The sequence below is a fragment of the Gulosibacter hominis genome (genome assembly GCF_904842695.1).
GTDB lineage: Bacteria > Actinomycetota > Actinomycetes > Actinomycetales > Microbacteriaceae > Gulosibacter > Gulosibacter hominis.
The window spans coordinates 1-52,457 of the sequence record NZ_CAJGWQ010000014.1; the positions used below are offsets into that span (position 1 = coordinate 1).

Below are 52,457 nucleotides of genomic sequence, written 5' to 3' on the forward strand. Positions count from 1 at the left end.
CAGCACTGCTTGACCAAGCGACCCCCTTCACCAAATGACCCTGTTATCGGCAAATGACCCTGTTGTTGCGAAGTGACCCTGTTGTAGCAGGGTCATTTGCCGATAACAGGGTCATTTGGTGAAGGGGGTCGCTTGGTCAAGCAGTGCTGTATGTCATTAGGAGGGTCATTTGCCGGAGGAGGGGCGGGTGGCAAGTGGCCTGCCCCGTGGTCCGAAGTTCACGGCCGCGCCAGCAAGTGACCCTGTTGTTGCGAAATGACCCTGTTGTAGGAGGGTCATTTGCCGATAACAGGGTCATTTGGTGAGAAGAGACGGGTGGCGCGCCCACACACCATCGAGCGGGTGCGGCAAGATGGAGATATGCAGGACAACACCGTGCGCATCCGGCTCGACATCGCGTATGACGGCACCGCCTTCAGCGGTTGGGCGACGCAACCGGGGCTACGCACGGTGCAGGGGACGCTCGAGGATGCAATCCGCATCCTGTACCGTGATCTCCCCGACACTGGCCCGTTGCTCACAGTGGCGGGGCGCACCGATGCCGGGGTGCATGCCTTGGGGCAGGTGGCGCATCTTGACCTTCCCGAGTCAATCTGGGCCACCACTGCGCGTCGCCTCGGCCGAGAGCATGGCGAGTCCGCTTTCGTGCGGCGAATCACCGGGATCCTCGGCAACGATGCCGATGTGGCGGTAACCGGATGCGCGCTCGCACCCGAGGGGTTCGACGCTCGCTTCTCAGCGCTCCGCCGCAGCTATGAATATCGCCTCGCTGACCCCACGTCTCCGGCAAATCCGCTCGAACGTCACCGCACGGCGCAGGTGCGCCGCCCCCTCGACCTCGACCTGATGAATGCGGCCGCGCACGAACTCATCGGGCTACACGACTTCGCAGGGTTCTGCCGGCCGCGGGCCGGCGCCACCACGGTGCGCACGCTCGAAGAGTTCGCATGGCATCGGGATGAACGGGGCGTGTTCGTGGCCCACGTGCAGGCGGATGCATTCTGTCATTCGATGGTTCGCTCGCTGGTCGGTATGTGTGCGGCCGTGGGGATGGGGCGATTGCCGCTGACAAATGTTCCCGAGCTATTGCAACTGACCGGCCGATCGAATGACTTCACGGTGCTCCCAGCGAAGGGATTGACGCTGGTGAGCGTTGAGTATCCGGGGCAAGATGAGCTCGCATCCCGCCAAGAACAAACGCGCGCGAAGCGTCCCGCGCTGCGGCTAGTGGAATAGGCAACCCAACACCAGCCGCCAAAACTCACCATTGCAGTGCATCCCAAATCTGTCGTACAATAAGCAGGTTGCCCGCCACCGGCAGGCATCGAAGTGAGCCCTCAACTGCGACGTTACCCCACGCATCCCGTGGTGAAACTATCGCGACCGAGTGGGATTCACGGACCTCTCACTCCGAACGAAAGTTGCATATTCATGCGTACTTACACCCCCAAGGCTGGTGAAGTCACCCGCGAGTGGTTCGTCATTGACGCAACCGATATCGTGCTTGGCCGCCTCGCTTCGCACGCAGCTCAGCTGCTGCGCGGTAAGCACAAGCCGACCTTCGCGCCGCACGTTGACACCGGTGACTTTGTCATCATCATCAACGCCGACAAGGTGGCCCTCACCGGTCAGAAACTCGAACAGAAGCGCGCCTACCGTCACTCGGGTTACCCGGGTGGTCTGCGCTCGCAGAACTACGCCGAGTTCCTCGAAAAGCGTCCCGACCGCGTCATCGAAAAAGCGGTTCGCGGCATGCTCCCGAAGAACTCGCTGGGCCGCGAGCAGCTCAAGAAGCTCAAGGTGTACGCGGGTGCAGAGCACCCGCACCAGGCTCAGCAGCCCAAGCCGTACACTCTCGACCAGGTTGCCCAGTAGCGGCAGCGATAACGAAGGACGAATAAGTGGCGACCATCGCAGACTCCATCGAAGAGCAGCCCACCAACTACAGCACCGAGACCCCTGCCGCGGCAGGCGTCGAGGTCACCGAGCGTGCACCCCTCACCGTTTCGGGTGCCGCTGTCGGGCGCCGCAAGCAGGCCATCGCCCGCGTGCGCGTGATCCCCGGCACCGGTGTTATCACCGTTAACGGTCGTGAGTTCGCGGAGTACTTCCCGAACAAGCTGCACCAGCAGCTCATCACCGACCCGTTCACCCTCCTCGACCTCACCGACCGCTACGACGTGATCGCGACCATCACCGGTGGTGGCCCCTCGGGCCAGGCCGGCGCGCTGCGTCTGGGCATCGCCCGTGCGCTCAACGAGATCGACCGTGAAAACAACCGTCCCGACCTGAAGAAGGCTGGCTTCCTCACTCGTGACGCACGTGCGAAGGAACGTAAGAAGGCCGGTCTCAAGAAGGCTCGCAAGGCACCGCAGTACTCGAAGCGCTAAGCGTCAACCAGTACGGTGTCACGTCTTTTTGGAACTGACGGAGTTCGGGGCCTGGCGAATGACCACCTCACGGTGGAACTCGCCATGGCCCTGGCTCAGGCGGCGGCGGTCGTCCTCGCTCGCGATACCCGCGAGCAGGGCGGCCGCCCCGTCGCCGTACTCGCTCGAGACCCGCGTGTTTCGGGCGAGTTTTTGAGCGCAGCGGTTGCCGCTGGGCTCGCATCCTCGGGTGTGCATGTGCTCGATGCCGGTGTTATCCCCACCCCGGCCGCAGCCTTCCTCACCGCCGATGTCAACGCCGACTTCGGGGTGATGATTTCTGCCTCGCACAACCCGGCTCCCGATAACGGGATTAAGTTTTTTGCTCGCGGCGGCCGCAAACTGCCTGACGAGATCGAAAATGAAATTGAGCGGCAGCTCGAAGCCGAAATGCTGCGCCCGATCGGCGACGGTGTGGGTCGCATCGAACGCTTCGCCGACGCTGAAGACCGCTACGCGCTGCACCTGCTGAGCGCTGTGCCAAGCCAGCGTCCCGATGGAAAACACGCACTGGCCGGCTTGCACATTGTGATCGACGCCGCCAACGGCGCCGCATCGGGCGTATCACCACAGGTGTTCACTGACGCTGGGGCGAAGGTGTCGGTAATCGGCAACGAACCTGATGGTCTCAACATCAATGATGGGGTCGGTTCTACGCACCTTGCCGGCCTGCAAGAAGCCGTCACTCGGCTTGGCGCCGACCTCGGAATCGCCCACGACGGTGACGCCGATCGCTGTCTGGCAGTCGACGAAACCGGCGCCGTCGTCGATGGTGATCAGATCATGGCGATCCTCGCCACTGCGATGCACGAGCACGGCCAGCTCACTGACGACACCCTGGTCGTTACCGTGATGTCGAACCTGGGCCTCAAACTCGCGATGCGTGAGCGCGGCATCAAACTCATCGAAACGAAGGTGGGCGACCGCTACGTGCTTGCCGAGCTGAATCAGCGCGGACTGGCACTCGGCGGCGAGCAGTCGGGACATGTGATCATTGCTGAACACGCCACCACGGGTGATGGCCTCCTCACGGGGCTGTGCCTGGCGAGCATCATGGCGAGCACCGGCAAGCGGCTGTCTGAACTGAAGCAGGTCATGCGCGTCTACCCGCAGGTGCTCCTCAATGTGAGCGGCGTGCATCGAGAGCTTTGCGAATCGAATCAGGTCGTACAAGACGAGGTCACCAAGGTCAGCGATGAACTCGGTGACACCGGTCGCGTGTTGTTGCGGCCATCCGGCACTGAGCCGGTGGTGCGCGTAATGGTTGAGGCTGAAACTTCCGAGTTGGCGCAGCAATATGCGCAGCGACTCGCCGATGTCGTGAGCGCCGAACTCGCAATTTCCTAGGCTCGTCAACCGTAGGCTGAGCACCCATTTGCCGCGGGCACATCGCGCGCATCCCGCGGGCGAATCATGCCGTAAACGCACCTGAATTCACAGGTGTTTTGCATGTTCGGGTAGGGTATACGGGTCGCATCCATTCACGACGGCTCAAAAGGCCGGTCATTGGATTCCCTCGCCACCGCGAAGATCGCTGTGCTCTGGCGAAGGTGTTGCGCTCGTAATTTCATCCTGGTCATTGCTGACTTCAAGGACAATTCGTTATGAATTCACTCATCATCATGTTCATCGGCCTCGCCTTCATTGCGGCGGGCTATTTTCTCTACTCGAAATACCTCTCCGAAAAGGTTTACAAGCTCAACCCCCGGGCAATCACACCCGCACACGCGCAAAAAGACGGTGTCGACTTCGTCCCCACCAACAAGTGGGTGCTGTGGGGCCACCACTTCACCTCGGTCGCCGGTGCCGCGCCCATCACTGGCCCGGCTATCGCCATGATCTGGGGCTGGCTTCCCGCATTCCTCTGGGTAACGATCGGCACCGTATTTTTTGCCGGGATGCACGACTTCGGTGCCCTGTGGGCGGCCACCCGCAACAAGGGACACACCATTGGTGATCTCGCCAAGCGCTATATCGGGTCGCGCGGTTCACTGCTGTTCACCATCGTGATCTTTTTGCTGATCGTGATCGTCAACGCCGTGTTCGCTTCGATCATCGCCGGCCTGCTGGTGTCGACGCCGACCTCGGTGATCCCCACCTGGGGTGCGATTGTGGTGGCGCTGCTGATCGGTCAGGCAATCTACCGGCTCAAGTGGAACCTGCCGCTCGTGTCGATCGTGGGCGTCATCGTCCTCTACGGCCTGATGATCCTCGGCGACATGTATCCGATCGTGCTGCCCGAAACTATCCTGGGCATGTCAGCGCAGTCGTTCTGGATTGTGGTGCTGTTCATCTATGCGGGCATCGCATCGCTGATGCCGGTGTGGATGCTGCTGCAGCCGCGCGACTACATCAACGGTCTGCAGCTGTTCGTTGGCCTCGGCATCCTGTACCTCGCCATCATCATTTCGGCACCCACCGTGCTGCTCGATCCGATCGCAACCGAGGTGCCCGCAGGCACGCCGCCGATCTGGCCGCTGCTCTTTGTGACCGTCGCCTGTGGCGCGATCTCGGGTTTCCACGGCGTGGTGGCCTCGGGTACCTCATCGAAACAGCTCAATAAAGAAACGGATGCGCGCCTGGTCGGTTATTTCGGTGCAGTGGGTGAGGGCCTGCTGGCGCTCGGCACTATCGTGGCCGTGTCGGCTGGCTTCAACACCGTTACCGAATTCCAGGATGCATACGCTAAGGGCGGTATCGGTGCCTTCGTTGCCGGTGGTGGCAATATCCTCAATGCCGGGCTCGGTATTCCGTTCAGCTTGAGCGCCACTATTCTCGCCACTATGGCGGTGCTGTTTGCGGCCACCACGATGGACACCGCGGTGCGACTGCATCGCCTGGTGATTGTGGAGCTCGGGGCCCGGATGGGCGTCAAAATTTCGCCGCTGGTCGGCACCGTCATTGCCGTTGGCCTTGGTCTGGGGCTCGCCTTCGGTGCTGGCGAAAACGGTTCGGGCGGTATGGTGCTGTGGCCGCTATTCGGCACCACCAACCAGATTCTCGCGGTGCTCACGCTCGCGGTGCTCGCGGTCATCCTGATGCGCAAGCGCCGACCCGTGTTGCCCATTTTGATCCCGTTGCTGTTCGTGTTCGCGATGACGTTCTGGGCGCTGGTGCTGCAGCTGATCACGTTCGTCAAGGATGGTGACTGGCTGTTGCTCGTGCTCGGCGGAGCGGTCTTTGTGGCAGCGCTGTGGACGGTTATCGAGTCGGTCACTTCGATGCGTCGAGCGATTACCGAAGCCCCCGAGCCAGCAGACGCTGACGGTGTTGAAGAATGGCCCGAGCAGGTCGAAGTGGGCTCGAGCCAGTCGGGCGCGGCGAACTAATGTCACCGCAGCCGCACTCGGGTGGCGGAGAGCAACCAGACTCTCCGTCACCCGGCTGGCCGCAATTTGTGGCGTGGCTGCGCGAAAAGTTTGGTGCCTTTAGCGCGGGGCTGAACGAGTACTATGTGGGGCCGTATCGGCAGACCATGAAACGCGCCGAGCGCGATGAAGACGATCTGTTGATGCTCTACATCTACGGTGAAGCGCTCGGCATTCCTGGGCCGGCAAACTACTACCTGATGGAGCTCTATCCGGTGCTGCTTGATGAGCTGCACGAGTGGCACACCCGGGTGGGGCTTGAGCGTTCACCAATCGCAGGAGCCCACTGCTGCTGAGTCGAATATCTATCGGATGCAGCAACGACGGCACTGAACGGGGGTACGGATATGTTCCGTGACGAAATCGCGCGGCGGCGCGTACTGTTTTTGGGCGGTAAGGGCGGTGTTGGGAAAACCACCAGCGCTGCCGCGGTAGCCCTCGACCAGGCTCGGACTGGCCGTCGCGTGCTGCTGGTTTCAACCGACCCGGCGCACAATCTGGGCCACCTTTGGGGCCGAAAGATTGGCGAGAAGCCGGTGGCACTGCATCCCGGTTTGGATGCGGTGGAAATTGATCCCGACCGTGCGGCCGACCGTCATTTCAAAACGGTTGGACAGCATCTTTACGGCATGATGCCCGAACATTTGCACGGCGAGGTGCGGCGTTATTTGCAGGTGTCGGCGCAGGCTCCGGGCGCCCATGAGGCGGCGATGCTTGAGCGCACCGCGCAGCTCACAGTTGATGGGCTGCGTGACTACGACCTGGTGGTGTTCGACACCGCCCCGAGCGGGCACACCGCGCGGCTGCTGGCACTACCCGAAATGATGGCGCAGTGGACGCGGGCGCTGCTCGACAACCGCACTCGTGCCGACCGTTTCGGTGCGGCGGCCCGCTCACTCGACGGTGGTAACGAAGAATCAGGTATTGGCGCCCGCCGCAGTCGAGATCAGCGCATCCGAGAGCTGCTCGAACGGCGACAAACACTACTGGCTGAGTTTCGCGCCGCCATCACCGATCCCAAACTCAGCGGGTTCATTATCGTTTTGGCAGCAGAACGGATGCCGGTGCTCGAAACGCTCGAGTTGCGCAAGCAGCTTGCCGAGTCGAATATCGCGGTTATCGGCTATCTCATTAATAAGCGCACACCGGATGCGGTTGATAGTGAGCTGCTTGCCACCCGTCACGCGGCCGAAGAACATTGGGTGGCGGAGCTTCGGAAAGGGATCGGCCGCGCCGCGCTCATCGTGCAAACGCCGCTGCTCGCGCACGAGCCGATCGGCGAGGCCGCGCTCGCGGAGTTTGGCGGGATGCTGTTCGGGGCACAGTAGCAGCCACATCGGTGCCGTGCGCGCGCCTACACCTTCCGCAACAGCACCCGCTCAACCGTGTGATCGGCAGATTTGCGCAGAATCAGCCGCGCGCGTGAGCGAGTCGCGAGCACGTTTTTTTCGAGGTTCGGCAGATTGATCGTCGACCAAATCTCGTGAGCCGTTGCGCGTGCATCCGCCTCGCTGAGGTCGGCATAGCGGCGAAAGTATGAGGATGGATTGGCGAACGCGCCCTTTTGCAGCTTCAAAAAGCGTTCGATGTACCAGCGCTCAATATCGGCGGTGCGCGCATCCACGTACACTGAAAAATCGAACATATCGCTCACCGAAAGCGCGCGGCCCGGCTGCGGTGGCTGCAATACATTGAGCCCCTCAACGATGAGCACATCCGGCGCGTGCACCACGATTTCGGCGTCGGGAACGATGTCGTACACCATGTGCGAGTAAAACGGCGCCCGCACCTCTGGCATACCCGATTTCACCTGAGTCACAAAGCGCAGCAGCGCCCGCTGGTCATATGACTCGGGAAAGCCCTTGCGATGCATAATGCCGCGGCGCTTGAGTTCGGCGTTGGGGTAGAGGAAACCGTCGGTGGTGACGAGCTCAACCCGCGGGGTGTCATCCCAGCGCCGCAGTAGTTCGCGCAGCAGTCGTGCCACGGTCGACTTGCCCACAGCGACCGAACCGGCCACCCCGATTACGAAGGGTGTGCGAGCCGACCGCTCGCCAACAAACGAAGAGGTGGCGCGATGCAGTTCGCGGGCGTTCATGATGTGCAGGTTCAGCAGCCGCGACAACGGCACATACACCTCACGCACCTCGGCAATATCCACCGGGTCGCCGAGCGAGCGCAGCCGCAACACATCGGCCTCGTTGATTGTGAGTGGGGTGGTGGGTGCGAGGGCCGCCCACTCGTCACGTGCCACCTCGAGAAACGGGGTCGATGAGTGCGCGCTGGTATCACGACGGTGGCCTGCCTGCATGGGGTTCAAGCTTAGCGAGCATCTCACTGGTTTTATGCGCGAGAATGGTGAGCATGTGTGGAATTGTTGGATACATCGGACCTCGTGCCTGCCAGGAGATTCTGCTGAGCGGATTGGGACGACTGGAGTACCGCGGTTACGACTCATCCGGCATTGCGCTGGTTGACGATGCGGGTGAACTGCAGATGCGTAAACGCGCCGGCAAGCTTTCGGTGCTGCGTGATGATCTTGCTGCTCACCCGATGCCTGACGGGAAGGTTGGTATCGGACACACCCGCTGGGCCACGCACGGCGCAGCAAACGACCTCAACGCCCACCCGCATCTGAGCGATGGTGGCAAGCTCGCCGTGATCCACAACGGCATCATCGAGAATTTTGTGGCGCTGCGTGACGAACTGCTCGCCGAGGGCGTTGAGTTTATTTCTGAAACCGACACTGAGGTGGCGGCGCATCTGCTCGGCCGCGAATATCGCCGCACCGGCGATCTGGTCGAGGCCTTCCGCGCCGTTGTCGGCCGGCTCGAGGGCGCATTCACGCTGCTGGCGGTGCATGCCGATCAGCCCGATGTGATCGTGAGCGCGCGGCTCAACTCACCACTGGTGGTTGGGCTCGGCGACGGCGAAAACTTCCTCGGTTCGGATGTGGCGGCGTTCGTGGCTCACACCCAGACGGCGATCGCGGTGGGGCAGGCGCAGATGGCGATTGTGCGTGCCGATTCGGTTGAGCTGACCGATTTTGACGGTAACCCGGTGGCCGGCGAACAGTTCCACATCGACTGGGATGCATCGGCTGCTGAAAAGGGCGGCTGGTCGTCATTTATGGCCAAAGAAATTTCGGAGCAGCCCGAAACCGTTGAAAACACGCTGCGCGGCCGCATCAAAGACGGCCGAGTCGTGCTCGGCTCGCTGGCCGACCTCGACGACGACTTTTTCCGCGAAATTAATCGCATCATCGTGGTGGCCTGTGGCACGGCCTCGTACGCCGGGATGACCGCCGCCTACGCCGTCGAAAAGTGGACCGGCGTGCCGGTGACCGTGGAACTCGCGCACGAGTTCCGTTATCGCCAGCCGGTGCTCACCCCGCAGACGCTGGTGCTCTCGGTGTCGCAGTCGGGTGAAACGATGGACACGCTGATGGCGGTGCGCTACGCCCGTGAGCGCGGTGCCAAAACGCTCTCGATCTGCAACACCCAGGGTGCAACCATTCCGCGCGAATCTGATGCCGTGGTGTACACGCACGCCGGGCCCGAGGTGGCGGTGGCCTCGACCAAGGCATTCGTCGGGCAGGTGTCGGCGCTGTACCTCGTGGGGCTCTATATTGCGCAGCTGCGGCAGGCGCTGCCGGCGGCAGAAATCGAGGAGATTACCGCCGAGTTCGAAACCCTGCCGGGCAAAATCGCCGAGGTGCTCAACCACCACGAGCGCATCTCCCAGCTGGCCAACTGGATGGCCGATACCCGCTCGGTGCTCTACCTGGGCCGCAATATGCTTTACCCGATCGCACTCGAGGGCGCGCTCAAGCTCAAAGAAGTGGCATATATCCACGCTGAGGGCTTCGCTGCGGGTGAGCTCAAGCACGGCCCTATCGCGCTGATCGATCACGGCCAACCGGTGTGGGTGCTGGTGCCGAGCCCGCGCCACGATGACACCCTGCATCCGAAACTGATTTCAAACATCCAAGAGATCCGCGCTCGAGGTGCCCGTGTGCTGGCGGTTGCCGAACGCGGAGACGCTGCGGTGCTGCCGTTTGTTGACGAGGTGTTTGATGTGCCCATGACCAAGCCCGAGTTTGAGCCGCTGCTGCAGGTAATTCCGTTGCAGTTCTTCGCACTCGAGCTGTCGACCGCGAAGGGTCTGGATGTTGACCAGCCACGAAACCTCGCGAAGTCGGTCACGGTCGAATAGTCGATGATTGTCGGAATCGGCACCGACTCGGTTGAGATCGACCGAGTTGAACGCGCGCTGCGAAATCCAGGGTTTGCGCGGCGCGTGTTCATGCCGGCCGAACTCGAACTGCCGCTGCCCTCGATCGCAGCCCGGTTCGCTGCGCGCGAGGCGGTGGTGAAAGCGCTCGGCGGGCTGGGGCGGTTTGGTGCGGATGCGCCGCCGCTGCACGAATTTGAGGTGGTGCGCACACCGCTGGGGCCGCCAGCGTTCAAACTCGGTTTAGCTGCTGCAGCTGCGGTGAGTAGCATCGGAATAACCGCTTTGCACGTGTCGTTGAGTCATGACCGCACCTATGCATCCGCGTTTGTGGTGGCGGAACGACTCGAAACCGGCTCGCAAGCGGAGACAACATGCTGAATTCAGCGGTAGAGGAGTGACCGTGGGTCCGATCATTGACGTCGACCTCGACGCCATCGTTCACAACTACCTCGCATTAGCCGATGCGGTGCAGGTGCCGGTGCTATCGGTGGTGAAAGCGGATGCTTATGGGCACGGAGCGCTGCCGGTGGCGCGTGCTGTGACTCAAGCCGGATGCGGCTGGCTCGGTGTCGTTGATATTAGCGAGGCACTGGCGCTGCGCGCCGGAGGGGTGACGGATGCGCGCATCCTCACCTGGATGCATTCGCCGGCTACCGACTGGGCGATGGCATTCGACGCCGATATCGATATCGCGGTGTCGACCATTGAACAGCTTTCGCTTGTGGAGCGGGCCGCCACGAAGTTTTGCGGTAAAGGCACCAGAGTTCCGCGGGTGCACCTCAAACTCGATACTGGCCTGGGGCGTAATGGCGCCACCGCCAAGACCTGGCGGGCATTGATTGCGCAGGCGGCCGAGGCTGATCGTGCCGGAGTGTTGCGTGTGTGCGGCCTGATGAGCCACCTTTCGGGCACCGGTGCCGCTGAAGATGTGCAGCAGGGCAAGCAGTTTGCTGCTGCCCGCGAGCTGGCGCAGGAAGCTGGTCTGCACATCGAACACGCTCACATCGCCGCTACCGCCGGCGCCATGAAATATCCGCAAATGCGACACGACCTGGTGCGGTTGGGTATTTCGCTGTACGGCCTCGCCCCTGAAGAATCGGGTGCGGCGGATGCGCTCAAGCTGCGTCCGGCGCTGCGGCTGCGGGCACCCATTCGTCGTTTTGATAATCGCTGGGCTGTGGCAGTCGGTGAGGGCGACGGACTACCACCGCTCGTATCGGCACTGCCTCCGCTTGTCGACTCGCAGGGCACTTACTGGAAAATTGACCGGATGGGGCCGCTGCACCTGTATTTGTCACCCATGGGGGATGTGCCGGTCGACGAGAGCGCGGCGACAGCAGCGCCCGCGCGCGAGCTCGTTGTTATCGGCCACGACCGAAATCAGGACGGTGAACTCGTCGGCGCCGACGCGGACGACTGGGCGCGGGCTGGCGGCACGATCAACTATGAAATCACCACGCGACTCACCCGCCGCATCCTGCGTGACTACGGTGGGCATGCGGCAGCCGAGGGCACCAATATTGCCTGGCCGCCGATGGAAGAGTCGGAGCAGCGCAGCAAGCGTTCGATCACCGCGCCGCTGCGCGAGGCGGTTATCGATCTCGAACTTTTGCAGCGCCGGCTCACGCGCCTAACGCAGCGGTCGCTCGCGGTGGGGGCGCAGCGCCGCAGCGCCGAGTTTGGTGTGGACGTGTCATCGGATGCGTACGGTCACGGTCTCGACCAGATTTTGCCGTATGTGCGCAGCTCGGGGCTGCCGATTGTGGCGCGCACCCGCACCGATATGGACGCGCTCGAACGTCGCGGCGTGACAGGGCACTATTTCCCCGACGCGCCCTCGGCCACCAGGGGAGTGTACGGTCTTGACCCGCGCGAACCGCTGCCGCCGACGCTGTCGCTGGTGAGCGAATTGGTGAGCGTGAAGCGGGTTTCTGCCGGGCAGCGGGTGAGCTACGGCTACGAGTGGACCGCGTCGAAGTCGACGACGCTCGGGCTTGTGCCACTCGGCTATGCGGATGCGCTGCCGCGCAGCGCTTTCGGTAAAGCTCAGGTGATGGTTGCCGGCTGGCCGGCACCGATCGTTGGCCGAATTGCGATGGACCAGGTGGTGGTCGATCTCGGCGATCGTGAATGCTGGCCGGGGATGCGCGTGCAGGTGTGGGGTAGTGCCGGGAATGATCTCAGCCTCAGCCAGTGGGCTACCTGGACGGGTTGGTCGCCCGAGGCGCTGTGCGCGAATCTCGGTAGCCGGGTGGAGCGCCGCTACCGTGGCCGGCAGGTCATGGTGGAGGTGAAATGAGCGAGGTGCAGCTGACCGTTGCCGATTCGGCCGCGATGCATCGACTCGGTGCCGCTCTCGCGCAGCTGTGCGAGGCTGGCGACGTGGTGGTGCTCACGGGGGAGCTCGGGGCGGGAAAGACCACGCTAACGCGCGGTTTTGGTGAGGCACTGGATGTGCGCGGCACGGTTGCCAGCCCCACCTTCGTGATTGCCCGCACCCATCCCGCGCTCGGAGACGGCCCGGCGCTCATCCACGTGGATGCTTACCGGCTGAGCTCGGCACTCGAGCTTGATGATCTCGATCTCGACCTGGATGCATCCATCACCGTGATCGAGTGGGGTGCCGAGATGGTTTCGGCCCTTACCGACAGCTGGCTCGAGGTGTTGATCGAGCGGCCCACGGGCACACCGGCCGCCGCTGACGAGCTCGAACAGCCGCGTCTGGTGACGGTTCGTGCCGTGGGTGGGCGATGGCAGCCCTCGCAGCTTGCGGGGCTATCGGCTGCGCTTTGAACGCGAGCGGCCGCTCCGGGGGGTGAGGGCGGCAGCAGTAGACTCGAGACTATGTTTCTTGCAATCGATACCTCGGCCGGCACCGATGTTGCGGTGGTGACCGACGCCGGGCGGTTGCTCGCCGAATATCGCCTGCCGGATGCGCGGCGGCACGCTGAAGCAGTGGGTGTTGCGATCGAACTGGTGCTGCGGGATGCGGGGCTGCGTCCGCGACACCTCGACGGCATTGTTTGTGGCATGGGACCGGGGCCGTTTACCGGTTTGCGGGTGGGTGTGGCCGCGGCCCGCACCTTTGCGTTCGCTGCCGGTATTCCGCTGCGTCCGGTTGCCAGTCACGATGCAATCGCGCACGAATGGCGACATGGTCACGATCATGCCGGCCCGGTTTTGGTGACCACGGATGCGCGCCGGCGCGAGCTGGCCGCATCCCGATACGAACACGGTGAGCTGCACTCGCGCGCGGGATTCACGCTGATTGCACCGGACGAAGTGGCCGGTATTCTCGCCGCCGATCCCGAGCTCGCCCGGGCGGATGCGCGCCAGGTTTCGGCGCACCATCTCACGCTCGCCTGGCTCGAGGCGCAGCAGGCGCAGCTGCCCGAAATTTCCGATGACATCCTCTATTTGCGTGCGCCCGATGCGAAACCCGGGGCGCAGCCGAAGCGAGTGACCGCATGACTCAGCAGCCAACAACCCAGCAAATGTCAACGCAGCCTGCCATTCGCCCCGCCACCGCGGCAGACCTGCCGCAGCTGGTTGCACTCGACGAGCAGTCATTTCCACAAGCGTCGTGGAGCGAGGCCGCATTTGCCAGCGAACTTGCCAGCGAACACACCGGGTATTGGGTGGCCGAACTGGCCGGAACCATCGTTGGTGCAGTGGGGATGCTCGCGGCGGCCGGCGCAGGAGAGGGTGATGTGCAGACCATCGCCGTTGCGCCCGAGTATCGCCGGCGCGGGCTCGCCACCCGGCTGCTGCGCGAGGCGACCGCCTGGGCGGAGAGCCGCGGCACGAAGCAGGTGTTCCTCGAAGTGCGTGAAACCGGCACCCCGGCGCGCACACTCTACGAATCGCTCGGGTTCACCGAGATTGGGCGCCGCGAAAATTATTATCCGGCCGAGCAATGTGCGGCGATCGTGATGCGCGCCGATGCGCACCAGCTGCTGACCGCGATCGAAGCGAGGCTGCGCGCGGGCGCTGCCGAACAGCCACTTGTGCTCGGTATCGAAACGAGCTGTGATGAGACCGGCGTCGGGATTGTGCGCGGCCGCCAGCTGCTCGCAAACGCCGTGGCCTCATCAATGGATGAGCACGCCAAATACGGGGGTGTGGTGCCAGAAGTTGCAGCCCGGGCACATGCCGATTCGATGGTGCCGGTGCTGCGACAGGCGCTCGATGAGGCCGGTGTCGAGCTACACGATATTGACGCGGTTGCCGTCACTGCTGGCCCCGGGCTCGCCGGCGCTCTCATGGTGGGAGTGGGGGCCGCGAAAGCGCTCGCGGCCGCCACTGGCAAACCCCTCTACGGCGTTAATCACCTGGTTGGACATGTTGCTGCCGATCTTTTGCGTGATGAGGGTGCCGCCATCGAATTCCCGGCGATCGCGCTGCTGGTTTCGGGCGGGCACACCTCGCTGATCCGAGTCGATTCGCTCACCGGCGACTCACGAATGCTCGGCGAAACCATTGACGATGCGGCCGGTGAAGCCTTCGACAAGGTGGCGCGAGTGCTCGGGCTGCCGTACCCCGGCGGCCCGCATATCGACCGCGTTGCTGCTGAGGGAGATCCCGGGGCCTTCACATTCCCGCGCGGGCTGACGCATCCCAAAGACCGTGACCGGCACCGGTTCGATTTTTCGTTTTCGGGGCTCAAAACCTCGGTGGCGCGCACGGTCGAAGGCTACGCCGATCGCGACGAAGCCGTTCCGGTGGCGGATATTGCCGCAAGCTTCCGCGAGGCCGTAGCCGATGTGCTGCTCACCAAAGCAATCGACGCCTGCCAGCATGAGGGTATTCCACGGCTGCTGCTCGGTGGCGGCGTGGTGGCCAATGCGCGGGTGCGTGAACTTGCCGAACAGCGTTGCGCGGCAGCCGGCGTATCGCTGCACGTGCCGCCACTGTCACTGTGCACCGATAACGGCGCCATGATTGCCGCATTCGGTGCCGAACTGGTTGCTGCTGGTCGCGCGCCCTCGCCGGTGAGTTTTGCTGCCGACTCCACCCTGCCGATGACGTGTGCCCAGGTGGTTACAGGCGCATCCGAACTGGCACCGGTAACCGGCACCGATACGGAAACGACCCGTTAATTTCGTCAAAGTTTTGGGGGATCCCAGCATCTGCACCCCGATTACCGGCAAGTTGCAAACTTTTACCTCATAAGATGACGACGACAATTAGCGTTACCTGGAGGCGTGATGACGGCATCGAACGACCGATCGCAGAACCCCATGCCGGCAAATGAGCCCGATGAAAGCATCCACCTTGACGAGGGGGATGCGGGCGAAACGGCAGTTCCCGCTGCCGGCGGCACATTTGGGGTTACTGACGAAAATTCGGCTTATGGTGCCACCGGCGATGCGCATCCCGACCAGCAGCTAGACGATTCGGCTGTCGCGGCCGACGAGCGCATCCAGCGAGCCCGACCTGTGCTGCCCGAAACCGATGCTGAACCCGCAACGGTCGAAGCTGTGGTGCGTGACGGTAACCGCGAGGTGCCCGCTGCCGGCGGCACCTTCGGTGTCACCGAAGACAACTCGGGCTATCAGGCGCCCGGGCAGCGGCCGTTCGTCCCCGGCCGGGCACGCGAAGAAGAAACACCGGGGATGCCCGCCAACGCGGGATACGCGCCCGCCATTGAGGGACAGTTCGCGCCAACCCAGTACGGGCACGAGCCCGAGCCTGAGCAGACCACCGCGCCGCAGACCCTCGCCTATGTCGCGCTGGGACTCGCGCTTTTTGCGCTGATCGCGCTCATGATTCCCGGCTGGGCCTGGATCGTTGGGGGAGTGCTCGGTGTCGGCGCGGTCATTGCCGGTGTGATCGGGATGCGCCGGTCAAACCGCTCGCTGTCGATGATCGCCACCGCCGGTGGTGTCGTGGCGGTTGCGCTCGCGGTCGCCACACTGGTGGTGCTGCTGATCGTTTAGCCCCTGCAGGGCGCTGCCCTTGATGGTTTGTGCGCGGCCGGGCGCTAGCTGCGTTCCGCGAGGATGGCCACGCGCCGCTCACCGAGCCGCGTGCAGATGAGCGTGGCCGACTGCCGGCCCTTCAACTGCAGTTTTCGGCGGAAATCCTGCGGATCGATATCCACTCCGCGCACTTTGATTTCGAGCGTGCCGATCTCGCGCGCCTGCAGCTCGCGCTTGAGTGTGGCGATATCGAGCTTGAACTGCTCCAACACCCGGAACGACTTCGCAAACGGAGTCTCGACCGGTACATCCGTGGTGATCCAGGCAATCTGTGGCGCAATCATCCGGCCACCGAGCTGTCCGGCTAGCTGGCCAATGAAGCGGCCCCGGATGATGGCCGCATCCGGTTCGTGTAGCCAGGCACCCAGCTCACCGACCGCGGTGTCGGGCACCGCATCCACAACCGATGTTGCAGCGGTCATTTCGGCGGTGCCGGTCGCCGAAATCAGCAGCGCACTGCGACGCACTCCGTCACGGGCAGCCGGCCCAAACCACAGCGCACACTCGACGAGATCGCCACCGACTGAGACCCACTGTGCCTCGGCGGTGTCGGGGATGAGGTCGTGATCGAGTGCCGGGCCGAGCTTGACTCCCACCGCGCGTCTGCCGTCGGCCAGCCCGAAGGCAAACGCGAGCGAGGGCTGCCACTGGGCCGGATCATTGAGGCGGATGCTGTCGCCGTGTTCGGTGGCACCCTCACGCTGGGCGCGGCGTGCCGGGTCGAGAAACACCCCGTCAAAGTCGGTGAGGTCGACCGTTTCAGCCTGTGCCTGGTCAACGGTGGCGTTTGGGAACGGTGCCAGGTTGTGGGTGGCGATCGCCGCGGTGAGTTCATCTGCATCCACCGCGAGCAATTCAATGCCGAGACTGGCGATGGCCATTGAATCGGCGCCGATTCCGCATCCGAGATCGGCTACCCGCTCACACCCGGCACTGCGAAATCGATTCGCGTGATGGGCCGCAACCTCGAGGCGCGTGGCCTGCGCGAGACCGTCGGGAGTGAACAGCATCCGCTGAGCAAATTCACCAAACTTTGGGTGCGCTTGGCGGCGCAATTTCAGCTGCGACATCACCACCGCCGACTGTCGCGGTGTGGCCCCGGCGCGGCGCAGCGCGCTCACCGCCGCCAGCGCATCACGCCCGGATCCGAGCTCGGCAAACTGGTTTAACATCGCCAGGGTTTCGGGAGTGAGCAGGGTGCGGGCGTCGTCAAGGTTCATGCTTCTACGCTAATGGCGTACAGCCGGGAGCGCGCTCAGTTGGAACCTCCAGGAAACCGGCCGTAGAGTAATCGTTAGCACCCTCAGGGTGAGAGTGCTAAGACTTAGCCAGTAAGCATTTGTGCAACGAAAGAGGTCAACTGTGTCGGTGAACATCCAGCCGCTCGAAGATCGCATCCTCATCAAGCAGCTCGAGGCCGAGCAGACCACGGCCTCGGGTCTGGTCATCCCCGACACCGCGAAAGAGAAGCCCCAGGAGGGCGAAGTTGTCGCGGTGGGCCCGGGCCGTTTCGATGACGAGGGCGAAAACCGTATTCCGCTCGACGTCGCGGTCGGTGACAAAGTCATCTACTCGAAGTACGGCGGCACCGAGGTGAAGTACGCGGGTGAGACCTACCTGCTGCTGTCGGCACGTGACGTGCTGGCAAAGGTGCTCTAAGCACAGCCAACTTGCCGATGCGTTGACATCGGCGCCCAGACGCGCGGGGCGTCACCGAGTACGGTGGCGCCCCGTTGCCTTTGTTTGATCGATTGCTGACGGTTGTTTCGAGGCGGATGCGTTCTATTACGCTCGGCTTCGGTGGGCGGCCGGTGATCCTCGAAAACCATTAACATGCAGCCATGACGCAACGCAGTGACCGGGCTGTCGGTATCACCCACGCACTATTTGCGTATGGCATCTGGGGCATCCTGCCCATCTATTTGTGGTTCACCCGGCCAACCGGCACCGTCGAGCTCATTGCCTGGCGGGTGCTGCTCTCGGTGGTGTTTTGCGCGGCGGTGCTGCTGATCACGCGGCGGTGGGCACGGTTCACTGCTCTGCTGCGTGACCGACGCACGGTGCTGCTGCTGGCGCTGGCGGGGGTGCTGGTGCTTGGCAACTGGCTGCTCTATGTGTGGTCGGTTGAGCTAAATAAACCCCTTGAGGGTGCGCTCGGCTACTATCTCAACCCGCTCATGTCGATGCTGTTTGGGATGCTCGTCTTCGGCGAGCGGTTGCGGCCGCTGCAGGTGCTGGCGCTCGGGCTCGCAGTGGCAGCCGTGGTGGTGCTGATTGTTGGATATGGATCGCCGCCGTGGTTGTCACTTTCGATTTCGATCACCTTCGCGCTGTACGGCGTGGTCAAGAAAGCAATTAGTGGTCGCGTGGATCCGGTTGCGGGATTCATGGTTGAGACCGTCATGGTGACACCGGTGGCGGTGGTGTTGCTGGCGCTGGTGATCGCCCAGGGGAGCCTCACATTCGGTACGATCTCGCCCGGCCACACGGTGGTGCTGCTATTCGCTGGCGTGATTACGAGTCTGCCACTGGTGCTGTTTGCCTCAGCCTCGGCAAAACTGCCACTGATTGAAATCGGGTTCTTTCAATTTTTGGCACCCACGCTGCAGTTCATCGCCGGGCTCGTGTTGTTTCGCGAACACATGCCGGTCGAACGCTGGATCGCGTTTGGGATTGTCTGGGTGGCACTGACGGTGTTCGTGACCGATATGGTGCGCAACCTGCGCGCGAGCCGGAACCTGGTGGTGCCCACTCCCGGTGCGTAGCTGCTGGTGTTATCGCGCTCACCGTGACACTCGGGCATCGGGGCGTAGGATGAGAGTCTCACTGTGTACCAACCCGTAGACCCTGGAGCTGCGCAGAATGACCGAACACAACCCGTTCGCTTTCACCGGACTCACCTACGACGATGTCCTTCTCCTTCCCGAAGAAACCGATGTCATCCCCAGCGAGGTTGACACCAAGACCCAGGTGACCCGCAATATTTCGATCAAGGTGCCGCTGATCTCGGCGGCAATGGACACGGTCACCGAGTCGCGGATGGCGATTGCCATGGCCCGCCAGGGTGGCCTGGGCATCCTGCACCGTAACGTCTCGATCGAAGACCAGGCCGAAATGGTCGACCGCGTGAAGCGCTCTGAGTCGGGCATGGTGACCAACCCGGTGACCGCGACTCCCGATATGACCGTCGCCGAGGTCGACGAAATCTGCGGTCAATACCGTATTTCGGGTCTGCCGGTGGTGGAAGAGGGCAGCGGCAAGCTCGTCGGCATCATCTCGAACCGCGATATGCGCTTCGTGCCCCTGAGCGAGATGCGCACCACCAAGGTGCGCGAGGTGATGACCTCGCAGCCGTTGATCACCGCCAAGGTCGGTATCGACGGCGACGAAGCATTTGCGCTGCTGGGCAAGCACCGCATCGAAAAGCTGCCGTTGGTTGACGACAATGGTGTGCTCAAGGGGCTCATCACCGTCAAAGATTTTGATAAGCGCGACAAGTATCCGAACGCGTCGAAGGATGCGCAGGGTCGGCTTATCGTTGGTGCCGCGATCGGCTTTTTTGGGGATGCATGGGAGCGTGCCGGTGCGCTGCGCGATGCCGGCGTGGACGTCATCGTGGTTGACACGGCCAACGGTCACTCGCGCGGTGAGCTCGAGATGATCAAGCGGCTTAAGAGCGACCCGGCATTTAAAAACGTTGACGTTATCGGCGGCAATATCGCCACTCGAGAGGGCGCGAAGGCGCTCATCGATGCCGGTGCGGATGCAATCAAGGTGGGTGTCGGTCCCGGCTCGATCTGCACGACGCGCGTGGTTGCCGGAGTGGGTGTTCCGCAGGTGACCGCGATCCATGAGGCCGCCCAGGCCGCGAAGGGTAGCGGTGTTCCGGTGATCGCTGACGGTGGCCTGCAGTACTCGGGTGATATCGCCAAGGCGCTCGTGGCGGGTGCGAACTCGGTGATGCTTGGGTCGCTGCTTGCCGGCACCGATGAGGCACCGGGCGATCTGATTTTTGTGAACGGTAAGCAGTACAAGCAGTACCGCGGAATGGGGTCACTGGGAGCCTTGCAGACGCGGGGCAAAAAGACCTCGTACTCGCGCGACCGCTACTTCCAGGCCGATGTGCCCACCGATGATGACCTCATCGCCGAGGGTATCGAGGGCAAGGTGCCCTACCGGGGTACGGTGCGCCAGAACGTGCACCAGCTGATTGGTGGGCTGCACCAGTCGATGTTCTATGTGGGTTCGCGCACGGTGCCCGAGCTGCAGCAGCGCGGCCGCTTCGTGCGGATCACGCCGGCAGGGCTGAAAGAATCGCACCCGCACGATGTGCAGATGGTGGTGGAGGCGCCGAACTACCGCCGCTAAGCACAAAAGTGGGGGCGGGCATCCTGACTTGGATGCCCGCCCCCCTTGCTTTGCACTCTCGACGCCCCTCGCTCGGCGCCCCGCCCGACCGCGCGACCGCGCGGCCCCGCTCCCACCGCGCGACCGAGCGGCCCCGCTCCCACCGCGCGACCTCGCCCCCCCACGGGATTTGTGTGTGTCCGCGTCATTTGTATGTGGCAGAACACACACAAATGACGCGGAGACACACATTTGGCGAAGTTAGCGCGCTCGGCGAGGCGTATGCGCCGTTGTGGGAGGTGTGCGTGCGGTGCGAGGCGGATGCGTCGTTGTGGGCGGTGTGCGTGTGCGCGCGGGTGTGCGCGCCCGGCGAGGCGGATGCGTCGTCGAGGGGCTCGCGACCGTGCCGGCGGTACTAGTCGAGCAGCCCCAACAGCTCGTTGAACTTCGCGCTCGGACGCATCACCGTATTGGTCTTGTCGGTGTCGGGACGGTAGTAGCCGCCCAGCTCAACAGCCCGGCCCTGCACGTCGAGCAGCTCCTGGGCGATCGCGTCACCGTCGGCGGCGAAGGCGTCTGCCAGCGGTGCAAATTTTGCGGCGAGCGCTGCATCGTCGGTCTGCTTGGTGAGCGCCTCGGCCCAGTAGCGAGCCAGCCACAGGTGCGAACCGCGGTTATCGATCTCGCCGACCTTGCGCGAGGGAGAGCGGCTCTCGTCGAGCAGTCGTTCGGTGGCGGCATCGAGCGTGTCGGCAAGCACGCCAGCGGCGGCGTTCCCGCGCTGCGACTCGAATCGCAACGACTCGGCCAGCGCCATGAACTCACCCAGCGAATCCCAGCGCAGGTGGTTTTCTGCCACCAGCTGCTCAACGTGCTTTGGCGCCGAACCACCAGCACCGGTCTCAAACAGGCCACCGCCGTTCATCAGCGGCACCACCGAGAGCATCTTCGCAGAGGTGCCCACCTCGAGAATGGGGAAGAGATCGGTGAGGTAGTCACGCAGCACGTTCCCGGTCACCGAAATGGTGTCTTCACCACGGCGGATGCGTTCGACCGAGAGTTTGGTCGCCTCGATCGGCGAGAGGATGCGGATATCCAACCCCTCGGTGTCGTGGTCACCGAGGTATTCGTTGACCTTGGCGATGAGGTTGCGGTCGTGTGCGCGGGTTTCGTCGAGCCAGAACACTGCCGGCGTGTTCGACAGGCGGGCACGGGTAACCGCCAGCTTCACCCAGTCGCGAATCGGTGCATCCTTGGTTTGGCAGGCGCGCCAGATGTCGCCCGAAGCGACCTCGTGCGACATGAGCACCTCACCGGTTGCGTTGACCACTTCGACGCGGCCATCGGCGGCAATTTCGAAGGTTTTGTCGTGTGAGCCGTACTCTTCAGCCTTCTGTGCCATGAGCCCAACGTTCGGCACTGAACCCATCGTGGCGGGGTCGTATGCGCCGTTGGCCTTGCAATCGTCGATCACGGCCTGGTAGACGCCAGCGTATGACGAGTCGGGGAGTACCGCGATCGTGTCGGCCTCTTCACCCTGCGGGCCCCACATTTTGCCGCCGATGCGAATCATGGCCGGCATGGATGCATCCACAATCACGTCGCTCGGAACGTGCAGGTTGGTGATGCCCTTGTCACTGTTCACCATGGCCAGGCGCGGACCCTCGGCGTAGCCGCGTTCGATGGCGGCGAGGATTTCATCGCGTTCGGGCAGGTTTTCGACACCGGCGATGATGCTGGCGAGACCGTTGTTGGGTGAGAGGCCGGCGGCGGCGAGCACATCCCCGTAGGTGTCGAACAGATCGGGGAAGTAGGCGCGCACCACGTGGCCGAAGATGATGGGGTCGCTGACCTTCATCATGGTGGCTTTCAGGTGGGTCGAGAACAGCACGTTCTCTTCTTTGGCGAGGGCCACCTGGGCGCGCAAAAACTCGTCGAGGGCGGCGGCGCGCATCACGGTCGAGTCGATGACCTCACCGGCGAGCACCGCGAGGCCATCCTTGAGCACGGTGGTGTTGCCGGCGGCGTCGATGTGGCGGATGGTGAGGGTGTCGTCGGCGGGCATCACCACCGACTGCTCGTTCGAGCGGAAGTCGTTTTCACCCATGGTGGCGACGCGGGTTTTTGAGTCGGCGGCCCAGGCGCCCATCGAGTGCGGGTGCTTGCGGGCGAAGTTTTTCACGGCGCTAGGTGCGCGGCGGTCGCTGTTCCCCTCGCGCAGCACCGGGTTAACGGCCGAGCCCTTGATCTTGTCGTAGCGGGCCTGCACCTCGGGCGAAGCATCGTAGTCGGGCACCGCGTAGCCCTGGGCTTGTAGTTCGGCGATGGCGGCCTTCAGCTGCGGAATCGAGGCCGAAATATTCGGCAGTTTGATGATGTTGGCCTCGGGAGTTTTGGCGAGGTCGCCGAGTTCAGCGAGCGCGTCACCGATGCGCTGCGATTCGTCGAGTGCCTCGGGGAAGTTGGCGAGGATGCGGCCGGTGAGTGAGATGTCACGGGTGTCGACCTCGACGCCGGCTTGCCGCGCGTAGGCCTGCACGATCGGCAGGAACGAGTGGGTGGCAAGTAGTGGGGCCTCGTCGGTGTAGGTGTAGATGATCTTCGCCATTAGCGTGCGCTCCAATCGTGATCACGGAAAGCGGCGGGTCGGGATGCGGTTGTCACCGCGGCCGGTTACGTCCATCGAACCAGATTCGGTTCGGTGCCAGCTGGCGATTTGCGGCACCCGACCTCACAAACTCTCTTGACGTCGAGATTTCTCTTTGAGTTTAGCGATCTCGTCGCCGACGCCGGTGAACGCGTCGTGAGTAAACACCCGCAGCAACAGCGCCGCGGGCTAATTTGCCAGCCCGAACGAGTGCTCAACCGCGCGCCGCCAACCCGCCACCAACTTTTCGCGTTCGGCGGCAGACATTTGCGGGATGAAGCGGCGGTCTTCCCGCCAGAGCCCGCGCAATTCATCAAGCGACTGCCAAAATCCCGTAGCGAGCCCGGCCGCAAAAGCAGCGCCGAGCGCCGTGGTTTCGACCACCTCGGGTCGCACCACCGCTACATCCAGCACATCCGCCTGAAATTGCATGAGCATATTGTTCACGGTCATACCGCCATCAACGCGTAGCTCTGTCAGCGGCACCCCGGCGTCAGCATCACAGGCGCGCAACACATCCAGCACCTGGTAGGCGGTCGATTCGAGCGCCGCGCGAGCAATATGGCCGCGGTGCACGTAGCCGGTGAGTCCCGTAATCACGCCGCGCGCATCCGGACGCCACCAGGGCGCGAAAAGCCCCGAAAAGGCGGGCACGATATAGCAGCCGCCGTTGTCGGCAACCGAGGCGGCCAGCGGCTCAATTGCCGCCGATGAATCAATGATGCCGAGATTGTCGCGCAACCACTGCACCAGGGTGCCGGTTACCGCCACCGATCCCTCGAGTGCATAAACGGGCGCGGCGTCGCCGAGTCGATAGGCCACGGTGGTGAGCAGCCCGTGCTTGGAGCGCACCGGCGTTTCACCGGTGTTGTAGAGCAAAAACGACCCGGTGCCGTAGGTGTTTTTTGCCGCCCCGGCGGTAAACGCCGCCTGCCCAAAGGTTGCGGCCTGCTGGTCGCCCAAAATGCCGGCGATGGGGGTGCCGTGCAGCAGCGACTGCGTGGCGGCAGTGCCGTACACCTCGCTCGATGAGCGAATCTCGGGCAAAATCGCGGCCGGAATATCGAAAATCTCAAGCAGCTGCGCATCCCACTGGCAGGTGTCGATGTTCATCAGCAGTGTGCGCGAGGCGTTGGTGACGTCGGTGGCGTGCACCCCGCCGTTGACGCCGCCGGTGAGGTTCCACAGCAGCCACGAGTCGATGGTGCCGAACATGAGCTCACCCGCTTCTGCCTGCTCGCGCAGTTGCGGGTTGTTTTCAAATAGCCACACGAGTTTGGTGGCCGAAAAATAGGTGCTGGGGAACAGGCCGCTGCGCTCGCGGATGCGGTCGGCCTGCGGTGCGAAACGTTGCACGATCGCTTCGGTGCGGGTGTCTTGCCAGACAATTGCGGGATGCACCGGCAGTCCGGTTTGGCGGCTCCAAAGCACGGTGGTTTCGCGCTGGTTGGTGATGCCGACGGCGGTGAGGTTGGCGGCGGTGATTTCTGCGGCGCCGAGCGCGAGCCCGATCACTTCGCGCACATTGCGCCAGATTTCGAGCGGGTCGTGTTCCACCCATCCCGGGCTGGGGAAGTGCTGGGTGTGTTCGCGCTGACCGGTGCCGCGGATGTGTCCGGCGCGGTCAAAAATGATGGCGCGCGAAGATGTTGTTCCCTGGTCGATGGCGCAGATGAACTCGCTCATTGGTCCAGTCTGACAGGTTTGGTGCCGTGGAAAGGCGTGGTGGGCTCGGTCATAAGTTGACCGAGCCCACCATCGTGGGTGCGGAGCGGGTTAGCGTTCCGCGTGGCGGCGCCGCAGTGCCAGGGCGGTGCCGAGGGCAAGCAGTATCAGCGTGGCTGCCGTCAGCGGCGCCAGATTGGCTGCGCCGGTTTCCGAGAGCGTGCCGGTTCCGGATGCTTCAGCGTCGGTTTCGGCGGTTGTCGGCAGCGGTGTCGCTGGCGAGCTGCCGATCGGCGCTTCGGTCTGTTCCGCTTCGGTCTGTTCCGGTGCGGTTTCTTCCGGCTGGGTAGTCTCCGGTTCGGTTGTTTCCGGTTCGGTTGTTTCCGGCTCGGTAGTCTCCGGCTCGGTAGTCTCCGGTTCGGTTGCTCCCGGGTCGGTGGGGACAGGAGTTTCCGTCGGCTTCGTGACCAGCGACTGCGGTAGCGAACGCACCACATTGCCGTCGTCATCGGTCACGGTGACGAACCAGAGACGCTCAGTTTCGGTAGCCGACAGCTCGAAGGTGTGTTCTGCACCCTGAGCAATCCCGTCTGCCTTCGTGAACTCGCTAGCCGGGCCGGTCACCGCCCAGGTGGTGCTTTCGAGCGCCAGATCACGCTTGATTGACACGTGTGCAACGAACTCATCATCGGCAGCGGTGTAGCGTGCAGCGTCACCTCGGAAGCTCGGCTCGTCATACTTCCACGCCTCGAACGAGTCGAGGTGCGGCGAGTAGGCATTGACCGCCATCAGGCTGGCATCCAGATCGAATTGCAGCAGTCGCTGGAATCCGGTGTCGCGGTCGAGCAGGTCGGCGCGGGTGGCCTTCGGGTCACCGTCAACCTGCGTTGAGCGGTATCCCTGGTAGTCGGCGAGCATCTCGACCACAGTTCGCCCATTCGCGCCAACATTGGTGACCGCAACCGTGTCGCGACCAATTTCAACCGCATTTGTCTGCTCGCCGGTCTTTGGATCGGCGTACTGAGTTGACACCCCGTGGTAGTGACCACCGAAGACAAGGAACACATTGTCATTCGGCGCGACAACCACATCCCACATATCGGTGGCGTTGCCGGTGTAGCGAAGACTGGTGCTGTCACGCTCACCGGAGGTGTACAGATAGGAGTGCGTTGCGAGGATCACATTGTGGTTCGGGTGATCCTTCGCCTGCTGTGAAGCCCACTCCATCTGTTCCATCGAGGGGCGGTAGGGGAGATTGATCACGAGGAACTCGACACCCTCGTGGCTAAAGAAGTCGGTGTGGGCTGAGTTGTCGCCATCACGCCATGCTTCGCCATACCAGGGCTTGTTCGAGTACATCTCGGTTGGGAAATACTCGTTGTATTTGTCGTTATTGTGGCCCCACATGTTGTCGTGGTTTCCGGGCAGCACACCGTTGGGGATATCGGCATCATTGATGTAGCTCATGATGTCTTTGGCCGCCTGGAACTCGCGGTTAGCGCGCTCGTGCTGGTGGTTGCCGTTCATCCAGTTTTCGATGATGTCGCCGGTGAGCGAGTTGTATGCAATCTTGCGACCGTCAGCATTTGCCACAACCCAGGTTGCCATCTTGCGGAAGACATCACGGAAGCCTTCCGAATAGAACTGGGTGTCGGTCATGTGGTTGATTGCGAAATCGTAGTCACCGGGGTTGGCGAAGGCCTGGTCGATGACATTCACCTCGTCGAGCAGTCCACCGTTGGTGCGCGGCCCATCAATCACCATGATGTGCGCGGTGCCATCAACGATTGCGTCTGCCGGAATCGGTGCGGTGAGCACGATGTCGCCGTCAGCTGAGGGGACTGCCCAGCTCAAGTGAGCCCAGGCTGCCTTTTCTGCATCCCAGCCAAGCAGCTGGATCTCATTACGTGACGATGTTTTGCCGGCCCACACAAACTCCCCGGCGTCGGCCGGGTCAGTGACCGGAATCTCGAAACGCTGATAGGGGAATGCGCCGGTTGAACCCTTGGCGGTCAGTGTCTGTGCGGTTTCGAGCGGCTGTTCATCCGCTGCCGGCTGCAATGACGCGGGCACAGCGTCGGAAGTGGTGCCAGCAAAAACCTTCACTGGGCTGCTGTCGCGCACATCGGCGACGGTGCCGGTAATTGCCACGGTGTTGCCGTCCTGGTCGGCGGCCACCACTGAACCGTTGCCGTCGGTGAGGTCTGTAGCCGGGGTGTTGGGGACGCGGTTGGTGTCAACCGCAACCGGGTCGAGTTCACCAGGCAGTGGCTTGGTGGGGTCGACATTCGGGGCATCGCTGAGTTCACCGGGGGTGCGGGGCGCGGCCACAAAATCGAGCTCATTGTCGCGCTCGTTCTTGCCCTCGACGCGGGTGGCGCTTTCGGCCTCGTCATACTTCAGGTAGTGACGCATCTCTTCACCCTGCACGCAGGGGGTGTAGTTGTTCATCGCCGAATCGTAGACGGCCACGGCATCAACCATTGCACCGGTGTTGTCCATGATGTACATGCCGAACCCGTCCTTCTGGTTGAGTCCGACGGGGTAGGTGGAGTGAGCGCGGTCGCGCAGCTCGGCCGGTGCCCCGGTGGCGGCCATCAGGTAGGTTTCACCCGGGTTCAGCGTGACATCGCCGAGGTCGGCGACCTGTACGTCGCTACCCACGCCGGGCTGTCCGGTGCCGTAGCAGCGACGGGCGCTCCATCCCGAAAGGTTGACCGGTTCGGTGCCATAGTTGGCGAGCTCGACAAACTCGTCCTCGGTGCCGGCGGGGCCGGCCGCGGTGAGCTCGCTGATGCGGATGCTGTCGATAGCCGAGCGTTCGGCGCGGCCGGTCTTGGGAGCGTCTTCGTACACACCGGGGGTGCGCACGCTTGAGATGGTGAAGTCGTCGAGGTTGTTGCCGGTGTCGGCAACGCGCACCAGCACCTCATTGGCGAAGTGGTTTGGCTTTTCGTGCACCGGCGCGCCCTTGCTGCAGGGGCTGTTCCGGTTGTCGTAAACGCCCATCCGGTCGACGATCTGTTCGTCCTCGGTGAGCAGCATCACGCCAAAATCACGCCAGTGCATCGAGGTGCCCCAGGTGGCTTTCGCGTCGAGGCTTTCGGTCGACTGTTTGCCGGTGAGTAGATAGGTTTCGCCCGGCGCGATGTCGTCTGCCGGCAGACTGCCAATCTGCAGGTACTGCGAGCCATTTTCACCGCATCGGAACAGCTGGTAGCCGCCGACATTCACCGTCTTGTCGCCGAGGTTGGTGAGTTCAACATACTGATCGTGGGGCGAACCCAAACCACCATTGGCAACTTCGGTGATGCGCAGGCCGTTGTCAATTTCGGTGCGGGTGGTCTCGGTGCGGTTAGGGGCGCCAACGGTTCGTTCGGCGATAATCCAGTCGGCCTCGAGGTTGCCGGTGTTGCCGACGCGCTGGTGCGACTCATCGAGCCGGTGCTGGAGACCGCCCTGCAGCCACTGGCCGTTGTTGGCGCAGTCGGTCGCCACATCCGGGTGGTAGAAGCCAATCGCATCCTGACGCTGGCCCTCGGCGTTCTCGATGAAGGCGCCGAAACCAAATACGTGCAGGTTGGTGGAGTAGTGGCTGTCGGCGTCGTAGCCCGAGCGCTCGGCGGCGGTGGTGTACTGGGCGCCGGGTTGGAGCACAGTGCCGTCGGCGACCACGGCCTGCGGGCCATAGCCACCACCGGTTTGACCGCAGCGGTAGATGCGCCAGCCCGAAATATCAACGGGCTCGGTGCCATAGTTGGTGAGCTCAATGAAGTTTTTGTCGGCGTTGCGGTTTGCCTGGCTGGAGGCGCCGGCGCCACCAGCGGCAACTTCGCTGATCAGTACATCGCTATTTGGTTCGATGTCGTACTTGTTCGGGGCGATCGGCATCGGTGCTGCCGGAGCGGCCGCCGCGCTTAGAGGTGCGAAGGGCGCGATGAGCGCCGTGACTATGGTTGCGAGCGTCGTCATCTTGACGAGACGGCGAGGCGGCGCCGTCGCGCTGGATGCGGTGGTTCGGAACCGAGACATATTTATCTACCACTTTCGAGGGCTCGGAGCCCGGTTGAAGGCTTATGCGGCTACCGGTCATGGGTAAGCGCGCCTGCAAGGTAGTGGTGCTGTATGACCGCCCATCAAATTTCGATTGACGTGAGAGTTACGTGATGGCGTGCATATGCGTGTAAGTTTCGCTGGCGGCTTGGGCGAGTACGCAGCGCAACCGGATACCCTAGAGGGGTGACTGAAATTGAGATCGGCCGCGCCAAGCGTGCCCGCCGCGTGTATTCGTTCGACGATGTAGCGATTGTGCCTTCGCGCCGCACACGTGATCCAGAAGACGTGAGCACGGCGTGGAAGATCGACGCCTTTAATTTTGAGGTGCCGTTCATGGCCGCGCCGATGGACTCGGTGATGAGCCCCGCAACCGCCATCGAATTTGGCAACCTGGGGGGTCTCGGTGTGCTCGATCTCGAGGGTCTGTGGACCCGCTATGACGACCCCGAGCCGCTGCTGGCCGAGATCGCCGACCTGCCCGCAAAACAGGCGACGGCGCGCATCCAGCAAATTTATGCCGAACCGATCAAGGGTGAACTCATCAAAGCCCGCCTGCAGCAGCTGCGCGATGCCGGCGTGGTGGTGGCTGGTGCACTGTCACCGCAGCGCACCCAGGAGCACTATGAAGATGTGCTCGCGGCCGGTGCCGATGTGTTCGTGATTCGCGGCACCACCGTTTCGGCCGAGCACGTCAGCGAAACCAAAGAGCCGCTCAACCTCAAGAAGTTCATCTACGAACTCGACACCCCGGTCATCGTGGGTGGTGCCGCTAGCTACACCTCGGCACTGCACCTGATGCGCACCGGTGCCGCCGGCGTGCTTGTGGGCTTTGGCGGCGGTGCCGCCTCGACCACGCGCCGCGTGCTCGGCATCCAGTCGGCGATGGCTACTGCCGTTGCCGATGTGGCCGGCGCCCGCCGTGACTATATGGATGAATCGGGCGGCCGTTACGTGCACGTCATCGCCGACGGCGGTGTGGGCAGCTCGGGCGACATCGTGAAGGCAATCGCCTGCGGCGCGGATGCGGTCATGCTCGGCACCGCGCTGGCGCGCGCGAACGAGGCACCGGGGCGCGGCTGGCACTGGGGCGCTGAAGCGCGCCACGAGCGCTTGCCGCGCGGCCACCGGGTGGAGGTTGGTGCCGCGGGTTCGCTCGAGCAGATCGTGAAGGGCCCTGCCACGCAGGCACTCGGCGAATCGAACCTCGTTGGCGCCCTGCGCAGCGCGATGGCGAACTGCGGTTACACCGACGTGAAGTCGTTCCAGCGCGCAGATATCGCCATCGTCGGCAACTAGGTGGGCGGTATGCTGCGTACCGCGCTGCGGCCCAAGTGGCTGGCGCTGCTGGTGGTTGCGCTGGTGACATGCGGGCTGTTTGCTGCGCTGAGCTGGTGGCAGCTGAACTCGGCGTTTAGCAGCGCGCGGGCACCGGTTGACGCCGATGAGTATCAGCGCGAAGTCCCGCTGGGTCAGCTGCTCGAGCCCGGTGTGGGAGTAACCGAAGAAGCCGCCGGGCGCATGATCGTGGCCGAGGGCTGGCTGGATGGCCGAGATACGGTCGTGGTTGAGGGCCGGCTGCAGGATGGTGCCGAAGGCTATTGGCTGATGGCGCGGCTCATCGTCGCCGATGCCGCACCGGTGGCCGATGTTGCAATTGACGCGCCCGAAACTGTCGCAGGTATGCATCCGAGCATCCCCGTGGCACTCGGTTGGGTCGCTGACCGCGGCCGGGCTCACGAAATCGCTAACAGCCTCCACAATGTTGTGCCGCCATCAGCTGACGATTCCGAAACAGTCAGCGTGGTGGCGCAGCTGCAGCCACCCTCCGAGCCTCGGCCCGCGCGTAAGGCTGCCGATCCGCAAACCGTGCTGACGCTCGCCCCGGGGCAGCTGATCAATCTCTGGTCAGAGTCTTCGCCGGGCTACTACTCGGCCACGCTGGTGAGCGCAAGTATCATCCCTGAGCTTTCGCTGCCGAATGATGTCGAGGCGATCGCACTGGTTGGTGTCGACCAGAGCCTGCAGCTCAACCTGCTCAATATTTTTTATGCCATTGAATGGGTCATCTTCATTGGTATGGCGCTGTATATCTGGTGGCGGCTGGTGCGTGACGAATACCTGGCCGAACGCGCCGCGGCAGCCGAAGCACCTGACCGGTTGGCAGCTGAGATTCGGCGCGAAAAGCTATTGAAAATTGCGGCGCAGCGCGCCGAGGCGACTGATCGAAAGGACGAATCATGAGCGACCAGATAGACCCGCGCACCATTCCGCATCCGCGCGAGTTTCCCACTATCCGGCGCTTTTTGGGTTTTTATAAAATCACCGCCTGGATCACCGGTATTTTGCTGTTGCTGCTGGTGGTCGAGATGGTGCTGAAATACGCCTTCCACCTCGAAATCGAGCTCCTCGGGCCGTTCGGGTTCATCACCACGGTGCCTGAAAACACCGTGGTGGCGGTGAACCTTTCGCGATGGATCCTCATCATTCATGGCTGGTTCTACGTCGTGTATTTGATCGCCAGCTACCTGGTGTGGCAGCGCATGAAATGGGAGCTCGGCTGGTTGCTGGCGATGGCCGGCGGTGGTGTGGTGCCGTTCCTTTCATTCATCACCGAGGCGCTGATGGCCCGCCGTGCAAAGCGGCAATTGGCCGAATACGGCGAATTTTGGGCGGCACACGATGATGAGCAGGCCGAGCTCGACCGCATCGAAGCGTCGCTGAGCGACGCCGAGCGCGCGGCGCTTGACGCCGAGGTCGCCGACGAGGTCAAGCGTCGCGGTGGGGAAGCGGCTGACGTGTAGCGAACGGTGGTGAGTTTTTCTCCAGATTTCGGGGCCAGGATGCTGTGGGGCGCATCCTGGCCCGAAATTTTTCCGCTGAGCTCACTCCGGGGCCACCGGCCCCACCGCGCACGCACGCTCGCGATGCCGGTCAGCGCGGCACCGTGCGGGCAGCTCGCCATTCGGAATACAATGACCGGGTGACTGCCCCAATTGTTACCGAAGCCCGTCCGGTACTCGTCGTCGATTTTGGCGCGCAGTATGCCCAGCTGATCGCGCGCCGCGTGCGCGAAGCCGGTGTGTACAGCGAGCTCGTGCCGAGCACCATCTCTGCCGCGCAGGTGCGCGAAAAAAACCCGGTGGCGATGGTGCTCTCGGGTGGGCCCTCGAGTGTTTATGCCGAAGATGCCCCCGGTTTTGACGCCGAGATTTTTGCGCTGGGTGTTCCGATGCTTGGGATTTGCTACGGCTTCCAGACCATGGCCACTGCCCTCGGCGGCGAGGTCGCCCGCACCGGCAAGCGTGAATATGGCTCGACCGCCGTTCGTCTCGAACCGGTGGAATCGACCCTGTTTGCCGAGCAGCCGCACGACCAGATCGTGTGGATGTCGCACGGTGACTCGGTGGTGCGTGCCCCCGAAGGCTTTACGGTGCTGGCTGCCACCGACGCGACGCCGGTGGCGGCATTCGCCGACGAGCAGCGCAAACTCTATGGCGTGCAGTGGCACCCCGAGGTGCTGCACTCGCAGCACGGCCAGGAGCTCATCGAGTCGTTTTTGCACCGCTCGGCGGGGCTGCCGGCCGACTGGAGCGCGGCCTCGATCATCGATGAGCAGGTTGCCCGCATCCGCGAACAGATCGGTAACGATGAGGTGATCTGCGCACTTTCGGGTGGTGTCGACTCGGCGGTGGCGGCAGCGCTCGTGCAGCGCGCCGTGGGCGAGCAGCTCACCTGCGTGTTCGTCGACCACGGCCTGCTGCGTTCCGGCGAACGCGAACAGGTCGAAAACGACTTTGTGGCAGCAACCGGCGTGCGCCTGGTGGTGGTGGATGCAGTCGACCAGTTCTTGGGTGAACTCGCCGGTGTTACCGACCCCGAAACCAAACGCAAGATCATCGGTCGCGAGTTCATTCGTGTGTTCGAAAAAACAGCTGCCGAACTCGTTGCCGCCTCGCGCACCGATGACATTCCCGGCGAAATCAAATTCCTCGTCCAGGGCACCCTCTACCCGGATGTTGTTGAGTCGGGTGGCGGCACCGGCACCGCGAACATCAAATCGCACCACAATGTTGGCGGGCTTCCCGAAGACATGAAATTTGAGCTCGTTGAGCCGCTGCGCGCGCTGTTTAAGGATGAGGTGCGCGCGATTGGCCGCGAACTCGGTGTTCCCGAGGTGATCGTCGCCCGGCAGCCTTTCCCGGGACCGGGTCTGGGCATCCGCATCATCGGCGAGGTGACTCGTGAGCGGCTCGACCTGCTGCGCGAGGCCGACGCCATTGTGCGCGAAGAGCTCACCGCTGCCGACCTCGACAGCCAGATCTGGCAGTGCCCGGTGGTGCTGCTCGCGGATGTGCGCTCGGTGGGCGTGCAGGGTGACGGTCGCACCTACGGGCACCCGATCGTGCTGCGTCCGGTTTCGAGCGAGGATGCGATGACTGCCGACTGGTCGCGGCTGCCCTACGAGGTGCTCGCACGCATTTCAAACCGCATCACCAACGAGGTGGATGGCATTAACCGAGTGGTGCTCGACGTCACCTCGAAGCCTCCGGGGACTATCGAGTGGGAATAAACAAGCGGGCGGCCTTCGGGCCGCTTTCTTGTTTGCACCGGGCCGTTGGCTTTTAGAGGTTGCGCTGAGCGACGTCGCCGCGCACGGCTCATTCGGCAAATAGCCGCGGCAGCGTTTCGCCGATGCTCGAATGCAGTTCGACCACACCCTCGGCATGCTCGTAGCCGGTAGCATCGCGGTTGATGATCACCACGGGTTTGCCGAGTGAAAGGCATCGCTGGGGGATCGCCGCGATCGGATACACGACCAGCGAGGTGCCGAGCACGAGCAGTGCATCCGATCGGTCAGCCAGCTCAAACGCCGCATCAATATTTGGTAGCGCTTCGCCATACAGCACCACATCCGGGCGCAGTAGCCCGCCGCACTCGCAACGGCACGGGGCCGTCGGTTGCATCTGCTCGCTGGCATCGGCCTGACGCCCGCATCCGGTGCAGTAAAACCGCGTGAGCGAGCCGTGCGCTTCCACCACCCGCTGCGAACCAGCGGCGGCGTGAAGGCCGTCGATGTTTTGCGTGATGATTCCGCCCACCCGCTCTTGCTGCTCGAGCGCGGCCAAGAGTCGATAGGCGGCGTCCGGTTGCACTCCTTGAAAATTGAGATTGGTGCGCAGGTAGTCAAAAAATAGTTCGGGATGCGTTTCAAGGCAGTCGATTGAGAGTAAATACTCGGGCGGGTAGTCGTGTTTGCGGCTATAGAGGCCGGTTGCCGAACGAAAATCAGGGATGCCCGCCTCGGTCGACATGCCCGCGCCGGTCAGCACCGCTATTTGCCGTGCTCCCGAGAGCGCTTGCCGCGCCCGAGTGAGTTTGTCGTTCATCCGATCTCCGCTCCCAGTGCGAAAGCTGTCGTGGTTCCGTTCTAGTTTCGTTGGCCGGCCAATACCGCCGGTGTAGGCTTGGCCGGGTGAAAGCAATTCGTGCTGGTTATACCCGTCATCCCTGGATTGCGCTTTTGCTTGATGCCGCAGTCATCATCATCTTTACCGCAACTGGCCGCGCGAGCCACCATCTTGTATTTGATGTGCTCGAGATTTTGATCACCGCGATGCCGTTTTTGCTCGCGCTGGTAGCGGCATGGATTTTTGTTTGCGCAGCGGGGCAGCTTCGAATCGTGTTGCTCGCGCCCACTCGGCTGTGGGCAGCTGGCGTGATCATCTGGGTGATGACCGTGTTCGGTGGCGTTGGTATTCGCTTGATGACCGGCGACACTGCTGCCTTGCCGTTCGTATTGGTAACCGCTGGCGTGCTGGGCGCATTCTTGCTGTTGCCGAGGCTTTTGTTGCATAGCGACCGGGCGTTTGCTGAGCGGCTGGAGGAGCGCAGCGCGAGCACAGCCTGAGTCGTAACCCCGGCCAGCGTGGCGTAAAGCTGTGGGTGAACATGGCATAAAGCTGGACGGTTTAAGCAGATTTTTTGGGGAACGGTCCGTAAACTGGGCGGAAGTTCTGCCATGACTACGCTTGGAGGCCCTTTCAATGGCTAACGCAGCGCTCGAGCGCAACCCCTATTTCAACGGCACTGCATCACAGCAGCCCGCTTATGCTCAGCAGGGCGGTGCGGCTCAGTTTGGAGCGCAACAGCAGGCGGCTCCCGGCTGGCAGCAGCCCGGCGCTCCGCAGTACGGTGCCCCGCAGTATGGCACCCAAACCGGCTGGCAGCAGCCCGGCCCGCAGCAGCAATATGCCCCTTCGGCGGATGCGCTGAACCACCAGTACGGTATGCCGGCAGCTTCGGCCGACCAGATGGACCGGATGAGCGTTGAAGACACGCTCGCCAAGTCGGCGATGCTCTTCGGCATCGTGTTGGTCACGGCCGTTGTTAACTGGTTCATCACCGTCGCTCAGCCGGCACTCGGCCTGGGTCTTGCGATCGCCGGTTCATTCGCGGCGCTCATCATCGGCCTGGTGCTCGCCTTTGGTAAGCAGGTGCGGGTGCCGCTGATCATGGTCTTCGCGGTCGCTGAGGGGTTGCTCGTCGGCGGCTACTCGGCCTATCTCGAGGCATTTTTCCCCGGCGTTGTGATCCAGGCGGTACTGGCAACCTTCGTGGTGGTCGGCGTCACGCTGGCGCTGTTCACCTCGGGTAAGGTGCGTACCTCGCCGAAGGTGACCAAGTTTTTCCTGATTGCCGGCCTCAGCTACCTGGTGTTCTCGCTCATCAACTTCGGGCTAATGGCGTTCAACGTGATGGACAACCCGTGGGGTATGCGCGGCGTTGAGATCTTCGGTATTCCGCTGGGTGTGTTCCTCGGTATTTTTGCGGTGGTGATGGGCGCCTACATGCTCATCGCCGACTTCGAGTTCATCCAGCAGGGTTCGCGTAACGGTGCGCCGCGCGTGTACGGCTGGTTGGGTGCCTACGCACTGGTGTCGAGTGTGGTGTACATCTACCTCGAACTGCTGCGTCTGATTGCGATTATGCGGTCGAACGACTAGCGTCTGGGCACATCCCAATTTGGGCGCATCCGAACTGTCGCGAGCGGCTACCCGGACGGGTGGCCGCTCGCGCGTTTCTGCCGCTGAACCGGCGCATCCGAGATGGTGAAGATTCGGATGCAATTCGGCGCCGGGTAACCAAATCGTCACCCGCCGTCGAAACACTGTTGGCGTGTCAAGACCGCTCATTATTGGCCATCGCGGGGCGCCCTGTGTGGCGCCCGAACACACTGAGGCAAGCTACCGCGCCGCGTTTGCCGCGGGGGTTGATTTGGTCGAACCCGATGTTGTGGTCAGCAAAGACGGCATCCTGGTGGTGCGGCACGAGCCCGAATTGGGGTCGACCACCGATGTCGCCGAACGGTTCGAGTACGGCGGCAGGCACACGTGCAAACGCGCGGGCCGCATCGCCGAAACGGGTTGGTTTGCTGAGGATTTCACGCTGGCTGAGCTGCGCACCCTGAGCGCCCGTGAGCGTCTGCCGCAGCTGCGTCGTGACAGTGCGGTGGTTGGCGAGCACGCTCGCGGCACCCGGCTCACACAGATTCTTTCGCTGACCGATCTTGTGACGCTCACCCGGCAGACGGCACCGCGGGTGGGGCTCGTGATCGAACTCAAACACGATGGCCGCACGCGGCGGCTGGGATACGACTTTGCCGAATTGCTCGCTGAACAACTTGACGGACTTTGGGATGCGTCACCGCTTCGGGATGTGCGCTGGGAGTGCTTTGAATACGGGTTGCTTGAGCGGATGCGTGAAAAAAATCTGCCGGGCAAACGCATCCTGTTGATTGCGCCGGCGGTGGCTGAACATGATGAGGCCGGGCCGGGATGGTTGTCGGATGCGGCACTCGATCGGGTGGCCGCGCATCACCACGGCATTTCGGTGCATGTTTCGCAGCTCAGCCGCGGCCTGGTGCAGCGCGCCCATCAGCGCGGACTAGAGATTTTTAGTTACACGGTGCGACCCGAACCGCAGTTTTTGCCGCCGGCGTTTGGCGGTAATGCCGCCGACTATCTGCACTATCTCGCCGAAACCGGCGTGGATGCGCTGTTCTGTGATGATCCGGCCGGCGCGATTACCGCGCTCGGCGCCTAGGGATTGTGTCGGAGGTTGCGGATAGGGTTTACGAGACATGTTCAACCTGTTTGCTCCCCAAGTTCCCTCGCATCTAGTCGACGGCCTCAACCCACCTCAGCGTGAGGCGGTGGAGTACCGCGGCGATGCGATGCTCATCATTGCCGGGGCCGGTTCTGGTAAGACCCGTGTGCTGACCCACCGCATCGCCGGCTTGATTGCCACCCGTGAGGCCTGGCCGAGCCAGATTTTGGCGATCACCTTCACGAACAAGGCCGCTGCCGAGATGCGTGAGCGTATCGGTCAGTTGCTCGGTGAAGCCGTTGAGGGGATGTGGGTATCGACCTTCCACTCGGCCTGCGTGCGCATCCTGCGCCGCGAGGCGCCGCGGTTTGGGTATCCGCAGGGCTTCACGATTTACGATGCCGCCGATTCGAAGGCGCTCATGAAACAGATCGTGAAAGCGCTCGAGGCCAAGTCGCTGGGCGTCACCCCGGCGGCCGCGCTGAACCGAATTTCAGGGCTTAAGAATGAGCTGATTGACCCGGACAGTTTTGCGCGCAGCATCGACGGCAGCAATCCGCGCGATACGCTCATTCTCGAAATTTATCGCCGCTATCAGCGGGAATTACAGCGCAATAAGGCATTCGATTTTGATGACCTGATTAGCGAGACAGTGTGGATGTTCCGCAGCTTTCCTGAGGTTGCGGCCCTGTACCGGCGCCGTTTCCGGCACGTGCTGGTGGATGAGTATCAAGACACGAACCACGCCCAATATGCCCTCATTCGTGAGCTCACGCGCCGTACCGAAGCCGAGCACGTTCCGGCCGATACCCGCATCGAACTCGACCCCGACGGTTCGCTACCACCGGCATCTCTCACCGTTGTGGGCGACTCCGACCAGTCGATTTACGCATTCCGTGGCGCGGATATTCGCAACATCACCGAGTTCGAACAAGACTTCCCCGGCGCCAGGGTGGTGTTGCTCGAGCAGAACTACCGTTCAACGCAAAACATTCTCGATGCGGCGAATGCGGTGATCGGCAACAATTTTGACCGGCGCGAAAAAAACCTGTTCACCACGGCCGGTGCTGGCGCAAAAATTGTCGGCTACACCGGTTTTTCGGCGCACGATGAGGCACAGTTCATTGCCGACCAGGTTCACAAGCTGCGTGATGAGGGGTATCGCTACGGCGATATGGCGGTGTTCTACCGCACAAACGCGCAGACCCGTGCGCTCGAAGAAATTTTGATCCGCTCGGCGGTGCCGTACAAACTCATTGGCGGCACGAAGTTCTACGAGCGCGCCGAGGTGAAAGACATCGTGGCCTACCTGCTCACGATCGCCAACCCCGCCGATGAACTTTCGGTGCGGCGCATTATTAATTCCCCAAAGCGCTCGATCGGCCCCGCAACCGAGACCGCGATCTCAAATTTCGCGCGCGAAAACGACATCACCTTCCGCGAGGCGATGGGGCGTGCGGGAGAGCTGGGGCTCGGCCCGAAGGTGACGCGAGCAATTGCCGAGCTCGCCGAAATCCTTGATCGCGCTGAATCCAGTATCGACCCCGACCGCCCGCAGGGGCCGGTTGCGGTTTCGCAGGTACTGATAAACCTGCTGCAAGACATTGGCTATGTCGACAAATTGCGTGCCACGGGCAACCCGCAGGATGAAGCGCGTGCCGAAAACGTAGAAGAACTCGTCAGCGTCGCAAAAGAGTTCGACAAACAGCATCCCGATGGCACCCTTGTCGATTTTCTCACCGAGGTGGCGCTGGTTGCCGCCGCCGATGAAATCGACGACGAATCGGGTGTGGTGTCGCTCATGACGCTGCACACCGCGAAGGGGCTCGAATTTGACGTGGTGTTCATCACCGGAGTTGAAGAGCAGCTGCTGCCGCACCGCATGAGCGCCGACGAACCCGGTGGACTCGCTGAAGAACGGCGCCTGTTCTATGTGGGCATCACTCGCGCGCGGAAGCTGCTGCACCTGACGTTGGCGATGCAGCGCACCACTTTCGGTGAGTCGGCGCCTTCGCTTCCCAGTCGCTTTTTGCAGGAGGTTCCGGATGCGCTGATCGATTGGCGGCAGCCCCCGGGCATGCCGCAAACCCGGCAGCTCGGCAGCAGCGGATTCGGCGGCTCAGCGCGGACGCGGGAATCAGCACAGATGCCTGCCGGCCGGGGGCTCAAAGGCACATTTAAACCGACGCGTGAAAATCAGCGCTTCGCAAACCGGGTCACCGGAGCGGTGCGCGATAATTCGGCGCTTGAACTCGCGACGGGCGATCGTGTAAAACACACCGATTTTGGCGAGGGCACGGTTCGTGCCGTTCTCGGGGCGGGCGCCAAACGCATCGCTGAAATCGACTTTGATGAGGTCGGCCGCAAAAAACTGCTCATCAAGATCGCACCGATCGAAAAGCTCTAAGCATCCACGCTGCTGATCGGAGCCCACCGGCTGCTATCGATCGGCACCCGTAGCTCGCTCGCGCTGCATCCAATCTCCTTCGCCACACCCACAGCGGCCACCAATCGGCACACTTGGTGGTTTGATTGACGTATCACGCAAATATGCAGATCGAGCGCATATTCGCACCAAAAGCAGGGGAGTGGGGCAGCATGCGGTCGGCGCGTGTGGGAGTAATCGGGCTCGGGTCAATCGGCGCGTTCGCGCTCTATGAGCTGGTGAAGCGCGGAGCCGATGTTGTTGGGTTTGAAGCGTTCGGTATCGGCAACGACCTTTCGGCGGTGGGTGGCGAAACCCGCCTTTTTCGACGCCTGTACCGAGAGGGTGCGGCCTATCGCAAGCTGATCGAGCGCTCACTCGAGCTGTGGCGAGAATCGGCCCAGCGGCTGCCCGGCTCGTTTGTGCAGTGCGGCGCGCTTTCGATCGTGCCGCGGGGCTCGATGTACGCCTACGATCTCGAGGCCTATGCCGAAGAGTTTGGCGTGGCCTATGAGGCGCTGGATCCGGACGAAATTGCGACACGATTCCCGCAGTTCGCGCAGGCGCACGGCGATATCGGCTATTTCGACCCCGACGGCGGGTTTGTGCGCACCGACCTGGTGGTACGGGATGCGGCCGACCGGGCGCTCGATCTTGGCGCGACGGTGATCGAAAACCCGGTACGACTCATTGAGCGGCACGGTGACGGGGTGGTGGTGCACACCGAATCGGGTGCGTGGCTATTTAACCGAGTCATTGTTGCCGCCGGTGCCCGCACGGTGCAGATCCTGCCGCAGCTGGCGGCGGTTGCCAGCCCCGAGCTGCAAATCATGACCTGGTTCCAGGCTGATGATCCTGAACTTTTCCGTGCCGGCAGGATGCCCGTGTTCATTCGTGAGGGCGCCGGTTTTCACGCCTATGGCGCACCCTCGCTCGATGGTTTGCACGTGAAGGTTTCGGGCCTGACCGAGCGCCGTCGTGCCGAGTTTACGGGGCTCACTTACGACCAGTTTGTAACGCGCGAAGACCTACTCGCCTGCGAGGCCGGCATTCCTCGGGTGCTGAATGGGATGCATCCGCTGCCGGTGCGCACCGCAATCTATCCCGAGCTGTACGCGCACGACAATCGTTTTATTCTCGATTACGTTGATGACGATCAGCGCATCTTTGCGGCCACCGCGTTCTCGGGCAAGGGCTTCAAAATGGCGAATGCAATCGGTGAGTATATTGCTCGGGTGTTTTTTGACGAGACGCCGATTGACCCTGATTTTCAATTGGCTCGGTTCGGGAACTAACCGCATTCAGAGCGCTCGTAGCTGCGAATAGTTTGGGAGGGGTGCCGTGTCGCGCAGCCGGAACACGGGGATGGTTATTGCGGTGTTAACCGCGATTGCGTTTTCAGGGTCGGGCCCCTTCGCAAAACCGCTGATGCTTGCCGGCTGGTCACCCAACGCGGTGGTTGTGATGCGGTTGGCTGCGGCCGCGCTGGTGGTGATGCCGGTTGCACTGTGGCAGACGCGCGCCGATTTGAGCGTGTGGTGGCGGCGCTGGCGCTGGATTATTGGCTACGGTGCGATCGCGCTGGCGGCGGCGCAGCTGTTTTATTATTCGGCGGTGGCGAGGATGCCGGTGAGTATGGCGCTGCTCATCCAGTACTTGTCGCCGGTTTTGATGCTGATGGCAGCGTGGGGATACACGAAATATCGCCCGGCCGCGCTTTCGCTAGTCGGTTCGGCACTGTCGGTGATCGGGCTCGTGTTTGCCCTGGATGTGTTCGGTTCGGGGGAGGGACTCGACCCGATCGGTATTTTGCTTGCCACCCTGTCGATGCTCGCGGTGTGCGGCTACTACCTGATTGCCGCGGCTATTCCGGATGATTTGCCACCCACCGCGCTCATTGGCGGCGGTTTGGTGGTGGCAGCTTTGGCAACCGGACTCGTCGGTGTTAGTGGTTTGGCGCCGCTGGAATTCCATTTCGGCACGGTCGAGCTGTTGAATCAGCAGGCCCCGTGGTGGGTGTCGATGGCGGTTGTGGTGCTTGTTGGCACCGTCGGCGGCTACCTCGGTGGGGTGGCTGCGGCAAAAATTCTTGGCTCGCGGCTGGCCTCGTTTTTCGGAATTTTGGAGGTGCTCGCGGCGATCGGTGTTTCGGCGATTTTGCTTGCCGAACTGCCTACTTCTAGCCAGCTGATTGGCGCGGCGCTGGTGATTGGCGGTGTGGTGTGCGTGCGACTCGCGCCCGATACGGTCACCGTCGAAGCACCGCTTGGTCCGGTTACCGCACCGATTACGCTGCCGCTCAATGAAGAAGAGTTCGAGGTGTTGCGCGAGCTGGAAGAGGCGGAGCCAATTACCGCCAGCATCCCGGTTATTCGCGACGACTCGACACTCGCCGGGGGAGTCGATCAGTCGGTTGGGCCGACGCTGCCGCAACCCACCGTTGCAGACGAGCCGGGCGCTGAAGACGGGGATGCGCGGCGGTAGCGCTCGCGGCCCAACGAGGGCATTACCGGGCAGCTGTGAAATGCATCCGAATGAAAAACTGACCGTAAGGTTGGGGGCGTTAGACTTCGGGACTGGATGCGTGCCGGCTCACCAGGGTGCGAAGCTGTGGTGCGGTGCCGCGCCTCTAGTTTTTAGTTAGGGCTCGGGTGGATAACCAGCCGAGGAGTCGATCGACGCGGCTCAGCCGCGGATGGGAAGTCAACGTGGATCTTTTCGAGTACCAGGCGCGCGACCTGTTTGAAGCGCACGGCGTTCCGGTGCTGGCCGGTATTGTCGCAGACACCCCCGAAGCAGCGCGCGCTGCCGCTGAGCAGCTGGGCGGCGTGACCGTCGTCAAAGCACAGGTGAAAATCGGTGGTCGCGGTAAGGCCGGTGGCGTCAAGGTGGCAAAGAACCCCGACGAGGCGTTCGCTGCCGCGCAGCAGATACTCGGCCTCGACATCAAGGGGCACATTGTTGAGCGCGTGATGGTTGCAGCCGGTGCCAATATCGCCGAAGAGTACTACTTCTCGGTGCTGCTCGACCGCGCCAACCGCAACTACCTCGCCATGTGCTCGGTCGAGGGCGGTATGGAAATCGAGCAGCTCGCTGCCGAGCGCCCCGAGGCGCTGGCTCGCGTCGCCGTTGACCCGATCGTGGGGATCGATGAGGCGAAGGCCCGCGAAATTGTGGCGCAGGCCGGTTTTGAGGCCGAGACGGCCGAAAAGGTTGTGCCCGTGCTGCAGAAGCTCTACGAGGTGTACCGCGACGAGGATGCAACCCTCGTTGAGGTGAACCCGCTCGTGCTCACCGCCGAGGGCGATGTGATTGCGCTCGACGGTAAGGTCACGCTTGACGACAATGCCGAGTTCCGTCACCCCGACCACGAGTCGCTGCGCGTCGCCGCCGGCGGTCTCGACCCGCTCGAAGAAAAGGCGAAAGCGCACGACCTCAACTACGTCAAACTCGACGGTCAGGTTGGTGTTATCGGTAACGGCGCCGGGCTTGTCATGTCGACGCTCGACGTTGTGGCTGGCGCTGGCGAAAAGCACGGCGGGATGAAGCCCGCGAACTTCCTTGACATCGGTGGCGGCGCGTCGGCCGAGGTGATGGCTGCCGGTCTCGACGTCATTCTCGGCGACGAGCAGGTCAAGAGCGTGTTCGTGAACGTTTTCGGTGGTATCACCGCCTGTGACGCCGTCGCCAACGGTATTGTCGGCGCGCTCAAGACGCTCGGTGACACTGCATCGAAGCCGCTCGTGGTGCGTCTTGACGGCAACAACGTTGAGGCCGGCCGCGCCATCCTCGACGAATTCAACCACCCGCTGGTCACCGTGGTCGCCACCATGGATGAGGCCGCCGACAAGGCCGCTGAGCTCGCAGCAGCTGCCGCCTAGCCCGAAGCTACCGATTAAGGATTTAACAACATGGCAATTTTTCTTGACGAAAACTCAGTCATCATCGTCCAGGGCATCACGGGCTCGGAGGGTTCGAAGCACGCAACCCGCATGCTCGAGGCCGGTGCCAATGTCGTGGGCGGCACGAACCCCCGCAAGGCTGGCCAGACCATCGAGCTCGCCGGTAAAGAACTGCCGATTTTTGGCACCGTAAAAGAAGCGATGGACGCCACCGGCGCCAATGTGTCGGTCATTTTTGTGCCGCCGGCATTCGCCAAGGATGCGATCATCGAGGCCGCCGAGGCTGAGATTGGTCTGGCTGTTGCGATCACCGAGGGTATTCCGGTGCGCGACGCCGCCGAAGCGTTCACTCGCGTGCAGGAAATCGGTAAGACCCGTCTGATCGGCCCCAACTGCCCGGGCATCATCACCCCCGAGGTTTCGCTGGCCGGTATCACTCCCGCCAACATCACCGGCTCGGGCCCGATCGGTCTCGTGTCGAAGTCGGGCACGCTGACCTATCAGATGATGTACGAGCTGCGCGAGATCGGTATTTCGACCGCAATCGGTATTGGTGGCGACCCGGTGATCGGCACCACGCACATTGATGCGCTTGCTGCTTTCGAGGCCGACCCCAACACCAAGGCCATCGTGATGATTGGTGAAATCGGTGGTGACGCTGAGGAACGTGCCGCCGAATACATCAAGGCGAACGTCACCAAGCCCGTTGTTGGCTATGTTGCTGGTTTCACGGCGCCGGAGGGCAAGACCATGGGGCACGCCGGTGCAATTGTTACCGGGTCGGCCGGTACCGCGCAGGCCAAAAAAGAAGCCCTCGAGGCTGCTGGCGTGCGCGTGGGTACCACTCCCACCGAAACTGCCAACATCATGAAGGAGATCTTCGCCGGGCTCTAATCCCAGCGCCTGTTTTAGGTCTTGCACCTCGGGGTCGGCAGCGGCAGCTTCCGACCCCGAGGTGTTTTGTGTGTCGAACGGTCGAGCGTTCAGCGGCGCTCCGGTTCGATGCGGCGTTTGCTGCGCCCGAGTCGACTACTCTCAGAACGCAATGTTTCGGCCACTGACTCTCATCTCACTCATCGCCGACGCTCTGCTCTGCGTCGCGGTGGGACTTGGCGTACCGGCGCTTGTGGGTGCGATCAATTGGCTTGCCACGCAGGGATGGGTTGACACTCCGTTTAGCGCGATCATTACGGCTGCAACCGCGGTTTGGGGGCTCGGGCTGGGCGGTGAGGTGACGTTCACGATTGATCCGGCCACCTACCCGCAGCTCGGGCTTGCCGAGCCGTTCAGCTTCATGGTTTCGGTAGCCCCGCTGCTATTTACGGTGCTTATCGCCGTGTTCGGCTGGCGTGCCGGTGCACGAATGACGATTGATGAAAACGAACTGCCCTGGTTTGAATTTGTGATCGGCGTTGCGGCATTTGTTGGGGCCGCTGTGGTTTCGCTACAGCTCACCACCCCCGATGTGGTGGCCGTCAATGTTACGAGCGCGGTCGTGCCGGGCGCCCTGGCCTGGCTGCTGGCGATGCTTGCCGGGATGCGAGTATGGGAATTCATCCCCTGGGAGCGCTGGCTTGGCGAGAAGACCGATCTTGTGTTCGAACTTGCCGGGCGTGCGGCTCGCGTTGCCGCGGGGCTGGTTGTTGGGGTTTTTGGGTTGGCGTCGCTGGCGCTTTTGGTGGCGTTTTTTATCGGCACCGGACGTGTTATCGCGCTGCAGCAGGCGCTGCAATTGGATATTTCGGGTGTGGTCACCGTGGGGCTTGCGCACCTGGCGTATTTGCCCACCGCTGTGGTGTGGGCAGCGTCGTGGCTGCTCGGCTCGGGTTTCGCGCTCGGTGAGGGAGCGTATTCGCAGCTCGGTGGTACCCACGCCGGTCCGCTGCCGGCGATTCCGCTGCTCGGGCTGGTTCCCGAGGGTGAGCTGCCGGCACTGTGGGCGCTTGTGGCGCTACCGCTGGCGCTGGCAATTGCACTGTGCCTGATCGACCGGATGCTGTCGCCGAATGACGCTGACCGGCCCTGGTATTTGCGGCTGCTGCCCGGTGCTGTTGGCGGACTGCTGGCTGCGGTGGCGCTATCGCTGTGTGGGGTATTGGCGCGTGGTTCGCTTGGCCCCGGTCGGCTGAGTGATTTTGGCCCGCATCCGGGGTGGATGCTCTTGGCTGCGGTTTTGATTTTTATGGTGGCTGCGTGCGTGGGCACTTTCGTGCCGCTTGAGATGATCGGGATGGATGCTGCCGCTAAGGTGCTGCGGCCGGCCCCGGTAGCCTCGACCGCAACCCAACAGGGCGAGACTGTGACTTCGCCCGCGGCCCGCGAACCGGCCGAAGCGAAGCCGCCAGTGTCGCCAGTTTGGCCGGGGTCGCCGGGGGAGACAGTGTTACCGGTGTCGTCTCGGGAACCGGGGCTGTCGTGGTTTACCGATGACCCGTTCGAGGCTGAGCCGTACGCGGCCGAGATTGATGAGCACTACCCGGTCGCACAACCAGAGGTCAGTCAGCCAGAGGGGAGCGGCGATAGGGCGAAACGGCCGGATGCGCACTGGTCGCGAGCGGACGGCTCTGCTGCCGTGGATGCGAGCGAAGGCGCGGCCGGTGACGGCCGAAAGGCCCAGCGCCGCGACCCGAAAGAGGTGTCTCGCCGCGATCTGTCTGAAGTGCTGCGGCGCCCCGATGAGCCCGATATTTACGCCGATCTCGATGAGGATCTCTAATCGGGGGCGGTTGTCTCGCCGCCGCCCATCGGCGCCGGCGCGATAAGCTGGAGCGGTGCTGAAGCTCGTAGTTCTTATCTCTGGGTCGGGAACGAACCTGCAGGCGCTACTCGAAGCGCTCGAGGCATCGCAGGCCACACCAAACCCGATCGCCGCTCGCGTGGTCGCAATCGGTGCCGACTCACCGCGAGCTAACTTGGCCTTCGCAGACGAACTTGGCATTCCAGCTTTTATCGTCAACCCGGCCGACTACGACAGTCGCGCCAGCTGGGGCGACGCGCTACTCGAAGCAGTGCAGCAGCACCAGCCCGACCTCACCGTGCTCAGTGGCTTTATGCGCCTGGTGCCGCCGCGGTTTGTGGCGGCCCTGGCACCGGCACTGCTCAACACGCATCCGGCCTACCTACCTGAATTTCCCGGCGCACACGCGGTGCGCGACGCCCTCGCAGCCGGCGCCACCCAGACCGGGGCCACCATCATGATCGTCGACAACGGTGTCGACACCGGCCCAATCATTGATCAGGTTCGCATCCTCATCGAACCCGACGATCACGAAACTACACTTCACAACCGCATCAAAGTAGCCGAACGAAAGCTACTCATCGACACGGTGCGCGGCATCGCCGACGGCACCATCAACCTGGAGGAAATCACGGCATGAGCGCCCCTAAAATCACCGAACCACGTCGGGAACGCGACCGAATCACCGTTCGCCGCGCGCTCATTAGCGTGAGCGACAAAACCCGTGTCGAAGAACTCGCCGCCGCAATCCACGCCGCCGGCGCCGAAATTGTTTCGACCGGCTCCACCGCATCCCGCATCCGTGAGGCCGGCATCCCCGTAACCGATGCCGCCGAGGTAACCGGATTCCCTGAAATTCTTGACGGCCGCGTAAAAACCCTGCACCCGCACGTTCACGGCGGGCTGCTCGCCGACCTGCGTCTCGCCTCGCACGAACAGCAGCTCGACGAACTTGGCATCGCGCCGTTCGAACTCGTCGTCGTCAACCTGTACCCCTTCGCCCAAACCATCGCCGCCGGCGCCGAATACGACGACGCGGTTGAACAGATCGACATCGGCGGCCCGGCCATGGTGCGCGCCGCAGCGAAAAACCACGCCAATGTGGCGATCGTCGTCAACCCCGACCGCTACGACGACATCATCGCCGCGCTCGCGGCTGGCGGCACCACCTACCAGCAGCGCCGCGAACTCGCATCCGCAGCATTCGCGCACACCGCCGAATACGACACCACCGTCGCCAACTGGTTTGCTGAACAACTCGCCACCGACGAGCCCGAAACCGGCGGCACTCTCCCCGCCCGGCTCGAAGTGGCGGCCACCCGCGCCGCCGAGCTGCGCTACGGCGAAAACTCGCACCAGCAGGCCGCCCTCTACACCTTCGACGGCGGTGCCGGCATCGCCCAGGCAACACAGCTGCACGGTAAAGAAATGTCGTACAACAACTACGTTGACGCCGACGCAGCCCTGCGCGCAGCCTACGACTTCACGGTGCCAGCAGTGGCCATCATCAAACACGCCAACCCCTGCGGTATTGCCATCGCTCCCGCCGGGCTCGATGACGCCGCCGCCATCGCCGAAGCACACCGCCGGGCCCACGCCTGCGACCCGCTCTCGGCATTCGGCGGGGTAGTGGCAGCCAACCGCGAAGTGTCACTCGAAATGGCTCAGACCCTCAGCGAAATTTTTACCGAAGTGGTTGTAGCCCCGAGCTTTGCCGCCGAAGCGGTCGAAGTGCTCGCCAAGAAGAAAAATATCCGCCTGCTGCAGCTGCCCGCCGGCTACCGCCGCGAAGACACCGAGCTGCGGCAGATCTCCGGCGGCCTGCTCGCACAAACCCCCGACCGTTTCCCGGCAGCGGGGTTCTCGGCTAACTGGGAACTCGTCACCGGCCCCGCCGCTGACGTCGAAACCCTGCGCGATCTCGAATTTGCGTGGATCGCCTCGCGCGCCGTGAAATCGAATGCGATTTTGCTCGCCAACCAGGGCGCCTCGGTGGGCGTCGGCATGGGGCAGGTGAACCGGGTCGACTCGTGTCACCTCGCGGTGAGTCGCGCTGGCGACCGCGCACAGGGTGCCGTGGCCGCATCCGACGCGTTTTTCCCGTTCGCAGACGGCCTGCAGGTACTCATTGACGGTGGCGTGCGCGCCGTCGTGCAGCCGGGCGGTTCGATCCGCGACGATGAAGTGAAAGCCGCCGCCGAAGCGGCCGGGCTCACCATGTACTTCACCGGTGAGCGCCACTTCTTCCACTAGGAAAGCGCCGCTCGCAAAAACCCGCACCTCGGCTGTCGCACGGTCTGCAACAACCGCCGTGCGGCAGCATCCCGCCAGACTGACAACCAGACTGAAAGAAGCTCCGTGGCCCGTATCGCTCAACCCACCCACGCCGCACTGGGAGCCGCACTCGCGGCCGCGGCCGTAACCCTCGCCGGCACCCTGCTCATCACGAACCAGCGTGACCTCACCTTCGTGCTCTCACCCTTCGAGACGTTCGGTCGGGCACTCGGGGTGGCCGCAATGCCGGTGCTGTTCTACCTGGTGCTGATGTTTGTAGCGGGCGCGCTCGGCTGGCTGCGCAGCTGGTGGCAGGGCGCATTGGCGGGACTCGTATCGGTGGTTGTCGGCGGCGCGCTCGGGCACGTCATCCTCATCATCACCAATGGTGCGCAGCTTGATGGCGCAGCCTGGGGCGCCGTGTTCGCCGAGTTTTTTGGACTGAGCTTCCCCTACGCCATGACCGGTATTTTGACCGCGGCACTGCTGGCACCGCCGGTGTACCGCTCGCTCGCGTGGCTGCAACCAGGCACGCAGCGCCTGGTCGGCAATGTTGCAGCCCCGGTTTCAACGAGCGCCGCAGGTTCGGCATTCGTGCGCATCCCGTCGCAGGCGATGCTCGACGCCGCCGCCAACGATGACGCCCGCGAAGCACTCAACGCCCAGTGGGAAGCGATGGTCGCAGCGTTTGAATCACACGGCTGGGGCACCGAGGCAATTGCCGAGGCTGCGCACGAACAGCAGTCGGTTTTCGTTGGGGATGCGGCACTCGTCATCGGTGAACAGGTTGTGCTCGCACGGCCCAAACAGGATGCTCGCCGTGCCGAACTCGCCGATGTGCGCGAGGTGCTCGTGGGCGCCGGCGCGGTGCTGGAAGAGCTCGAGGCGCCGGCGTTTTTTGACCCGGCCGATGTGTTGGTGAGTGACACTACCGTCTATGTGGGTGTGGGCGGGGCAACCAACGCGAGCGCGGTGCGGCAGCTGCGTCGCCTGGTCACGCCCCGCGGTTACCGAGTGGTATCGGTGCCGGTGGTTTCGGGGATGCATCTGAGCGAGGTGGCCTCGGTGCTACCAGACGGTGCCGTGCTGGTGTGGCCGGCCGCGATTGCGCTGCCGGAGACGCTTGGCGGGTTCATCCCGGTGCCCGAAGCTCGCGGCGCGGCGACGGTTGCGTTCGATGAGTACACCATCGGGGTGTCGGCCGCCGCTCCCGAAACCGCCGAGCTGATTCGCGGTCTGGGATACGACGTGGTCGAGCTGGAAATCAGTGAGTTTGAGGCGGCTGGTGGCTCGTTGCCGCGGCTCTCGCTTCGCTCTCGCGACTAGTGTTCGTGAGGCCCGTTGCTTATTTAAGTAACGGGCTGTTCGGGCGACCGGCCGCTTAGGCGACCGGTTGCTCGCGCGGCGCAAGCTACTTATAGGGGCAGAGCGGACGGCGCGCCGCTGCTACTGCATGATGCGACGCTCGCCGATGACCTCACCGTAGGGGGTCTCGCCGACGACCTTGAAACCCATCGCTTCAAAGAACCGGCCGGGACCGAGGTCACCGTCTTCCCACACCGCGATCACGCGGTCAAAGCCGCGGTTGAGCGCCTCGGTGAGCACCGCATTAACTGCGAACGCTCCCACACCCTGGCGCTGGTGGCCGGCATCAACGTTCATGCGCAGGATCGTTGAGCGAAAAAGCTCGTCTTCTGCATCCGGGTCGAAAGTGGCCATGATGAAGCCCACGACTTCACCATCGGCCTCGACAACGCGCGGCCACATGGTGTCTTGATTGACGTACGCCTCTGAGATTGAGTGCGAGACCGGAGCGACGAATGCTTCCTGCCCGGGCTTCAGCGTCAAGGTATTGGCTGCCACAACATTGTCAGCGGTAAGTGGAGTAATTCGCAGCTCAGTCATAGCTCGAGCCTACCCGCTGTAGGTAACGCTTCACAGAAACCTCACTGTGCACCGGCTGGGGTTGTGCTTGCTGACCACACGGCCAGTAACAGGTGTTCTCGAGCCGTACGGCACTAGCATGGCCAGGTAATGGCGCACATCCCAATCGGGTTGCGCTCGCGGCTTTCGATACTCACCGGTATTGATGTTCGATTCGGCTCATGCACTCGCTGGAGGTTGTTCGTGACACGTGATTCAAGTGACGCACTGCACGGTTTGATCGCGCTGGTTCGCCTTGACGGTAAGGGTGAATTGCGTGAGGGGATGCACGTTGAGCGTTTCGAAGCCGCCGACGCCGACTCGGTGCGTGAACTGGTGCTCACCAGGGCGATGGAGCGTGCCGCTGAGCTCGGTGAAGACCTCGATGTGCGCACGATTGATGTTGATGCGGTTTACCCGCTGCGAGTGAGCGCGAGCGGTGGGCTCGACCAGGTGGGCGATCCCGAGCCACTGCAGCCGGGCGACACCGACCTCGCGCCAGATACCGAGTCGCTGCACGAGACAGTCTCGCTGCCACGAACCTCGATGATGGCGGCCCTGCAGGCTGAACCAGAATCGGCGCCCCAACCGGCGGAATCAAAGCCTGCTGTGCACAGCGACACCGATCTCGATGATGAGCCGCTGTTGTTGCAAGAGCCCGAGACCGTCGACGAGCCTGACGACAGCGCGAGCACGGCCACGGCCGGTGCGCATCCGAAAGATGACGACAGCGCCGCTCCGGAAACTGACGAGGTGCCGATCGTCGCCAATATGTTTGCTGAGGATGACGAAGACAGCGGCGCCACCGTCGACGAGTACCACGATGAGGGGCTCGACCACGACTTCGACGACCTTGATGAGGATGAGTTGGAAGCCGAGACCGCAGACGCTACGGCTGACGACGAGTGGTCACCCGTGTTCGCGCGGGATGCGCGTGCCGCCGCGGCGGCCGCCGCGCAGCGCGATCAGACGGATGCAAATCTGACTGCCGAGTCTGCACAGAGCGAGTCTGCACAGAGCGAGTTTGCACCGAGCGATTCTGAGACAGGAGAACACGGGACGGCTGAATCAGCGCCGGCCGAATCAGAAGCGTCTGCACCGGCGAAAGCGCAGCCAGCGCCAACCGCTCAGTCAGGCGCATCCCGGCCGACCGCAACCGCTGGCAGAGCCGGTGGCCCGGCCGGCGCACCGACGCTTGACGACTTTTTTGCCGACGCGCAGCGACCCCGCAAACGGGTTGCTGAAACCGGCTGGCGGGCAGGCCTGCGCAAACTTACCGGCGGCCTCATCACCCTGCCTCCAGGGCGTGCCGAGCGCACCGAAAACGACGATATCGAGGCCATCCAGCGCAGCTTCGATGGGCCGCGCACCATCGTGGTGGTCAATCCCAAGGGTGGCGCCCACAAAACCACCACAACGCTCATGATCGCCGCAATGTTCGGTATCTACCGTGGCGGCTCCACCCTGGCCTGGGACAACAACGAAACCCGCGGTACCCTCGGCTGGCGGTCACGCCCCGCCAATCACTCGAACACCGCTGTTGATCTGCTGCGCGAACTGCCGAAATTCGAAATTTCCGGCGGTGCCTCGATCAACGAGCTCGACCAGTACGTGCGCAACCAGGGCCACGCCCGGTTCGACGTGCTCGCCAGCGACGACGATGCCGCCAGCGCGGCCATCATTGACGACGATGCGTTTAGCCGCCTGCACCGGGCACTGAGCCGCTTCTACCGCATCATGGTCATCGACACCGGCAACAATATGCGGGCATCGAACTGGGAAGCCGCGGTCGACGCAGCCGACCAGCTCGTGATCGTTTCGACCTCGCGTGAAGACACCGCCGCATCGGCCGCGTGGCTGGCCGACGGGCTGCGCGAGCGCGGCCTCGGCGACAAACTCGCCAACGCCGTCACAATCATTTCGGCCCCCTCGGCAAAAGAAGACTCCGAGCGCACGAGCCGACTCGCGACCCACTTCTCGCAGCTGACCCGCGTGGTGCTTTCGGTGCCGTATGACGAAGAATTTGTTGGTGGCGGCGAGCTTGATGTGCGCTCACTCAAGCCCACAACCCGGGATGCCTGGCGGCGCGTAACCGCCGAAATCGCGCGTGGGCTCTAGCTGTAGTTGGTCATGACGTTGTCGACACGGGTGTGGAGGCGTGAGGCCGGTGGCTGGTCACTGCAGGCGGTGTGGGGTCGATGATAGTTGTAGTGATGGTTCCAGGCTTTAAGAGTTTCTCGTCGCTGTTGTTCTGACGTGTAGGGCCGGGCATAGAGGCACTCGTCAGCCAACAGCCGGTTGTAGCGTTCAACTTTGCCGTTGTGTCGTGGCGTGTACGGGCGGGTGTGTTGATGCCGGCCG

The 52,457-nt window shown here is 63.0% G+C and carries 42 protein-coding genes; 34 read left to right on the forward strand and 8 right to left on the reverse strand.

Features of this window, described 5'->3' with window-relative positions; translation table 11 throughout:
• The first annotated feature begins 360 nt into the window (after positions 1–360).
• The 7 genes from JMV54_RS08750 (at position 361) to JMV54_RS08780 (ending at position 7,125) form a co-directional block, all read left to right on the forward strand.
• A complete protein-coding gene (locus tag JMV54_RS08750) occupies positions 361–1,236 on the forward strand; it encodes a tRNA pseudouridine synthase A (protein ID WP_201518534.1) in 876 nt (291 codons plus the stop codon).
• A gap of 195 nt (positions 1,237–1,431) precedes the next feature.
• The gene (gene rplM, locus JMV54_RS08755) at positions 1,432–1,875 is read left to right on the forward strand and encodes a 50S ribosomal protein L13 (RefSeq protein WP_201518535.1); all 444 of its coding nucleotides are present in this window, start codon (positions 1,432–1,434) and stop codon (positions 1,873–1,875) included.
• A gap of 26 nt (positions 1,876–1,901) precedes the next feature.
• Complete coding sequence (gene rpsI, locus JMV54_RS08760; protein ID WP_201518536.1) at positions 1,902–2,390, forward strand: 30S ribosomal protein S9; 489 nt, start codon at positions 1,902–1,904, stop codon at positions 2,388–2,390.
• Between the two features lie 15 nt (positions 2,391–2,405).
• Positions 2,406–3,776 carry a phosphoglucosamine mutase gene (gene glmM / locus JMV54_RS08765; RefSeq protein ID WP_201518537.1) on the forward strand — a complete coding sequence of 457 codons (1,371 nt, stop codon included), beginning with the start codon at positions 2,406–2,408 and terminating at the stop codon, positions 3,774–3,776.
• Positions 3,777–4,033: 257 nt separating this feature from the next.
• Positions 4,034–5,758 carry a carbon starvation CstA family protein gene (locus JMV54_RS08770; RefSeq protein ID WP_201518538.1) on the forward strand — a complete coding sequence of 575 codons (1,725 nt, stop codon included), beginning with the start codon at positions 4,034–4,036 and terminating at the stop codon, positions 5,756–5,758.
• Entirely contained in the window at positions 5,758–6,093 is a 336-nt protein-coding gene (locus tag JMV54_RS10775) for a cory-CC-star protein (RefSeq protein ID WP_276529519.1), read from the forward strand. The genes JMV54_RS08770 and JMV54_RS10775 overlap by 1 nt, the downstream gene beginning before the upstream one ends.
• A 51-nt stretch (positions 6,094–6,144) precedes the next feature.
• Positions 6,145–7,125 carry an ArsA family ATPase gene (locus JMV54_RS08780; protein ID WP_201518539.1) on the forward strand — a complete coding sequence of 327 codons (981 nt, stop codon included), beginning with the start codon at positions 6,145–6,147 and terminating at the stop codon, positions 7,123–7,125.
• Between the two features lie 26 nt (positions 7,126–7,151).
• Here JMV54_RS08780 and coaA read toward each other — a convergent pair whose 3' ends face one another.
• Entirely contained in the window at positions 7,152–8,108 is a 957-nt protein-coding gene (gene coaA, locus JMV54_RS08785) for a type I pantothenate kinase (RefSeq protein WP_201518540.1), read from the reverse strand.
• Between the two features lie 53 nt (positions 8,109–8,161).
• Between coaA and glmS the strand changes: the two genes are divergently transcribed.
• The 7 genes from glmS to JMV54_RS08820 all read left to right on the forward strand — a co-directional run bounded on the left by glmS (position 8,162) and on the right by JMV54_RS08820 (position 15,972).
• Entirely contained in the window at positions 8,162–10,012 is a 1,851-nt protein-coding gene (gene glmS, locus JMV54_RS08790) for a glutamine--fructose-6-phosphate transaminase (isomerizing) (protein ID WP_201518541.1), read from the forward strand.
• Between the two features lie 3 nt (positions 10,013–10,015).
• Complete coding sequence (acpS, locus tag JMV54_RS08795) at positions 10,016–10,411, forward strand: holo-ACP synthase (protein WP_201518542.1); 396 nt, start codon at positions 10,016–10,018, stop codon at positions 10,409–10,411.
• 22 nt (positions 10,412–10,433) lie between these two features.
• Entirely contained in the window at positions 10,434–12,332 is a 1,899-nt protein-coding gene (locus tag JMV54_RS08800) for an alanine racemase (RefSeq protein ID WP_201518543.1), read from the forward strand.
• A complete protein-coding gene (tsaE, locus tag JMV54_RS08805) occupies positions 12,329–12,826 on the forward strand; it encodes a tRNA (adenosine(37)-N6)-threonylcarbamoyltransferase complex ATPase subunit type 1 TsaE (RefSeq protein ID WP_201518544.1) in 498 nt (165 codons plus the stop codon). Before JMV54_RS08800 ends, tsaE begins: the two co-directional genes overlap by 4 nt.
• Positions 12,827–12,877: 51 nt before the next feature.
• Positions 12,878–13,504 (forward strand): tRNA (adenosine(37)-N6)-threonylcarbamoyltransferase complex dimerization subunit type 1 TsaB, encoded by a 627-nt coding sequence (gene tsaB, locus JMV54_RS08810; RefSeq protein ID WP_201518545.1) that lies wholly within the window; start codon positions 12,878–12,880, stop codon positions 13,502–13,504.
• Entirely contained in the window at positions 13,501–15,132 is a 1,632-nt protein-coding gene (gene tsaD, locus JMV54_RS08815; RefSeq protein ID WP_230972889.1) for a tRNA (adenosine(37)-N6)-threonylcarbamoyltransferase complex transferase subunit TsaD, read from the forward strand. The genes tsaB and tsaD overlap by 4 nt, the downstream gene beginning before the upstream one ends.
• 108 nt (positions 15,133–15,240) lie before the next feature.
• On the forward strand, positions 15,241–15,972 hold the full coding sequence (locus tag JMV54_RS08820) for a hypothetical protein (RefSeq protein ID WP_201518546.1): 732 nt from the start codon (positions 15,241–15,243) through the stop codon (positions 15,970–15,972).
• A gap of 44 nt (positions 15,973–16,016) precedes the next feature.
• Here the strand turns inward: JMV54_RS08820 and JMV54_RS08825 are convergent, their stop codons facing one another.
• On the reverse strand, positions 16,017–17,234 hold the full coding sequence (locus JMV54_RS08825; protein ID WP_201518547.1) for a class I SAM-dependent methyltransferase: 1,218 nt from the start codon (positions 17,232–17,234) through the stop codon (positions 16,017–16,019).
• A gap of 142 nt (positions 17,235–17,376) precedes the next feature.
• Between JMV54_RS08825 and groES the strand changes: the two genes are divergently transcribed.
• The 3 genes from groES to guaB all read left to right on the forward strand — a co-directional run bounded on the left by groES (position 17,377) and on the right by guaB (position 20,382).
• Complete coding sequence (groES, locus tag JMV54_RS08830) at positions 17,377–17,673, forward strand: co-chaperone GroES (protein ID WP_201518548.1); 297 nt, start codon at positions 17,377–17,379, stop codon at positions 17,671–17,673.
• A 182-nt stretch (positions 17,674–17,855) separates the two neighbouring features.
• Entirely contained in the window at positions 17,856–18,779 is a 924-nt protein-coding gene (gene rarD, locus JMV54_RS08835; RefSeq protein WP_201518549.1) for an EamA family transporter RarD, read from the forward strand.
• Positions 18,780–18,876: 97 nt separating this feature from the next.
• Positions 18,877–20,382, forward strand: coding sequence for an IMP dehydrogenase (gene guaB / locus JMV54_RS08840; RefSeq protein WP_201518550.1), 1,506 nt, complete (start codon positions 18,877–18,879; stop codon positions 20,380–20,382).
• 394 nt (positions 20,383–20,776) lie between these two features.
• Here guaB and JMV54_RS08845 read toward each other — a convergent pair whose 3' ends face one another.
• The 3 genes from JMV54_RS08845 to JMV54_RS08855 form a co-directional block, all read right to left on the reverse strand.
• Entirely contained in the window at positions 20,777–22,969 is a 2,193-nt protein-coding gene (locus JMV54_RS08845) for an NADP-dependent isocitrate dehydrogenase (RefSeq protein ID WP_201518551.1), read from the reverse strand.
• A 228-nt stretch (positions 22,970–23,197) separates the two neighbouring features.
• The gene (gene glpK / locus JMV54_RS08850; protein WP_201518552.1) at positions 23,198–24,694 is read right to left on the reverse strand and encodes a glycerol kinase GlpK; all 1,497 of its coding nucleotides are present in this window, start codon (positions 24,692–24,694) and stop codon (positions 23,198–23,200) included.
• Between the two features lie 90 nt (positions 24,695–24,784).
• Positions 24,785–28,705 (reverse strand): lamin tail domain-containing metallophosphoesterase family protein, encoded by a 3,921-nt coding sequence (locus tag JMV54_RS08855; RefSeq protein ID WP_201518553.1) that lies wholly within the window; start codon positions 28,703–28,705, stop codon positions 24,785–24,787.
• A 207-nt stretch (positions 28,706–28,912) separates the two neighbouring features.
• Between JMV54_RS08855 and JMV54_RS08860 the strand changes: the two genes are divergently transcribed.
• From JMV54_RS08860 to guaA, 4 genes are all read left to right on the forward strand, one after another.
• Positions 28,913–30,025 carry a GuaB3 family IMP dehydrogenase-related protein gene (locus JMV54_RS08860; RefSeq protein WP_201518554.1) on the forward strand — a complete coding sequence of 371 codons (1,113 nt, stop codon included), beginning with the start codon at positions 28,913–28,915 and terminating at the stop codon, positions 30,023–30,025.
• Between the two features lie 9 nt (positions 30,026–30,034).
• On the forward strand, positions 30,035–30,970 hold the full coding sequence (locus JMV54_RS08865) for an SURF1 family cytochrome oxidase biogenesis protein (RefSeq protein WP_201518555.1): 936 nt from the start codon (positions 30,035–30,037) through the stop codon (positions 30,968–30,970).
• Entirely contained in the window at positions 30,967–31,530 is a 564-nt protein-coding gene (locus JMV54_RS08870) for a DUF3817 domain-containing protein (RefSeq protein WP_201518556.1), read from the forward strand. The genes JMV54_RS08865 and JMV54_RS08870 overlap by 4 nt, the downstream gene beginning before the upstream one ends.
• Positions 31,531–31,709: 179 nt before the next feature.
• Entirely contained in the window at positions 31,710–33,299 is a 1,590-nt protein-coding gene (gene guaA, locus JMV54_RS08875) for a glutamine-hydrolyzing GMP synthase (RefSeq protein ID WP_201518557.1), read from the forward strand.
• An 88-nt stretch (positions 33,300–33,387) separates the two neighbouring features.
• Here guaA and JMV54_RS08880 read toward each other — a convergent pair whose 3' ends face one another.
• A complete protein-coding gene (locus JMV54_RS08880) occupies positions 33,388–34,116 on the reverse strand; it encodes an NAD-dependent protein deacylase (RefSeq protein WP_201518558.1) in 729 nt (242 codons plus the stop codon).
• An 86-nt stretch (positions 34,117–34,202) separates the two neighbouring features.
• Between JMV54_RS08880 and JMV54_RS08885 the strand changes: the two genes are divergently transcribed.
• The 12 genes from JMV54_RS08885 to JMV54_RS08940 all read left to right on the forward strand — a co-directional run bounded on the left by JMV54_RS08885 (position 34,203) and on the right by JMV54_RS08940 (position 49,499).
• On the forward strand, positions 34,203–34,637 hold the full coding sequence (locus tag JMV54_RS08885) for a DUF3054 domain-containing protein (protein WP_201518559.1): 435 nt from the start codon (positions 34,203–34,205) through the stop codon (positions 34,635–34,637).
• A gap of 136 nt (positions 34,638–34,773) precedes the next feature.
• Positions 34,774–35,733 (forward strand): Bax inhibitor-1/YccA family protein, encoded by a 960-nt coding sequence (locus JMV54_RS08890; RefSeq protein WP_201518560.1) that lies wholly within the window; start codon positions 34,774–34,776, stop codon positions 35,731–35,733.
• Positions 35,734–35,905: 172 nt separating this feature from the next.
• Positions 35,906–36,832, forward strand: a complete 927-nt coding sequence (locus JMV54_RS08895) for a glycerophosphodiester phosphodiesterase family protein (protein WP_201518561.1) — start codon at positions 35,906–35,908, stop codon at positions 36,830–36,832.
• Positions 36,833–36,869: 37 nt separating this feature from the next.
• Positions 36,870–39,242, forward strand: a complete 2,373-nt coding sequence (locus JMV54_RS08900) for an ATP-dependent helicase (RefSeq protein WP_201518562.1) — start codon at positions 36,870–36,872, stop codon at positions 39,240–39,242.
• Positions 39,243–39,433: 191 nt separating this feature from the next.
• Positions 39,434–40,555, forward strand: a complete 1,122-nt coding sequence (locus JMV54_RS08905) for an FAD-dependent oxidoreductase (RefSeq protein WP_201518563.1) — start codon at positions 39,434–39,436, stop codon at positions 40,553–40,555.
• A gap of 46 nt (positions 40,556–40,601) precedes the next feature.
• Positions 40,602–41,744, forward strand: a complete 1,143-nt coding sequence (locus JMV54_RS08910; protein ID WP_201518564.1) for a DMT family transporter — start codon at positions 40,602–40,604, stop codon at positions 41,742–41,744.
• A gap of 224 nt (positions 41,745–41,968) precedes the next feature.
• Entirely contained in the window at positions 41,969–43,141 is a 1,173-nt protein-coding gene (sucC, locus tag JMV54_RS08915; RefSeq protein ID WP_201518565.1) for an ADP-forming succinate--CoA ligase subunit beta, read from the forward strand.
• 30 nt (positions 43,142–43,171) lie between these two features.
• Positions 43,172–44,056: a succinate--CoA ligase subunit alpha gene (gene sucD, locus JMV54_RS08920; RefSeq protein WP_201518566.1), complete on the forward strand. Its 885-nt coding sequence runs from the start codon at positions 43,172–43,174 to the stop codon at positions 44,054–44,056.
• Between the two features lie 151 nt (positions 44,057–44,207).
• Positions 44,208–45,878 (forward strand): cell division protein PerM, encoded by a 1,671-nt coding sequence (locus tag JMV54_RS08925; RefSeq protein ID WP_201518567.1) that lies wholly within the window; start codon positions 44,208–44,210, stop codon positions 45,876–45,878.
• 55 nt (positions 45,879–45,933) lie between these two features.
• Positions 45,934–46,539 (forward strand): phosphoribosylglycinamide formyltransferase, encoded by a 606-nt coding sequence (gene purN, locus JMV54_RS08930; protein WP_201518568.1) that lies wholly within the window; start codon positions 45,934–45,936, stop codon positions 46,537–46,539.
• A complete protein-coding gene (gene purH, locus JMV54_RS08935) occupies positions 46,536–48,152 on the forward strand; it encodes a bifunctional phosphoribosylaminoimidazolecarboxamide formyltransferase/IMP cyclohydrolase (RefSeq protein WP_201518569.1) in 1,617 nt (538 codons plus the stop codon). The genes purN and purH overlap by 4 nt, the downstream gene beginning before the upstream one ends.
• A gap of 105 nt (positions 48,153–48,257) precedes the next feature.
• Positions 48,258–49,499 (forward strand): dimethylarginine dimethylaminohydrolase family protein, encoded by a 1,242-nt coding sequence (locus JMV54_RS08940; protein WP_201518570.1) that lies wholly within the window; start codon positions 48,258–48,260, stop codon positions 49,497–49,499.
• A 120-nt stretch (positions 49,500–49,619) separates the two neighbouring features.
• Here JMV54_RS08940 and JMV54_RS08945 read toward each other — a convergent pair whose 3' ends face one another.
• A complete protein-coding gene (locus JMV54_RS08945; protein ID WP_201518571.1) occupies positions 49,620–50,078 on the reverse strand; it encodes a GNAT family N-acetyltransferase in 459 nt (152 codons plus the stop codon).
• A gap of 222 nt (positions 50,079–50,300) precedes the next feature.
• Here JMV54_RS08945 and JMV54_RS08950 point away from each other — a divergent pair, with 222 nt between their 5' ends.
• Positions 50,301–52,214, forward strand: coding sequence for a hypothetical protein (locus tag JMV54_RS08950; protein ID WP_201518572.1), 1,914 nt, complete (start codon positions 50,301–50,303; stop codon positions 52,212–52,214).
• Here the strand turns inward: JMV54_RS08950 and JMV54_RS08955 are convergent.
• Positions 52,211–52,457, reverse strand: a 247-nt coding sequence (locus JMV54_RS08955) for an integrase core domain-containing protein (protein ID WP_201518573.1), incomplete at its 5' end; no start/stop codon positions are given. The two genes, JMV54_RS08950 and JMV54_RS08955, sit on opposite strands and share 4 nt — an antisense overlap.

Coding starts and splice junctions, on each gene's coding strand:
- JMV54_RS08750 (WP_201518534.1), top strand. CDS start 361: ATGCAGGACAACACCGTGCGCATCCGGCTCGACATCGCGTATGACGGC.
- rplM (WP_201518535.1), top strand. CDS start 1,432: ATGCGTACTTACACCCCCAAGGCTGGTGAAGTCACCCGCGAGTGGTTC.
- JMV54_RS08770 (WP_201518538.1), top strand. CDS start 4,034: ATGAATTCACTCATCATCATGTTCATCGGCCTCGCCTTCATTGCGGCG.
- JMV54_RS10775 (WP_276529519.1), top strand. CDS start 5,758: ATGTCACCGCAGCCGCACTCGGGTGGCGGAGAGCAACCAGACTCTCCG.
- JMV54_RS08780 (WP_201518539.1), top strand. CDS start 6,145: ATGTTCCGTGACGAAATCGCGCGGCGGCGCGTACTGTTTTTGGGCGGT.
- coaA (WP_201518540.1), bottom strand. CDS start 8,108: ATGCAGGCAGGCCACCGTCGTGATACCAGCGCGCACTCATCGACCCCG.
- glmS (WP_201518541.1), top strand. CDS start 8,162: ATGTGTGGAATTGTTGGATACATCGGACCTCGTGCCTGCCAGGAGATT.
- acpS (WP_201518542.1), top strand. CDS start 10,016: ATGATTGTCGGAATCGGCACCGACTCGGTTGAGATCGACCGAGTTGAA.
- tsaE (WP_201518544.1), top strand. CDS start 12,329: ATGAGCGAGGTGCAGCTGACCGTTGCCGATTCGGCCGCGATGCATCGA.
- tsaB (WP_201518545.1), top strand. CDS start 12,878: ATGTTTCTTGCAATCGATACCTCGGCCGGCACCGATGTTGCGGTGGTG.
- tsaD (WP_230972889.1), top strand. CDS start 13,501: ATGACTCAGCAGCCAACAACCCAGCAAATGTCAACGCAGCCTGCCATT.
- JMV54_RS08820 (WP_201518546.1), top strand. CDS start 15,241: ATGACGGCATCGAACGACCGATCGCAGAACCCCATGCCGGCAAATGAG.
- JMV54_RS08825 (WP_201518547.1), bottom strand. CDS start 17,234: ATGAACCTTGACGACGCCCGCACCCTGCTCACTCCCGAAACCCTGGCG.
- rarD (WP_201518549.1), top strand. CDS start 17,856: ATGACGCAACGCAGTGACCGGGCTGTCGGTATCACCCACGCACTATTT.
- guaB (WP_201518550.1), top strand. CDS start 18,877: ATGACCGAACACAACCCGTTCGCTTTCACCGGACTCACCTACGACGAT.
- JMV54_RS08845 (WP_201518551.1), bottom strand. CDS start 22,969: ATGGCGAAGATCATCTACACCTACACCGACGAGGCCCCACTACTTGCC.
- glpK (WP_201518552.1), bottom strand. CDS start 24,694: ATGAGCGAGTTCATCTGCGCCATCGACCAGGGAACAACATCTTCGCGC.
- JMV54_RS08855 (WP_201518553.1), bottom strand. CDS start 28,705: ATGTCTCGGTTCCGAACCACCGCATCCAGCGCGACGGCGCCGCCTCGC.
- JMV54_RS08865 (WP_201518555.1), top strand. CDS start 30,035: ATGCTGCGTACCGCGCTGCGGCCCAAGTGGCTGGCGCTGCTGGTGGTT.
- JMV54_RS08870 (WP_201518556.1), top strand. CDS start 30,967: ATGAGCGACCAGATAGACCCGCGCACCATTCCGCATCCGCGCGAGTTT.
- JMV54_RS08880 (WP_201518558.1), bottom strand. CDS start 34,116: ATGAACGACAAACTCACTCGGGCGCGGCAAGCGCTCTCGGGAGCACGG.
- JMV54_RS08890 (WP_201518560.1), top strand. CDS start 34,774: ATGGCTAACGCAGCGCTCGAGCGCAACCCCTATTTCAACGGCACTGCA.
- JMV54_RS08900 (WP_201518562.1), top strand. CDS start 36,870: ATGTTCAACCTGTTTGCTCCCCAAGTTCCCTCGCATCTAGTCGACGGC.
- JMV54_RS08905 (WP_201518563.1), top strand. CDS start 39,434: ATGCGGTCGGCGCGTGTGGGAGTAATCGGGCTCGGGTCAATCGGCGCG.
- sucD (WP_201518566.1), top strand. CDS start 43,172: ATGGCAATTTTTCTTGACGAAAACTCAGTCATCATCGTCCAGGGCATC.
- JMV54_RS08925 (WP_201518567.1), top strand. CDS start 44,208: ATGTTTCGGCCACTGACTCTCATCTCACTCATCGCCGACGCTCTGCTC.
- purH (WP_201518569.1), top strand. CDS start 46,536: ATGAGCGCCCCTAAAATCACCGAACCACGTCGGGAACGCGACCGAATC.
- JMV54_RS08945 (WP_201518571.1), bottom strand. CDS start 50,078: ATGACTGAGCTGCGAATTACTCCACTTACCGCTGACAATGTTGTGGCA.